Annotated in this window: 42 protein-coding genes; 15 read left to right on the top strand and 27 right to left on the bottom strand. The window is 69.7% G+C overall.

The window, feature by feature from the left end:
* Positions 1-439: 439 nt before the first annotated feature.
* Positions 440-2509, bottom strand: coding sequence for a RecQ family ATP-dependent DNA helicase (locus tag ABT130_RS26590; RefSeq protein ID WP_350925957.1), 2070 nt, complete (start codon positions 2507-2509; stop codon positions 440-442).
* A gap of 132 nt (positions 2510-2641) precedes the next feature.
* Here ABT130_RS26590 and ABT130_RS26585 point away from each other — a divergent pair, with 132 nt between their 5' ends.
* Positions 2642-3376, top strand: coding sequence for an STAS domain-containing protein (locus ABT130_RS26585; RefSeq protein ID WP_350959661.1), 735 nt, complete (start codon positions 2642-2644; stop codon positions 3374-3376).
* A gap of 122 nt (positions 3377-3498) precedes the next feature.
* On the opposite strand, the gene ABT130_RS26580 is transcribed toward ABT130_RS26585, so the two are convergent.
* Positions 3499-4320: a TauD/TfdA dioxygenase family protein gene (locus tag ABT130_RS26580; RefSeq protein ID WP_350925808.1), complete on the bottom strand. Its 822-nt coding sequence runs from the start codon at positions 4318-4320 to the stop codon at positions 3499-3501.
* A 246-nt stretch (positions 4321-4566) separates the two neighbouring features.
* Between ABT130_RS26580 and ABT130_RS26575 the strand changes: the two genes are divergently transcribed.
* Positions 4567-5151 carry a GNAT family N-acetyltransferase gene (locus ABT130_RS26575; RefSeq protein WP_350925810.1) on the top strand — a complete coding sequence of 195 codons (585 nt, stop codon included), beginning with the start codon at positions 4567-4569 and terminating at the stop codon, positions 5149-5151.
* A 205-nt stretch (positions 5152-5356) separates the two neighbouring features.
* Positions 5357-7849 carry a DNA gyrase/topoisomerase IV subunit A gene (locus ABT130_RS26570; RefSeq protein ID WP_350925812.1) on the top strand — a complete coding sequence of 831 codons (2493 nt, stop codon included), beginning with the start codon at positions 5357-5359 and terminating at the stop codon, positions 7847-7849.
* Between the two features lie 178 nt (positions 7850-8027).
* On the opposite strand, the gene ABT130_RS26565 is transcribed toward ABT130_RS26570, so the two are convergent.
* On the bottom strand, positions 8028-8345 hold the full coding sequence (locus tag ABT130_RS26565) for a hypothetical protein (protein WP_343979150.1): 318 nt from the start codon (positions 8343-8345) through the stop codon (positions 8028-8030).
* Between the two features lie 165 nt (positions 8346-8510).
* Here ABT130_RS26565 and ABT130_RS26560 point away from each other — a divergent pair, with 165 nt between their 5' ends.
* Entirely contained in the window at positions 8511-9005 is a 495-nt protein-coding gene (locus tag ABT130_RS26560) for a beta-class carbonic anhydrase (RefSeq protein ID WP_350959658.1), read from the top strand.
* 19 nt (positions 9006-9024) lie between these two features.
* Here ABT130_RS26560 and ABT130_RS26555 read toward each other — a convergent pair whose 3' ends face one another.
* Positions 9025-11097: a DNA gyrase/topoisomerase IV subunit B gene (locus ABT130_RS26555; protein ID WP_350959655.1), complete on the bottom strand. Its 2073-nt coding sequence runs from the start codon at positions 11095-11097 to the stop codon at positions 9025-9027.
* Positions 11098-11338: 241 nt separating this feature from the next.
* Here ABT130_RS26555 and ABT130_RS26550 point away from each other — a divergent pair, with 241 nt between their 5' ends.
* Positions 11339-11569: a DUF7455 domain-containing protein gene (locus ABT130_RS26550; RefSeq protein ID WP_030920243.1), complete on the top strand. Its 231-nt coding sequence runs from the start codon at positions 11339-11341 to the stop codon at positions 11567-11569.
* Between the two features lie 17 nt (positions 11570-11586).
* On the opposite strand, the gene ABT130_RS26545 is transcribed toward ABT130_RS26550, so the two are convergent.
* A complete protein-coding gene (locus ABT130_RS26545) occupies positions 11587-12315 on the bottom strand; it encodes a GNAT family N-acetyltransferase (RefSeq protein ID WP_350959652.1) in 729 nt (242 codons plus the stop codon).
* A gap of 46 nt (positions 12316-12361) precedes the next feature.
* On the opposite strand from ABT130_RS26545, the gene ABT130_RS26540 reads away from it, so the two are divergent.
* Positions 12362-13102, top strand: a complete 741-nt coding sequence (locus tag ABT130_RS26540; protein WP_350959664.1) for a YaaA family protein — start codon at positions 12362-12364, stop codon at positions 13100-13102.
* A gap of 77 nt (positions 13103-13179) precedes the next feature.
* Here ABT130_RS26540 and ABT130_RS26535 read toward each other — a convergent pair whose 3' ends face one another.
* From ABT130_RS26535 to ABT130_RS26525, 3 genes are all read right to left on the bottom strand, one after another.
* Positions 13180-14100, bottom strand: a complete 921-nt coding sequence (locus ABT130_RS26535; protein ID WP_350959651.1) for a hypothetical protein — start codon at positions 14098-14100, stop codon at positions 13180-13182.
* A 154-nt stretch (positions 14101-14254) separates the two neighbouring features.
* Positions 14255-15898 carry an RNA polymerase sigma factor gene (locus tag ABT130_RS26530; RefSeq protein WP_350959650.1) on the bottom strand — a complete coding sequence of 548 codons (1644 nt, stop codon included), beginning with the start codon at positions 15896-15898 and terminating at the stop codon, positions 14255-14257.
* 244 nt (positions 15899-16142) lie between these two features.
* On the bottom strand, positions 16143-18236 hold the full coding sequence (locus ABT130_RS26525) for a SpoIIE family protein phosphatase (RefSeq protein WP_350925825.1): 2094 nt from the start codon (positions 18234-18236) through the stop codon (positions 16143-16145).
* A 599-nt stretch (positions 18237-18835) separates the two neighbouring features.
* Between ABT130_RS26525 and ABT130_RS26520 the strand changes: the two genes are divergently transcribed.
* From ABT130_RS26520 to ABT130_RS26500, 5 genes are all read left to right on the top strand, one after another.
* On the top strand, positions 18836-19024 hold the full coding sequence (locus ABT130_RS26520; RefSeq protein ID WP_502991538.1) for a hypothetical protein: 189 nt from the start codon (positions 18836-18838) through the stop codon (positions 19022-19024).
* Positions 19025-19231: 207 nt separating this feature from the next.
* Complete coding sequence (locus ABT130_RS26515; protein ID WP_350925829.1) at positions 19232-20743, top strand: hypothetical protein; 1512 nt, start codon at positions 19232-19234, stop codon at positions 20741-20743.
* Between the two features lie 7 nt (positions 20744-20750).
* Positions 20751-21506 carry a LamB/YcsF family protein gene (locus ABT130_RS26510; protein ID WP_350959647.1) on the top strand — a complete coding sequence of 252 codons (756 nt, stop codon included), beginning with the start codon at positions 20751-20753 and terminating at the stop codon, positions 21504-21506.
* A gap of 10 nt (positions 21507-21516) precedes the next feature.
* A complete protein-coding gene (locus ABT130_RS26505; protein ID WP_350959645.1) occupies positions 21517-22140 on the top strand; it encodes a 5-oxoprolinase subunit B family protein in 624 nt (207 codons plus the stop codon).
* On the top strand, positions 22137-23024 hold the full coding sequence (locus ABT130_RS26500) for a 5-oxoprolinase subunit C family protein (protein WP_350959642.1): 888 nt from the start codon (positions 22137-22139) through the stop codon (positions 23022-23024). Before ABT130_RS26505 ends, ABT130_RS26500 begins: the two co-directional genes overlap by 4 nt.
* A gap of 79 nt (positions 23025-23103) precedes the next feature.
* Here ABT130_RS26500 and ABT130_RS26495 read toward each other — a convergent pair whose 3' ends face one another.
* The 7 genes from ABT130_RS26495 to ABT130_RS26465 all read right to left on the bottom strand — a co-directional run bounded on the left by ABT130_RS26495 (position 23104) and on the right by ABT130_RS26465 (position 34885).
* The gene (locus tag ABT130_RS26495) at positions 23104-24192 is read right to left on the bottom strand and encodes a winged helix DNA-binding domain-containing protein (RefSeq protein WP_350959640.1); all 1089 of its coding nucleotides are present in this window, start codon (positions 24190-24192) and stop codon (positions 23104-23106) included.
* 134 nt (positions 24193-24326) lie between these two features.
* Positions 24327-26033, bottom strand: coding sequence for an ABC transporter family substrate-binding protein (locus ABT130_RS26490; protein ID WP_350959637.1), 1707 nt, complete (start codon positions 26031-26033; stop codon positions 24327-24329).
* A 52-nt stretch (positions 26034-26085) separates the two neighbouring features.
* Entirely contained in the window at positions 26086-28296 is a 2211-nt protein-coding gene (locus ABT130_RS26485; RefSeq protein WP_350959634.1) for a dipeptide ABC transporter ATP-binding protein, read from the bottom strand.
* A 4-nt stretch (positions 28297-28300) separates the two neighbouring features.
* Positions 28301-29209 (bottom strand): ABC transporter permease, encoded by a 909-nt coding sequence (locus ABT130_RS26480; RefSeq protein ID WP_350959632.1) that lies wholly within the window; start codon positions 29207-29209, stop codon positions 28301-28303.
* 7 nt (positions 29210-29216) lie between these two features.
* Positions 29217-30200 (bottom strand): ABC transporter permease, encoded by a 984-nt coding sequence (locus tag ABT130_RS26475; RefSeq protein ID WP_350925845.1) that lies wholly within the window; start codon positions 30198-30200, stop codon positions 29217-29219.
* Between the two features lie 123 nt (positions 30201-30323).
* Positions 30324-32687: an AAA family ATPase gene (locus tag ABT130_RS26470; RefSeq protein ID WP_350959629.1), complete on the bottom strand. Its 2364-nt coding sequence runs from the start codon at positions 32685-32687 to the stop codon at positions 30324-30326.
* A 332-nt stretch (positions 32688-33019) separates the two neighbouring features.
* Positions 33020-34885, bottom strand: coding sequence for a tetratricopeptide repeat protein (locus tag ABT130_RS26465; protein WP_350959626.1), 1866 nt, complete (start codon positions 34883-34885; stop codon positions 33020-33022).
* A 262-nt stretch (positions 34886-35147) separates the two neighbouring features.
* Here ABT130_RS26465 and ABT130_RS26460 point away from each other — a divergent pair, with 262 nt between their 5' ends.
* Both ABT130_RS26460 and ABT130_RS26455 read left to right on the top strand, forming a co-directional pair.
* Positions 35148-36704, top strand: coding sequence for an MFS transporter (locus ABT130_RS26460; RefSeq protein ID WP_350959624.1), 1557 nt, complete (start codon positions 35148-35150; stop codon positions 36702-36704).
* A gap of 79 nt (positions 36705-36783) precedes the next feature.
* Complete coding sequence (locus ABT130_RS26455) at positions 36784-37506, top strand: DoxX family protein (RefSeq protein ID WP_350959622.1); 723 nt, start codon at positions 36784-36786, stop codon at positions 37504-37506.
* A gap of 113 nt (positions 37507-37619) precedes the next feature.
* Here ABT130_RS26455 and ABT130_RS26450 read toward each other — a convergent pair whose 3' ends face one another.
* Positions 37620-38330: a VOC family protein gene (locus tag ABT130_RS26450; protein WP_350959620.1), complete on the bottom strand. Its 711-nt coding sequence runs from the start codon at positions 38328-38330 to the stop codon at positions 37620-37622.
* A gap of 105 nt (positions 38331-38435) precedes the next feature.
* Between ABT130_RS26450 and ABT130_RS26445 the strand changes: the two genes are divergently transcribed.
* On the top strand, positions 38436-38573 hold the full coding sequence (locus ABT130_RS26445; RefSeq protein WP_350959617.1) for a hypothetical protein: 138 nt from the start codon (positions 38436-38438) through the stop codon (positions 38571-38573).
* Between the two features lie 90 nt (positions 38574-38663).
* Here the strand turns inward: ABT130_RS26445 and sthA are convergent, their stop codons facing one another.
* The 4 genes from sthA to ABT130_RS26425 form a co-directional block, all read right to left on the bottom strand.
* On the bottom strand, positions 38664-39845 hold the full coding sequence (sthA, locus tag ABT130_RS26440) for a Si-specific NAD(P)(+) transhydrogenase (RefSeq protein ID WP_350959615.1): 1182 nt from the start codon (positions 39843-39845) through the stop codon (positions 38664-38666).
* A 328-nt stretch (positions 39846-40173) separates the two neighbouring features.
* Positions 40174-42507 (bottom strand): AAA family ATPase, encoded by a 2334-nt coding sequence (locus tag ABT130_RS26435; protein WP_350959613.1) that lies wholly within the window; start codon positions 42505-42507, stop codon positions 40174-40176.
* A 476-nt stretch (positions 42508-42983) separates the two neighbouring features.
* Positions 42984-43271, bottom strand: a complete 288-nt coding sequence (locus ABT130_RS26430) for a hypothetical protein (protein ID WP_350959611.1) — start codon at positions 43269-43271, stop codon at positions 42984-42986.
* Positions 43268-43648, bottom strand: a complete 381-nt coding sequence (locus ABT130_RS26425; protein WP_350959610.1) for a hypothetical protein — start codon at positions 43646-43648, stop codon at positions 43268-43270. The genes ABT130_RS26430 and ABT130_RS26425 overlap by 4 nt, the downstream gene beginning before the upstream one ends.
* Before the next feature lie 66 nt (positions 43649-43714).
* Here ABT130_RS26425 and ABT130_RS26415 point away from each other — a divergent pair, with 66 nt between their 5' ends.
* The gene (locus ABT130_RS26415) at positions 43715-45112 is read left to right on the top strand and encodes a helix-turn-helix domain-containing protein (RefSeq protein ID WP_502992222.1); all 1398 of its coding nucleotides are present in this window, start codon (positions 43715-43717) and stop codon (positions 45110-45112) included.
* Between the two features lie 127 nt (positions 45113-45239).
* Here the strand turns inward: ABT130_RS26415 and ABT130_RS26410 are convergent, their stop codons facing one another.
* The 7 genes from ABT130_RS26410 to ABT130_RS26380 form a co-directional block, all read right to left on the bottom strand.
* Positions 45240-46643 carry a replication initiator gene (locus ABT130_RS26410; protein WP_350959607.1) on the bottom strand — a complete coding sequence of 468 codons (1404 nt, stop codon included), beginning with the start codon at positions 46641-46643 and terminating at the stop codon, positions 45240-45242.
* A complete protein-coding gene (locus ABT130_RS26405; protein WP_350959604.1) occupies positions 46640-46813 on the bottom strand; it encodes a hypothetical protein in 174 nt (57 codons plus the stop codon). The genes ABT130_RS26410 and ABT130_RS26405 overlap by 4 nt, the downstream gene beginning before the upstream one ends.
* Positions 46814-47195: 382 nt before the next feature.
* A complete protein-coding gene (locus ABT130_RS26400) occupies positions 47196-48707 on the bottom strand; it encodes a recombinase family protein (RefSeq protein WP_350959601.1) in 1512 nt (503 codons plus the stop codon).
* Positions 48708-48741: 34 nt separating this feature from the next.
* Positions 48742-48954 (bottom strand): FAD-dependent oxidoreductase, encoded by a 213-nt coding sequence (locus ABT130_RS26395; RefSeq protein WP_350959598.1) that lies wholly within the window; start codon positions 48952-48954, stop codon positions 48742-48744.
* A gap of 322 nt (positions 48955-49276) precedes the next feature.
* Positions 49277-49522, bottom strand: coding sequence for a metallothionein (locus ABT130_RS26390; RefSeq protein WP_350925859.1), 246 nt, complete (start codon positions 49520-49522; stop codon positions 49277-49279).
* A gap of 55 nt (positions 49523-49577) precedes the next feature.
* Positions 49578-50852, bottom strand: a complete 1275-nt coding sequence (locus ABT130_RS26385; protein WP_350959595.1) for a serine/threonine-protein kinase — start codon at positions 50850-50852, stop codon at positions 49578-49580.
* A gap of 37 nt (positions 50853-50889) precedes the next feature.
* On the bottom strand, positions 50890-54282 hold a 3393-nt coding region (locus ABT130_RS26380), incomplete at its 5' end, for a protein kinase domain-containing protein (RefSeq protein ID WP_350959593.1).

Below are 54282 nucleotides of genomic sequence, written 5' to 3'. Positions count from 1 at the left end.
ACGTCCAGGCTCTGGACATGCTCCCCGCCCAGGCGGAGAGCCCCCTTATGCCGTGCCTCGGCATCACCTGCGTCAAGTGGAGCTGCCTCACCGACATCACCACCATCACGACCGGCCTCTAACCCTCGACGATCCGCGTCGGCGGATCAGCACGGATTCCCGCGAACCGTTTTCTGAAGGAGATCCACAATGGGGCTCGACGTCCAGGCTCTGGACATGCTCCCCGCCCAGACGGAGAGCCCCCTTTACCCGTGCGGCAGCCAGCTGTGGCGACGGCGCAGGGCACGGCTGAAGGCGGCCGGGCTGAGAGCCTTCTCCCGATCTGGCAGGCCGGGACGGGCGGTGACCGCCCTTCGGATCGCCGAGCCCCGGCCTCAGCCCGTATCCCCGGCCGGGAGGACTGATCTCCGAACCGCGAGCCGCACCGTCCGGCGCCCGCCTAGCTGGTGACCGCCAGGGCGAGGGGCAGCACGGCGGGGGCTCCGGCGTGGCGGAGCATGGCGGCTCCCAGGGTCATCGTCCAGCCCGTGTCGATCTGGTCGTCGACCAGCAGGAGCGGTCCCTGGGCCGAGGCGACGGCCGCGCCCAGGGCGGAGGGCATGGCGAGGGTGCCCCGGATCGCCTGGACCCGCTGCGCGCTGTTGAACTGCCGGCCCGGCGGGCCCGACCGGTAGCCGAGATCGCCCAGATAGGACAGGCGCCCCACCTGGGCCAGCCGCTCGGCCAGGCTGCGGACGAGCTGTGGGCGGCTGCTCGAGGGCACCGCGACCACGCCGACCGGGCGCTGCGCCCACTCCCAGGACGACAGCACCTTGACCACGGCGGCGAAGACGTCGTCGGGGATCGGCCCGTCGGAGGCGCCGTCGGCCAGCAGGCCGCGCAGGCGATTGCCCCAGCCGATGTCGGTGAGCCTGCCCAGCACCCGCCCCGGCTCGGCGCCCAGTTCCGGCCTGATCCGGCCCTTGAGATCGGTCAGCCCCGTCGGCCACTGCCTGCGCGCCTCGACCTCCACCCCGGGCCGGCGAAGCCGGTCGGCCGCCGAACGCACGGCCTGGGAGTCCACCTCGGGCGAGCGATGCGCGCCGGTGCAGTTGTCGCAGCGCCCGCAGGGGGCAGCGGTGTCGTCGTCCAGGCGGCGGCGGAGGAACTCCTCACGGCAGCCGGTGGTGTCGAGGTAGTCGAGCATGGCCCGCTGCTCGGCCTCCCGCTCGGCGGCGACCCTGGCGTAGCGCGGGGCGTCGTACTCCCAAGGCTCGCCGGTGGACTCCCAGCCGCCCTTGACCCGGCGCACGGCGCCGTCGACGTCGAGGACCTTCAGCATGGTCTCCAGGCGGCTCCGGCTGAGATCCACCCGGTTCTCCAGGGCGGCCGTGGACATCACTCCGCCCTCCTCCAGCGCGGCCAGCACGGCCCGCACGACGGGCTCCGGCGGGAAGGCCAGCGAGGCGAAGTACGCCCAGATGTCGCGGTCCTCGGCGCCGGGCAGCAGGATCACCTCTGCCCGCTCGACCCCGCGGCCCGCCCTGCCGACCTGCTGGTAGTAGGCCACCGGGGACTGCGGGGCCCCGACGTGGATGACGAAGCCCAGGTCGGGCTTGTCGTAGCCCATGCCGAGCGCGGAGGTCGCGACCAGCGCCTTGATCTTGTTGTCCAGCAGCGCCTGCTCGGCGGCGAGCCGCTCGGCCTGTTCGGTCTGCCCGGAGTAGGCGACCACCTCGTGGCCCTGCTCGCGCAGGTAGGCGGCGATCTCCTGGGCGGCGGCCACGGTGAGCGTGTAGACGATGCCGGAACCGGGGAGCTCGTGCAGCGTGCTCGCGAGCCAGGCCAGGCGCTGCTCGGCGCCGCGCAGGCGCACGACCCCGAGGTGGAGGCTGTCGCGCTCCAGCGCGCCGCGCAGCACCAACGTCTCCTCGCCCATCTGCTCGGCGACGTCGCGGGTGACCCTGGCGTTGGCCGTGGCGGTGGTCGCGAGGACCGGCACGCCCTCGGTGAGCTCCCCGAACAGCGTGCGCAGCCGCCGGTAGTCGGGACGGAAGTCGTGGCCCCAGTCGGAGATGCAGTGCGCCTCGTCGACCACGATCAGGCCCGCGCTCTCGGCCAGCTCGGGCAGCACCTGGTCGCGGAAGTCGGGGTTGTTGAGCCGCTCGGGGCTGACCAGCAGCACGTCGACCTCACCCTCGGCGACCTGGTTGTAGACCCGCTCCCACTCCTCGGGGTTGGCCGAGTTGATCGTGACCGCGTTGATCCCGGCGCGCTCGGCGGCGGCGATCTGGTTGCGCATCAGGGCCAGCAGCGGGGACACGATGACGGTGGGCCCCTCACCCAGCTCGCGCAGGAGCGCGGTGGCGATGAAGTAGACGGCCGACTTGCCCCAGCCGGTGCGCTGCACCACGAGCACCCGGCGCCGGTCCATGACCAGTGCCCTGATGGCCGACCACTGGTCCTCACGCAGCCGGGCGTGCTCCCCGGCGAGCGCCCGCAGCCGCCCCTCGGCCTCTTCTCGCAGCATCTGCTCTTCGCTCACCGGTCATTGGTACCAGGTCCGGCCGACTGTTTCACTCCGGACTCCGGCCGACACCACCTCCCCCTTGTCCGTGCTGACGACGGCCGCCCTCGTGGCGACGCCCCGGGGACCGCGCCGATGACGGCCGCCTCGACGCTGGCCGTGCTGACCGGGGTGATCCTGCTGGCCGCGAGCCTCCTGCGACTGGGATTCCTCGCCGACTTCATCTCCGACCTGGTGATGACCTGCCTGGAGAGCGGGATCGTGCCGACCATCGCAGCACGCCTGATTGACGTCAACGGGCTGGCGTCCGTCTGGCGGACCAGCCGGTCGGAGTTCGCGCTCGCCTGCGTCACGATGCCGGTGGCGGTCGGCCTCGGCATCATGCAGAGCGTGCTGGCCGCGGTCGTGATCTCGATACTCCTGCTGCTGCACCAGGTGGACAACCCGCCGATCTATCCCCTGGGCCGTGATCCGGAGTCGGGGGCCTATCGCGACCTCAGGCGTCACCCGTCGGACGAGACCGAGCCGGGGCTGCTGATCGTGCGTATCGAGAGCCGCCTGTACTTCGCCAACGCCCGGCGGGTGGCGGATCGGGTGAGGTCGCTCATCGAGGCCACCACCCCCCGGCTCCGGGCGGTGCTCCTCGACCTGACCGGCGTGCCCGGCATGGATCTCACCGCGGTGTCGGCGGCCAGGGAGTTCTACGGCCTGGTACGACAGCACGGCATCGACCTGTGGATCGCCCTCGACAGCCTCCAGCCCCTTGAGCTTCTCGGGCGTATGGGCATCGGGGGGCGGCTGTCCGACCGGGGACGGTTGCACCCGGACGTGGAGGCCGCCGTCACGGCCTACCGCGCCCGCGGCTCCTAGGCCCCGCCCCGTGGATCTTTCGCCCACCGCGGTCAGGCTGCGCCTCACCGCGTTGCCGTCGGTCACCGCGGCGAGACACCACCCGACCGATCCTCGCCACGGTGAGATCCGCCGGGCAGGGCCTAGGCGTCCAGGTGCTCGGGGAAGGCGTTGATCGTCACCCGGTGCATGCGGCGGCGCTCGGTGTAGTCGGCGACCGCGTAGTGCTGGGTGCTCCGGTTGTCCCAGAAGGCCAGCGTGCCCGGCCGCCAGTTGAGCCGGACCTGGTATTCGGGAGAGCGGATGTGGTCGATCAGGTAGGGCAGCAACGCCTCGTTCTCCCGGTCGGACAACCCCACCAGCCGCGTGGTGGAGGAGCGGTTGACGAACAGCGCCTTGCGTCCGGTCTCGGCGTGCGTGCGCACCACGGGACGCTCGATCGGCGGCCATTTGGCCTGGACCTGCTCGAGGTCGAAGTCGTGCCCCTTGGAGATGGCCTTCTTCATCGAGGCCGTGATGTCGTGGATCGCGGTGAGTTCGTCGCAGAGCCGCTGGATGGGCGGCGAGAGCGTCTCGTAGGCCAGGTGGGCGTTGGCCCAGAGGGTGTCACCGCCGATGGAGGGCAGTTGCACGCAGCGCAGCAGCGAGCCCATCGGCGGGACCGGCTCGAAGGTGTTGTCGCTGTGCCACTCGTCGCCGCCCTCGCCCTTGGGGTCGGTCTGGTCGAGGACGTGGATGGCGGTGCCACCGTCCTTCTTGAAGGCGGGGTGGTTGATCGAGCCGAAGTTCTCCGCGAAGCGGATGTGCTCTTCGTCACTGATGTGCTGGTCGCGGAAGAAGAGAACCTTGTGCTCCAGCCAGCCTCGCCGGATCTCCTGGACCTCCCCCTCCGACAGCGGCTTGCGCAGGTCGACACCGCTCACCTCGGCGCCGATGTGCCTGGTCACGGGCTTGAACTCAATCATCTTCGGACGCCCCTCCATCGTGGCCGCACGGCATTCGCGAAGGTTAGGTCATCCTTACCCAGCCCTCTTTCCGAGCCTAGCCCGATCCACTAAAACAAGCAATTGCTTGGTAAAGAATACGCTCCGGACCGGTGCCGGTCGAGGGCGGACCCCGCCCACTGCGGACCCCCTCGCGAGGAGGTCGCGCCGGGTCGGCGGGGAGCGGGGGAACCGGCAGGCTCCGCGCCATGGTTTGATGCATCCACTATGGACGTCACCACCTGGTATCTCGAACAGACCTCACGCTCGGACCTGCTGCCCGCCAAGTCGCCGTCGATCGAGGTCGACGTCGTACACGCCGAGGTGCCCTCGCCCGAGTTCAGCCGGTTCCTCAGCACGGCCGTCGGCGGAGAATGGCACTGGACCAACCGGCTGCCGTGGACCTGGCTTGAATGGAGCGACTGGCTGGAGGGCGGCGTGGAGACGTGGGTGGCCTACCACCGCGGCACCCCCGCGGGCTACGTCGAGCTCGCCCCCCAGGACGACGCCACGGTCGAGATCACCTGCTTCGGCCTCCTGCCGTGGGCGATCGGCAGAGGCGTCGGCGGCCATTTGCTGGAGGTCGGCACCGCCAGGGCCTGGGACCTGGCCGACCGGCAGCCCGGCCGGGAGCCGACCCGGCGGGTGTGGGTGCACACCTGCTCCCTCGACAGCCCGGTGGCGCTCGCCAACTATCAGGCCCGCGGCTTCAGGATCTACGACACCAAACTGAACGTGCCCGACGACGAGTACGAGGGGGAGACCCCCGGCCCCTGGCCCGGGGCGGGCCCCAGGACCCGCGACACTCCCTGACACCCCGCCCGGAACGGCGGTAGCCCTCGGCGGCAGGCCGGGGAAGGCCCGAAGGTGTCGGATGAGCTGGGTATGGTATCGAGTCTCGGTACCATACCGGCCCGAGGCTCCCAGAGGAGCCGGTGCAGGCGGTTCGACCACGAAGACAGAAGGAGGATGCGCCTCCCCCCGGCCTGACGGCCGGGGCGCGCGCGCAGGAAATCAGATGGCTCGACGGACGACCACACCCCCGACCGACGAGGGCTTCGAGGAGCGGATCGTCGACATCGACGTTTCCACCGAGATGCGCACCAGCTTCCTCGAATACGCATACTCGGTCATCTATCAGCGTGCGCTGCCGGACGCCAGGGACGGCCTCAAGCCGGTCCAGCGCCGCATCCTCTACTCGATGAGCGAGATGGGCCTCCGGCCCGACCGGGGCCACGTCAAGTCCTCGCGCGTCGTCGGCGACGTGATGGGCAAGCTCCACCCGCACGGCGACACCGCCATCTACGACGCGCTGGTCCGGATGGCCCAGCCGTTCTCGATGCGCCTGCCGCTCATCGACGGGCACGGCAACTTCGGCTCCCCCGACGACATGCCCGCCGCGATGCGCTACACCGAGGCCCGGCTGGCCTCGGCGGCCATGGCCGTGGTCCAGTCGATCGACGAGGACACCGTCGATTTCAAACCCAACTACGACGGCCAGGAGACCGAGCCCACGGTCATGCCGTCGGCCTTCCCCAACCTGCTGGTCAACGGGGCCACCGGCATCGCGGTCGGGATGGCCACCAACATGGCGCCGCACAACCTCGTCGAGGTCGTCGCCGCCGCCCGCCACCTGATCAAGAAGCCGGAGGCGACGCTCGACGACCTGATGCGGTTCGTCCCCGGCCCCGACCTGCCCACCGGCGGCACGATCATCGGCCTCGACGGCATCCGCGACGCGTACGCCAAGGGCCGCGGCACCTTCCGGATGCGCGCCAAGTGCGCCATCGAGCAGGTCAGCCCCCGCCGCAAGGGCATCGTCGTCACCGAACTGCCCTTCAACGTCGGTCCCGAGCGCGTGGTCACCAAGATCAGGGAGCTGGTCACCGCCAAGAAGCTCCAGGGCATCTCCGACCTCAAGGACCTCAGCGACCGGCACAAGGGCCTCCGCCTGGTCATCGAGATCAAGAACGGCTTCATCCCCGAGGCCGTGCTGGAGGAGCTCTATCGGCTCACCCCGATGGAGGAGACCTTCGGCATCAACAACGTCGCGCTGGTCGACGGCGAGCCGCGCACGCTGGGCCTGCGCGAGCTGCTCCAGGTCTACGTCGACCACCGTATCGACGTGGTCCGCCGCCGTTCGCTGTACCGCAGGCGCAGGCGCGAGGAGCGGCTGCACCTCGTCGAGGGCCTCATCGTCGCCCTGCTCAACATCGACGAGGTGATCCGGGTCATCCGTTCCTCCGATGACTCCGCCCAGGCCCGCGAGCGCCTGACGCAGGCATTCCAGCTGTCGGAGATCCAGGCCAACTACATCCTCGACACCCCGCTGCGCCGCCTGACCCGCTACGACAAGCTGGAGCTCGACCGCGAGAGCCAGACGCTGCGTGACGAGATCGCCGAGCTGACCGCGATCCTGTCCTCCGACGACAGGCTCCGCAAGGTCGTCTCCGACGAGCTCGCCCAGATCTCCAAGACCTTCGGCACCCCGCGCCGCACGGTGCTGCTGGAGTCCTCGGGGGTGGCGAGGAACGTCTCGGTCCCCCTGGAGGTCGCCGACGACCCCTGCCTGGTGCTGTTCTCGTCCACCGGACTGCTGGCCCGCACGGCCGACGCCTCGCCACTGGCCGGCGACGGTGACCGCTCGGCCCACGACGTGCTGGTCTCCGCGGTGCGGAGCACGGTCAGGGGAGAGGTGGGCGTGGTCACCAACCAGGGGCGGATGATCCGGGTCCAGGTGGTCGACCTGCCCACGCTGCCCCGCTCGGCCAACCCGCCGTCGCTGTCCGGAGGCCATCCGGTCACCGAATACGTCACCTTCAACCCGGGTGAGACCGTCGTCGGCGTCGGCTCGCTCGACCCCGACGGGCCCGGCCTGGCACTGGGCACCGCGCAGGGCGTGGTCAAACGGGTCGTCCCCGACTACCCGGCCAACCGCGACGACTTCGAGGTCATCGGCCTCAAGGACGGCGACACCGTGGTGGGCGCGGTGGAGCTGACGAGCGAGGACCACGACCTGGTCTTCATCACCTCTGAGGCCCAGCTGCTGCGCTACCCCGCCTCCGCGGTCCGCCCGCAGGGCCGCCCGGCGGGCGGCATGGCCGGCGTACGGCTGGATGGAGACGCCGTGGTGATCTGGTTCGGCGCGGTCGACCCCTCCCGCGAGTCGCAGGTCGTGACGATCGCCGGCTCCTCGACCGCACTGCCGGGCACCCAGATCGGTGGCGCCAAGATCTCCGACTTCGCCGAATACCCGCCAAAGGGCCGCGGCACCGGCGGTGTCCGCGTCCAGCGGTTCCTCAAGGGCGAGGACGTCCTGCTGCTCGCCTGGGCGGGCCCCGGCCCGGCCCGCGCGGTCTCGGCCGTCGGCAAGCCCGTGCCGCTCCCCGAGGAACTGGGCCGCCGCGACGGCTCCGGGGTCCGGCTCACCCACACGGTGTCCGCCGTGGGCGGCTCTCTGTGCGCCGAGGACGGCCGGCAGGACCAGGGGGCGGCCACCTCCCCGGAATGATCCTCATCCCCCGCGCAGGACCCCGAGGAGCCCCCGTCAGGACGACGGGGGCTCCTCGGTGTCGGCGGGGATGACGGGTCCCGCGCACCGGGCGCAGGCGTCGCGTCCTCCGGCCCCCGCGGCGCCACCCGGCAGGTCCCGGGTTTCGGGGCGTGCCCCTCCCGCGGCGCTCGGGATCTCAGGTGAGCGCCCCCTGGAGTGCGAACCTGATGGCCATCAGCAACTGCCAGGGCTCACCCGACTCCCAGAAGCGGATGACCCGGGCGACACGATCCGGCGGATCGAACCCACCGGCCCCGTACGGCCCAAAACACCCCGCCTCCACGAGGACGGCCACGAACGGGTCGTCCTCCTTCAGGGACCGGGTGTAGGCCGCCGCGTCGAGCAGGGCCAGCGCCGAGCGCGCGTTGCGCCCCCCGTCCCTGGACTCCACCCGGTCCAGCCTCCGCCTGCCCTGGTCACGGAGATAGTCGGCCAGCGATTCCGTCCTGCTCATAACCCTCTCCACCTCCCGGACTTTGAGTGACGACATCATCACTCAATGTGAGTCCAGGTGGTGGGATCTTGGTGAAGTCGTCACCTGAGGCGCCCCCGACAACTCTCACCAAACGGGCATGACGCATCATTAGTCCGTTAACTCCATCGACCGAGGGATGCGTACGTGAGTGCCTTTGACGACCTGCTGGCCGCCAACAAGGAGTTCTCCGCCACGTTCACCGACGCGGAACTGACCGGCAAGGCGGCCCGCGGTCTTGCGGTGGTCACCTGCATGGACTCCCGGATCGATCCGCTGGGTCTCTTCGGCCTGAAACCGGGCGACGCCAAGATCCTCCGCAACGCCGGAGCCAGGGTGACCGACGACGTGCTGCGTACGCTCGTCCTGGCGGTCAACCTGCTGGCGGTGGAGCGGGTGCTGGTCATGCCGCACACCGACTGCGGCATGACCAAGGTCACCGACGACGAGGTGCATGCGATCGCCGCCCGCCGCGGTGTCGACACCCGGAGCCTGGACTTCCACACCGTCCCCGACCAGGACGCGGCGCTACGCCACGACCTCACCCGGATCAGGACCAGCCCGTTCCTTCCGGCGGGCATGCCGGTGGGCGGCGCCATCTACGACGTGCGCACCGGCAGGCTGATGCCGGTCGAGATCTGAGCCTCGGGATCCGGCCCCGCTACGCGTCGATGTGGTCGCGGTCGATCTCGGCCGCGCTGCTCACGATGAACTCCCGGCGCGGGGCCACGTCGCTGCCCATCAGGAGGGCGAAGATACGCTCGGCCTCCTCGATGTCCTGGATGCGGACCCTGCGCAGGGTGCGGTGGCGGGGCTCCATGGTCGTCTCGGCCAGCTGGTCGGCGTCCATCTCGCCCAGGCCCTTGTACCGCTGGACCGGGTCCTTCCAGCGCTTACCCCTGCGCTCCAGATCACGCAGCACCTTGTGCAGCTCGGCGTCGGAGTAGCAGTAGAGGTATTTGCCGTGACCGCGGCTGGGGTTGATGACCTCGATCCGATGCAGCGGCGGCACGGCGGCGAAAACGCGCCCGGCCTCGACCATCGGCTTCATGTAGCGGTGGAACAGGGTCAGCAGGAGGCAGCGGATGTGCGCCCCGTCGACATCGGCGTCGGCCATCAGGATGACCTTGCCGTAGCGAGCCGCCTCGATGTCGAAGGATCGGCCGGAACCCGCCCCGATGACCTGGATGATCGCGGCACACTCGGCGTTCTTGAGCATGTCCGCGACGGACGCCTTCTGCACGTTCAGGATCTTGCCCCGGATCGGCAGCAGCGCCTGGAACTCCGAGTCGCGGGCCGCACGGGCGGTGCCCAGCGCCGAGTCACCCTCGACGATGAACAGCTCGCTGCGGTCGACCTCGTCGCTGCGACAGTCGACCAGCTTGGCGGGGAGCGCCGAATTCTCCAGGGCGGTCTTGCGGCGCTGGTTGTCGCGGTGCTCCCGGGCGGCGATACGGGCCTTGGCCGCCGCGACGATCTTCTCCAGGACCGCGCGGAGCTGTGGCTTCACAGTGCGCGACGGGTTGGCGAGCAGTTCCTTGAGCTCACGCGAGACGACGTGGGCGACGATCCGGGAGGCCGCCGAGGTGCCCAGGACCTCCTTGGTCTGGCCCTCGAACTGCGGCTCGGGCACCCGGACGGTCACCACCGCGGTGAGACCCTCCATGATGTCCTCGCGGGTGACCGGGGCGTCGCCGTTCTTGAGCAGGCGGGTCTCGCGCAGCTGCTCGTTCAGGGTGCGGACGAGGGCGCGCTCGAAGCCGTTGACGTGGGTGCCGCCCTTGGGGGTGGCGATCACGTTGACGAAGGACCTGACCGTGCTGTCGTAGCCCTTGCCCCAGCGCACCGCCACGTCCACGGTGAGCTCGCGCTGGACCTCGGTCGGGGTCATGTGCCCCAGGTCGTCGAGGACGGGGACCGTCTCGTGGAAGTGGCCCATGCCCCGCAGGCGCAGCACCTCGCAGACCGCCTCGTCCCGGGCGAGGAACTCGGTGAACTCCGAGATGCCGCCGTCGAAGTGGAACTCCTCCTCGGCCGCCTCCTCGCCGCGACTGTCACGCACGGCCAGGGTCAGGCCGGGGACCAGGAACGCGGTCTGGCGCAGGCGGACGTGGATCTCGTCGAGGGAGACCTCGGCCTCGGGGAGGAAGATCTGGTGGTCGACCCAGAAGCGCACGCGGGTGCCGGTGACGTTCTTCGCGGCGGCGCCGCCGTCACGCAGCCCCGACTTCTTCTTGAACTTGGCCTTGGGCCCGTCGCCGTCGAAGACGCCGGGAACGCCCCTGCGGAAGCTGATCTCGTGGATCCGGCTGTCACGGTCGACCTCGACGTCCAGCCGCGAGGAGAGGGCGTTGACCACGGAGGCGCCGACGCCGTGCAGGCCACCGGAGGCGCCGTAGGAACCGCCGCCGAACTTCCCGCCGGCGTGCAGCTTGGTGTAGACGAGCTCGACGCCCGCCAGACCGCTCTTGGGCTCGATGTCGACGGGGATGCCCCGGCCGTTGTCACGGACCTCGATGGAGCCGTCGGCGTGGAGTTCGACCTCGATGCGGGTGCAGTAGCCAGCCAGGGCCTCGTCGACCCCGTTGTCCACGATCTCCCACAGGCAGTGCATGAGACCGCGGCTGTCGGTTGACCCGATGTACATACCGGGGCGTTTGCGGACGGCTTCGAGCCCCTCCAGCACCGACAGGTGGCGGGCCGTATAACCCGTCTCCGCGCTAACTGCGGTCACACCCACTCCCAGCTCTGTCGAACACGTGTGCGCAGCTTACCGTTCTTCCCGCCACGACGCGTACAAGCTTGCCATCCGGTGGACAACGGCGTTACATCCAGCGTGATCATCGCTACTTTCGGCTGCTTTCCGCTCTGGGCGTAGCAGGGGGTCGGTTGGGAACGTTCGTATCGGGTTAGATGTTCTCTCAAGTGACTGACGCCAGATCCTCCACCTCAGGGGATGACCTGAAAGGCGATACGTGACTGGAACCCTCGCCCCCGCCAAGCAGCTGACCGCTGCGGACCGCTGTGACCGGTGCGGCGCCCAGGCCTACATCCGCGCGACCCTGCCCGTAGGTGGGGAGCTGCTGTTCTGCGCCCACCACGGGCGTCAGCACGTAGCCGTGCTGAGAGACAAGGGTGCCAACATCCAGGACGAGTCTGCGCGTCTCAGTGACGCTCCGGCAACGGCAGGCAACGACGAACGATAACCAGACGGATGGAGCCATCAGCGGACCCGATAGTGATATCGGCCCGCCACTGTGAAGCCGTGGCGCTCGTAGAGCGCCCTGGCCACCGTGTTCGACTCCACCATTACTAAATATGCCCGCTGCGTGCCCTGCTCTCGCGCATGTGTGAGCAGGGCGCGTAACACCTTCCGCCCGTGGCCCTTGCGCCGCGCGTGCGGCACCACTGCCATGGAGTAGATCCCAAACCACTCCCCCTGAACCACACCCCGCCCCACGGCCTCCTCGCCGAGCGAGGCGTATGTGGCGGGCACACCGGTGAGGATCCGCACGGCCGTCGCCAGACCGTCGCCACCGGACCTCCCGTCCACGCTCCACCAGGCGTCCAACCACGCCCTCGAGGGCGCTTCGGCGAGATCGACCTCTTCCTGCGACGCGCCGGCGCCGTTCCAGGGCGCCTCGGGCACCAGGCTCACCGTCATGACCAGCGTTGGATCGACCACCCGATAGCCACGCGCGTGCAGTAACGCGTCCAGGCCGGGCGTGGCGCCACCTCCCACCGAGAAGACGCAGGGCAGACCCCGGTCGGCGTAGAACTTCTCCGCCGCCTCGACGCCCGCTTCCAGATTCCCCGGCTCACCCAGCGGCAGCACGGAGTTGGCCCGCTTGGTCACCCCGTCCGCCGCGCGCAGGATCCAACCACCCGCGTCCACCCGGTGAATCGCCGGCCAGGCCTGGTCGACCAGCCGGTCGAAGACCTCATCGATCATGCTGCAGGATCCTAACCCCTCGGTCGCCGCACTACGCTCGGTGAGTGTGCTGATTCTGCTGCCTCCGTCCGAGGGAAAGGCCGCGCTGGGTGACGGCCCCGCCCTCGACCTGCCCCGGCTGAGTTTCCCCGCCCTCACCCCGTCCAGGCAGCGCGTCCTGGACGTGCTCATCGCCCTGTGCGAGGGTCCCGCCGCACGGGAGGTGCTCGGGCTGTCGCCAGGACAGGCAGGCGAGATCGGCAAGAACCTGCTGCTGCGCACCGCGCCCACGCTGGCCGCGGCCGACCTGTACACCGGCGTGCTCTACGACAACCTTCACCTGGCCTCGCTCTCCCCCGAGGCCGCGGCACGGGCTTCGGAGAGTCTGCTGATCTTCTCCGGCCTCTGGGGTCTGCTGCGGATCGGCGACCGCATACCCCCGTACCGGCTGTCGATGGGGGTGCGGCTGCCGCCGCTCGGCGGTCTTGGCGCCTTCTGGCGCCGATCGGTCACCCCGCTGCTCGACGCCGAGCCCGGTCTGGTGGTCGACCTGCGCTCGGGCACCTACGCGACGGCGTGGCAGCCGGGCGGCAGGGCGGTGGCGGTGCGGGTGCTCAAGGAGGGGAAGGTCGTCAGCCACATGGCGAAGGCCACTCGCGGCGTCATAGCCCGCTCGCTGCTGGAGGGGGACGTCGATCCACAGAGCCCCGAGGAACTCACGAAGGTCCTGGACCACCTCGGGCACTCCGTCACTCTCTGTCCACCTCCCAGGGGGAGGCAGTCATGGATACTCAACGTGACGGTGTGATATTCACCACATTTCCCTTATGGCCCATGGCAAGACCGGGCGGCACGCGTGATCCGGCGTGCACGTCTCGCCCCCGCTCACGCCGGGACAAGGCGGAGCCGCCCGCAGGCCCGCTCGAACTGCTGAGCGGGATCACCCAGATAGGACCACGGCAACCGGCTGACCCTGCCCCCGGTACGCGTCAGGTGCCCACGCGCGGGCCTGCGCAGGTCCGCCAGGTAGAAGGCGGCCCCGAACAGGTTGTGCGCCTCTATCGACCGTGGATGGCTGTCGCCGCCCAGCCAGCGGCCCGCGTGCGAGACGATCTCGCGCAGCGCCCCGTCCGAGAACCAGCCTCCGCGCGACATCGGGGACCGCTCGGCGGCCACCTGTTCGAAGTGCGCCAGCGGCAGCAGGGCCGCCATCGGGTCCCCGTCGGGCGCCCGCGACACGGCCTGCCTGGCGAACTCCAGCATCTCCTGGGCACTGCCGCCCCAGGCCGGTGACAGCGTCATGAGCCTGGCCACATTGGCCGGGAACAGCGTCGGATAACGGCGAACGGTTTCGAACCAGACCGCGTCCTTCTCCTGGCGCGGCCGGTCGAGACCGAGATAGAGCCACATGATCGACTCCCAGGGCACCGGATCGGACGGCACGAGCGCCGCCGCGGTGAAAAGCGGCTGCCTGGCTCTCTCCATCGCCGCCTGGAACGCCTGCAGACGCTGCGCCTGCACGGCCCGGGCCTTGACATCCGGCTTGATCGTCCAGGCTTCCTCGATGCGGGTACGCCCGAGCCAGAGCCACAGGTCGGGGTTGGCCCGGTCATGGAGCGCCAGCGCCTCAATGGCGCCACTGTGGCCGACGGCCGCCCTGGCCAGCGCCTCGACCCTGAGCGCGCGTCTCTCCGGATCGCCACGGGCCGCGCCGAGCGTGAACGTACCGCTCTCGAACACCCTCCGGCGCACCGCGGCGACCGCGTCGTCGAGCATCACGTCCGCCCACGGACGATCGACGATCACCCGCAGCCTCCGGGCGCGAATCCTGTCAACTTCGGCCACACCCATGAGGCGGGAGCCTAGAAGTTCGTTTCACACCCCGTGCTACCGGCCTATTACACCGGCGTTAATGACGTGGGGCCCGCACCGGACAGTGCGGGCCCTCTGTCAGAAAGCCTCAGTCAAGATAGTCACGCAGGACCTGCGACCGGGACGGGTGGCGGAGCTTGGACATGGTCTTGGACTCGATCTGCCGGATGCGCTCGCGCGTCACCCCGTAAACCTTGCCGATCTCGTCCAGCGTCTTCGGCTGGCCGTCGGTCAGGCCGAAACGCATCGAGACCACGCCCGCCTCGCGCTCGGACAGCGTGTCCAGAACGGAGTGGAGCTGCTCCTGCAGGAGCGTGAAGCTGACCGCGTCGGCGGGGACGATGGCCTCGGAGTCCTCGATGAGGTCACCGAACTCGCTGTCCCCCTCCTCACCCAGCGGGGTGTGCAGGGAGATCGGCTCGCGACCGTACTTCTGGACCTCGACGACCTTCTCGGGGGTCATGTCGAGCTCGCGGGCCAACTCCTCGGGAGTGGGCTCGCGCCCCAGGTCCTGAAGCATCTGCCGCTGGACGCGGGCCAGCTTGTTGATCACTTCGACCATGTGGACCGGAATGCGGATGGTCCGCGCCTGGTCGGCCATGGCTCGGGTGATCGCCTGCCGGATCCACCACGTGGCGTAGGTGGAGAACTTGTAGCCCTTGGTGTAGTCGAACTTCTCCACCGCGCGGATCAGGCCCAGGTTGCCCTCCTGGATCAGGTCCAGGAAGAGCATGCCGCGGCCGGTGTAGCGCTTGGCCAGCGAGACCACGAGACGGAGGTTGGCCTCCAACAGGTGGTTCTTGGCCCGGCGGCCGTCCTCGGCGATCCACTCCAGCTCGGCGCGGACGTCGACCGGAAGCCTCTCGCCGTCGGTTCCCAGCTGCTCCTCGGCGAACAGACCGGCCTCGATCCGCTTGGCGAGCTCGACCTCCTGCTCCGCGTTGAGCAGGGGGACCTTGCCGATCTGCTTGAGGTAGTCCTTGACCGGGTCGGCGGTGGCGCCGGCGGCGGCGACCTGCGGCACCGGGGCGTCATCGTCGTCGTCGGAGAGGATGAGGACCTCATCCTCGTTGACCTCGATGGCCTCGGCCTTGGGCTCCTCCTCGGCCTCGGCCTCGGCTTCCACCTCGACCTCGACCTCGACCTCGGCGACGGCCTCCAGGTCGAAGTCCTCGAGCTCGACGTCCTCGAGCTCGATGACCTCGTCGTCATCGCCGGCGAGCGACTTCGACTCGGACGCGGGAGCCGGAGCGGCTACCTCGGGACCAGCCTTCTTCGGCGGGGTCGGAACCGGCTTCTTGGCAGCCGGAGCGACCTTCTTGGCCGGCGCCGCGGGCCTCTTGGCCGCGGGAGCGGGCTTCTTGGCCGCTGCCGCGGGCTCAGAACCGCCGACGACCGCGGTGACGGTCTCCGGCTGCTCCTTGGCCGCTGCGGCGGTCTTGGTCTTCTTGACGGCGGCGGGCGCGGCCGGGGCAGTGCGGCGCTTGGCCGGAGTGCGGGACTTCTTGGGAGCCGCGGAGTCCTCGGCAGTCAGCCGTACGGTAATGCCCTCTTTGCTGAGGCTTCGCAGGATTCCAGCGACCTGCGCCATCGGAATGTCCGCTTCCTCGACGGCCTTGCGGACATCCTCGGACTCGAGGAACCCCTGCGAGCGCCCCCGCTCCATCAGCTGCTGAATGACGGGCTCGTTCAGCTCGGATGGCTTCGAGCGAGTCGAACTTGCAGGCGACACGAACACCTCTCGAAGGAAAGCGAGACGAGAATGGACCCAGATGCCCAACTAGGGGCACTTCTACCTCTAGTTGTGGTTAGCGAGGCCGCGCGAACCGCGACGCACCTGTCCAGCATTGTGGCATGACACCGTGATCCATACGGCCGCCTCCTGGCGGTTGCCCTCCACCCTAGGCCGACCAAGAGAGTAGTGCGTACGGAAGCGAGGCACCGATACCCGAAAGCAACCGTTATGACTGTTTCATTCAGTCACTCTTCGTGGCGGCGGGAACGTGAATCGCGAGCACCGTGACGTCGTCATCCTGCTCATACCCAGACAACATCCGGTCGACAAGGAAATCTAGCAACATGTGGGGGCTTCCGACCACTTCGGCTGGCGCTTCGGTCACAACAGAGCAAAGATCAGCGAGTCCGGCATCAAGACCACGCTTCCGGTTCTCCACCAGACCATCCGAATACAGGACGGCGGTGTGGCCCGGCGGGACACAGAACCTGAACTGCCTGCGACTCGTGGGCCAGCCCAGCGGGGTGCCCGGCTCGCCGTCACACAGTATCGGCACGCCCTCAGGGGAGACCAGCAGGGGCGGCGGGTGACCGGCCAGCGCCAGCGTGCCCTCTCCGGTCCCGGGCTCGACGACCATGTAGGCGAGGGTCGTGACCTGCTCCTCCTCCTCGGTCGCCTCGAAGACCCGGTCGAGGCCGGTGAGGACCGCCGCGGGCGGCGGGTTGGTCAACGCCAGGGCCCGCATGGCGTTGCGGATGCGGCCCATCCCCGCCGCGGCCTTGACGCCCTTGCCCATGACGTCGCCGACCACCGCCGCGACCCGGCCGTCCTGGAGCACGAACGCGTCGTACCAGTCACCGCCGACCTGCACATGGCGGCTTCCCGAGCGGAACCGCTGGGCCAGGACCAGCCCCCTGACCACCGGCAGGCGATCGGGCAGCAGGCTGCGCTGGAGCGTCTCGGCGGTGCGGTGCTCGCGCTCGAACAGGGTGGCCCGCTCCACGGCGAGGGCGCACTGCCCGGCGAGCGCCTCCAGGAACACCCCGTCCTCCTGGGAGATCTTCTGCGGGCGGGTGAAGGAGAATCTCAGTGCCCCGAGCGCGCGACCCGCGGCCAGCAGCGGCAGGCCCACCCAGGCCCGCTCGTCACTGTGGGCGATGAAACCGGTGATGCTGTCGTCGTCGCCGCCCGCGTCGACCAGTTGGGACCGCAGGCTGTCCGGCGACTCGGCGAAGACCGGGCGCCGGCTGTTGACCGCCATGGTCATCACGCTGGAGTGCGACAGCGGGATCTCCTCGCCGGGCGCGCCCGGAACGTCGGGGATGCCACCGCTGTTGACCAGCTTCAGCGCGGCCCGGTCGACGTCGAGCAGCGCCACCGCCGACCGGTCGGCGGCCAGCGCAGTACGACCCACGTCGATGATGACCTGGACCACCTGCTCGACGGTGAGCGCCTCGGCGAGCAGCGCCGTGGCGCCCTGCAGGCGCGCGGTCCGCAGGGCCGCGGCGCCGAGCTGATCGGTCAGGCGGCCCCGCATCTCCTCGGCCTCGCGCTGCGGGGTGACATCGGTGTTGGCCCCCACCCATTCGACGACCCGGTTGTGCCGGATGATCGGGACGGCGCGCACCTCGAAGTGCCGATAGCCGCTGGCCCGGGTGCGGACCCGGTAGCTCCACTCGAACATGATCCGGCCGCGCAGCGCCTCACGCCAGGCCTCCTCGGTGTGCGGGCGGTCGTCCGGGTGGACGGCCTCCAGCCAGCCGTGGGTCAGGTACTCCTCCAGCCCCTGGCCGGTGATGGCCCGCCACTGCGGCGCGTCCTCCTCCACGACGCCGTTGGGCGCGGTGATCCAGACCAGCTGGGACTGGGCCTCGACCAGCGAGCGGTATCGCTCCTCGCTGCGCCTGAGATCCTCCTCGACCTGCCTGCTGTCGGTGATGTCGACGCCGACCAGGCAGATCGCACGCAATGCGCCCTTGTCGTCGTGGATCGGGGAGAAGGTCAGCGACCAGTGGTGGGTCTCACCACCGGCGGTGCGCACCCGGATCCGCTGGTCGCCGTCGACCGAGGCCCCCGCGACCATGCTCCGCACCGAGCCCTCGATCAGGGCGGTCAGGTCGGCGGAGAGCAACTCACCGGGGGCCCGGCCGACCAGACGCTCGGCGGGCAGGCCGACCACGTTGGCGAAGACCTCGTCGACACGCTCGAAGCGACCTCCGGGGTCGAAGAACGCGAAGGCGAACGGCGACTGTGACAGCAGGCCCTGCAGCAGGCCGGAGTCTGAGATGTCCACACCCGACTCCCGGGGACGGGGCACGGAGGTTTCGGCGCTCATGGTCGGCACCTCCGTCGCGTGCCAGGGTCTCCCACGAGGCACATCTCCAAACTTGCGAATTGGCGTAGCGCGGCTCCGGGGGACCGGATCCTGGAGTACATCATCGGCGATGGGCAGGCGCGGACGGAAGCCCCGCCCAAGATGCGGTCAGCACACCCCGGGAACGCCACCGCTCCGATGACCGGGATCCCCGGGCCGACACGCCGGGGCTCCCGTACGGGCGGCGACCAGTCGGCGTTGCGCCTTCGAACGTTTGCGGCCAGGACCCTAGCAGGATCGCGCCGGACCGTCCCGGCAACTGCCCACCTCATCTCCGTCGGGCTTGCAGGCGAGATCAGGCTACTGACTCGCCGTCAATTCGGCTCCCTCTTCGGGAACACTCGCTTACTCCACTGTTGCAGGATTCAGTCAAGATACGGGGTCAGCTTCCCATATCAGGGCGCCGAGGGTTGACACTCCCGAGATAAGTTGTGGAATGAGAACGCACGTCCCCGCCGACATATCCGGGGGATGCTCCCGGGAAACTCCGGAGGAATGCGACATCCATGCCCGTTCTCGCCACCCGCTCCACCGGGCCTTCAACGACTTATCACGAGCCGGTGACATCTCACCTGGCCGCCGAGTTCCTGACCGTTCCCGTCGAGACCGTCGGCAGGTGCGTGACCGAGGTCTGTGCCTGCGCGGAGCACCTCGGCATCGAGGCGACGCCCGAGGTCGTCGAGCGCGTCGCCCGCGAGCATCTACTCGCCCTTGTCAACTCCGCGCCGCCGCCCCGCGGTCCCCGGTAGCATCGGGGAACCCGGCCGTCTCTACGCACCGTTTGGACCGGGAATGCGAGAAGGTTGGGACGTGAGCGAGCGAGGCGAGCGGGCCGATCCGCACGGCGACGGCCGCGCTGAGCTCACGCGGCCGACGGGGGAGGCTGAGACTGCTTGAGCCGGCGACACCGTCGAGACCCCAGAGAGAGCCAGTCCCCTGAGGCGGTCTTCTCCGAGATGTTGCTCGCCGCTCGCGAGCTGCTGGCCGTACGCAGCCCGCTGGACGCCGAGCTCATGGTCTCCGACATGGTCGGAGCCTGGTGGGGGCGCCGGCTGAAACGCGGGGACGCCGAACAGGTCCTCGGCGAGGGCCTGGTCGACTACGCGGCCAAGGCCGGCTCGCCCGCCGCGCTCACCCTGCTGATCGCGCTGGCCTACCTCGGCACGGCCCGCCAGGCCGCCAAGGCGGAGGGCGCCGCGCTGGCGCTCATGGAGCGCGGTGTGGCCAGGCCCCGCTGGGCCGACCGGCTGGGTGCGGTCAAGACGACCGGCTGCTTCGTCTCCCGCGACGCCTACGGCGATCAGGACACGGTGGTGTGCACCTTCGGCTACCGGGGCGCCGACAGCGGCGAGGACCGGCACGCGCTGGTCGTGATCGTCGACTACAACATGCGCGGCATCGCCCGTGACGCCTGGGTCTCATCGCACGTCGACAAGCTGCTGGAACAGGCCAGGGCCGAGGCCGAGGACAACCCGATGCTCAGGTTCGGCCAGATCGAGCCGCAGCAGGCCAGGGCGCTGCTCGAATCGGCGATGAAGGCCACCGCGGAGTACGGCCACCGCAGGACGGCCGCGCCAGTCAGCGACAGCTACAGCGCCTACCACGCCTTCGCCAGGTCCCGGATCAAGGCGCTGCCGCCCGGCCGGAAGCGGCCGGCCCCGCTGCACAGCGAGGCCCCCTACAGCCGCGACCGCCGGGCGATGCTGGCCGCCGAGTTCCTCTCCTCGGACGCGGCCGAGCACCTGTCCGACCCCTCCGCGGCCTCCCGATGCGCCGATCACATCATCGACTACGGCTGCGACCAGGATTTCGGCCGTCCACTCCGGGTCAGCCCGACCAAGTGCGAGACCTTCCTGCTCGACTGGCTGCCGCGCAAGGTGATGCTCAGCACCGCCGAGCAGGAGGCGGTGCCGCACGTGCTGGGCGCCTGGGCGCGTTTCGCCGCGGGCCGGACCGGGCTGCCGGACGAGGGGCTGCGAGCCACGCTCGACGCGGTCTGGGAGGCGACGGGCAAGTTCGCCGAGTCCTACCGCGATCCGACGACCTTCGGGCTCGACCGCGACCTGCTCGACCGGCTGCTGCCGGACGGCGACCTGTCGGCACTGGCCAGGCGGGTGTTCGCGTTCCCTTTCCTGCAGGGCACGCACGGCGAGATCCAGCTCGGCCTGCTCAACCCCGCGGACGACGCCGACCGGCGGATCCTGCTGGGCATCGACCACGCGGGCGAGCTCACCCGGCCCGACCACGACGAGCATCTCGCCTGGCACGAGGAGATCGCCGCCCGGCTGTGGGAGGGCGATCCGCCACAGCTCTGGGAGGCCGCGCAGCGGCTGCTGGACCTGGGCCACGACCGGCACGACGTGCTGCACGTGCTGATCGAGATCGCCGAGCGCATCGGCGACGACCCCGAGGAGCTGGCCATCGCCCTCGACGACATCGCGGACATTCCCGATGAGCCTCCGGTGTAGGTGAGTCATGATGATCGATCTCAACGCCGATCTGGGCGAGGGCTTCGGGATCTGGCGGCTGGGCGAGGACGCGGCCCTGCTCGAACTGGTGACCAGCGCCAACATCGCCTGCGGGTTCCACGCGGGCGATCCGCTGACCATTCGCCGCACGTGCGCGGCGGCGATCGACCGGGGAGTCGCGATCGGCGCCCAGGTGTCCTACCGGGACCTGGCCGGGTTCGGCCGCCGTGAGATGGACGTCGAGCCGGAGGAACTCTGCGCCGAGGTGCTCTACCAGCTGGGGGCGGTGGACGGCATCGCCAGGGCGATGGGCGGCCGGGTCTCCTACGTCAAGCCGCACGGCGCGCTGTACAACCGGATCTGCCGCGACCCCGAGCAGGCCGGGGCCGTCGTGGCGGCGGTGGCCGACTACGACCGGGACCTGCCGCTGTTGACCCTGCCCGGCTCCGCCGTCCACGAGATCGCCGCCGGGGAGGGGGTCACCACGGTCGTCGAGGCCTTCGCCGACCGCGCCTACACCGGTGCCGGAACGCTGCTCTCCCGCCGCTCCCCCGGCGCCGTGCTGCACGACCCCGGTACGGTCGCCGCCCGTATGGTGCGGATGGTGACCGAGGGAGTGGTCGAGGCGGTGGACGGCTCGCTGGTCCCCGTCGAGGCGCGCTCGATCTGCGTCCACGGCGACACCCCCGGCGCGGTGCTGGTGGCCCGGGCCGTCCGCGACGGCCTGGTGGACGCCGGGGTGACGCTGAGGTCCTTCACTTGAGGGGCCGGCGGTGATCCGGCGGGCCGGGGAGCGGTCGCTGCTGGTGGAGACCGGCTCGCTGGAGATCTCCCACCGGCTGGACGCCCTGCTGCGGGCCGATCGGCCGGCCGGGGTGGTGGAGATCGTGCCCGGCCCCACCACGGTCCTCGTCAGCGCGCCGGGGGCCGACCTGACGCGCCTGCGGGACCGGCTCCTTCACCTGCTGGAGACGGGGGCCACGATCGGCGCGGGTACCGCCGCGCCGGCGCCGGCCGTGACCATCCCGGTCGTGTACGACGGCGCGGACCTCGACGAGGTGGCCGCGCTGAGCGGCCTCTCCCCCGGGGAGGTGGTCGAGCGGCACACCGGGCGGGAGCTGGTGGTGGGCTGGCTGGGCTTCGCCCCCGGGTTCGCCTACCTCACGGGGCTGGATCCCGCGCTGCGCGTGCCACGGCTGGACACCCCGCGAACCTCGGTGCCCGCCGGATCCGTGGCGGTCGCCGGCCCCTACTCGGCGGTCTACCCCTCGGCCTCCCCCGGCGGGTGGCGGCTGCTCGGTCGCTCCACGACGGCGGTCTGGGACGTGACCGCCGACCCGCCCACCCTGCTCACGCCGGGGACGCGGGTGCGTTTCCTGGCGGTCGGCGGGCCATGATCGAGGTGATCGCGCCGGGGCCGTACGCCACGGTGCAGGATCTTGGCCGGCCCGGGTACGCCCATCTCGGGGTGCCCCGCTCGGGTGCCGCGGACGAGCCGAGCCTGCGGCTGGCCAACCGCCTGGTCGGCAACCCGGAGGGCGCCGCGGGGATCGAGCTGACCTTCGGCGGCGCCCGGCTGCGCTTCACCACCGGGACCTGGGTCGCCGTCACCGGGGCCGACTGCCCGCTGGAGCTCCTGCGAGCGCGCGGGACTGCCGACGACGCGGCTCCCGGCGTGCCGGCCCTACAGGGGATGTGCGCGCCTTTCTGGGTGCCCGCGGGCGGCGAGCTGCGCACCGGGACGCCGGAAACCGGCCTGCGCACCTACATCGCCGTCCGTGGTGGCCTCGACACGCCCGTCACGATGGGGAGCCGGTCGGCCGACTCGCTGTCCGGGCTCGGCCCCGCCCCGCTCCGCGCCGGAACGGTCCTGCCCATGGGGCCGACGGACGGCCTGCCGCCGATCACCGTGGACGCGGCGCCCTCGCCGGAGCTTGGAGCCGGCGTCCTGCTTGTCCTGCCGGGTCCCCGGGAGGACTGGTTCGTCCCCGGAGCCCTGGCCACCCTGTGCGCGGAGCCGTACGAGGTCGGCCAGGACAGCAACCGGGTGGGCGTGCGAATGCGCGGCGCCCGCCTGGAACGGGCCCGGGACGAGGAGCTGCCCAGCGAGGGCATGGTGGCCGGGGCCGTCCAGGTGCCGCCCGGCGGCCAGCCGATCGTGTTCCTCGCCGACCACCCGCCGACCGGCGGCTACCCGGTCATCGCCGTGCTGACCTCGGCGAGCCTCGCCAGGGCCGCCCAGCTCCGCCCCGGCGACCGGGTACGCTTCCGCCGCGGCTGAACCGCTCCTCAACGGAGCCGGCGGGAGGGCACTTCGGGCACGGGAGCCCCGGTCGTGACGGCTTTCGAAGCCGGAGCCGTCAGCGCAGCAGCTCGGACACCCGCTCGGTCTCGGCTGCGAGGGCCGCGGCGGGCACCTCCTCCAGGAGGTCGACGACGATCTTCTTGTCCTTGGCCTCCCAGATCCCGGCCACCCGGCCCTCGTGGATCACGACGGGGGAGATCCAGCCGGCGGCCCGGCTGACCCTCGCCTTCGCCTTGGCGGGCAGGAGGGGCTCCAGGTCACGAGGGGCGGCGAGGATGTACTGGTCGAAGCCTGGCAGGAGGTGGACCCCGGTGGCGGGCCGGGTGCCGGCCAGGTCGTCGAGGTGCTCGGCGAGCATGACCATCGGCCTGCCGCCGACCTCGATCTCGGCCAGTTCGGGGGTGAGGTCCCGGAACCAGCCGCGCAGCGTCGCCTTGCGGGCCGCCCCGCGGTAGAGCCAGCCGTCGAACGTCTCGGGGGTGCCCGGGCCGTGGGCACCGAGGAAGGAGCGGAGCAGGCGCACGCCGCCCTCCGCGGCCGAGGGGAGCTCCGCCGGCCAGCCGGGCACCCAGTCGCGGGGGCTGACGAAGGTCACCCTCCCCTCGCGTGGCGGGCCGTAGCAGAGCTCACCGAGGAAGCTCAGCGGCTTGAACAGGGCGCCCCAGCCGGAGGTGAGCGCCTCCTTCAGGTGGGCGTCGCCGGTGATCTCGATGACCCCGTCGACCAGTTCCTCGCGAGTGAGGGCGCGGCCGGCGAGCGCCTTGGGCACGGCGTCGAGGATGGCGGCGACCTCGGCGGCGGTGACCCCGTGGCCCCGCTGCCAGGAGCCCTTGTCCCAGTTGCGGAACGAGCCGAGGACGGCGGCGTAGGAGGCCAGCTCGTCGGCGGGGACGAGGTGCAGGGTGCCGCGTGCCGTCCAGGTCTTGACCAGGCTGCGGTCTCGCCACAGGGCATCGTCGATCTCATCGGGTCTCGGCCGCGCGCTCCGCACGGCCACCGCCAGGCCGGCGGAGGAGGCCACCTGCGCCTGCACCCCGGTGAGCCTGCGCACGACGGAGACCGTGTCCGGCCCGTCTGCCGGGTCCACGAACTGCCGCTTCAACCGCCACGCGAGCACCTGGGGCCAGGTAACCGAGATAACCATGGCCCACTTCTACACTCCGCTCCCGACAGAAGGCGCGCCCGTCCCGCTGCCGGGTGCCTCCCGGGCTCCTCGGGTATTCGGCCGCCTGAGGGCCGCGAGACGCCCCGCCCGACCGGGCCACCCGCACGGCCGCGTCATCGGGTGAAACCGATGTCCTGGTACCTCAGGTCGTAGAAGCCGCGGGCGCCGAAGTTGGCGACCGTGCTCTTGACCGCGACGTTCTGCGGTCGCTGGTAGAGCGTCACCACGTTGACCGCCTGCCAGATGAGCTTGTCGGCGGCGTTGGTGTCGGCGATGGCCCGGCCGGGGGCGAGGGCGGCGGTCGCCTTGTTCATGGCGGCGTCGATCTGCGGGGAGCCGATGCGGCCGAGGTTGGCGTTCCACTGTCCGGTGTCGTCCGGGCGCCTGGTGGCGTCGGCGTACTGACCGTAGGCGCTGGAGACGGGAAACGGCGTGCCCATGTATGCGAAGGCGGTGATGTCGTAATTGCCGGGAATTATGTATTTGGTGAAGTAGTCATCGGTGGGTACCGACTGGAGAGTGACCCCGACACCGATCTGGGCGAGCATGTCCTGGACGAGTTCGGCCTCGGACTTGGTGAGCTGCAGGCTGGACGGCAGGACGAAGCGCAGGTTCAGCTCCCTGCCGTCCTTCCTTCTGATCCGCCCCTCCAGCTTCCAGCCTGCGGCGTCCAGCTCCCGCCCGGCTTGAACGGGGTTGTAAGTACCTATCTCACCGGCGTTGTCCTGGTAGCCCTCCTGGGTGTTCATGAAGAAGTGGTTGTTCAGCAGGACGATCGGCCAGTCGAGGCCCTGGAGGTCGGACTGGGCGACGGCCTGGCGGTTGATGCCCATCGCCACGGCCCTGCGTACCCTCCGGTCGGACAGCAGGGCGCTCTCGCCGTTCATCGTGATGTGCCGGAAGTCGGGCCCGGCCGCCTGTCGCACGATCGCGCCCGGGGTGGCCTTGACGCGCGCGTAGTCGGGCGCGGACGGACCGATGTCGAAGGTGTCGAGCTCACCGTTGCTGAAGGCCCCGACCAGTGCGTCGCTCTCCAGGGAGCGGTAGATGATCTGGTCCAGCTTGGCCCGCTCTCCCCACCAGCGGTCGTCCCTGGCGATGGTGACGGTCTTGGCGGTCGGATCGAACGAGACGAACCTGAACGGGCCGGCGGTCACCGGGACGCGGTTCAGCCAGGCGTTGTTGAACGCCTCGGAGGTGGCGTTGGTGCTTCGGGGGTACAGCGGCGCGAACAGCGACTGCCAGTCGCCGAAGGGTTTGGCGAAGGTCACCACGACCTGGTGGTCGTCCTTGCCCCTGGTCACCTTCTCGATGTCCTGGTAGCCGGTGGTGCTCGCCACCCGGTAGTCGCCGTTGCGGCCGTTCATCGCCTGCCACTGGGCCCGGTAGTCCTCCCAGGTGATCGGAGTGCCGTCGGACCACCTGGCACGCGGGTCGAGGGTCAGGGTGACGACCTGCCTGGGGCCGTCCGAGGTGACCCTGCCCGCCGACAGGTAGTCGGTGTTCGGGGAGATCTGCCCCTTGGCGTCGGAGCGGAACGGCGAGGGCATGAGGGCGTCCATGACCTTCTTGACCGTCGCCAGGTTGCCGTCGACATGGTTGAGGTTCCAGTTGGCCGGATACTCGCTGAGCCCCCAGCGGAGCACCCCTCCGTCCACGACCCGGTCGCGGGCGACGGGGTTGACGTCGTAGGCCTTGATCGCCGAGATGGACCCGCTCCCCGTCCCGCCCCCGCCACCGCAGCCGGTCAGAACCGGCGAGACCGCCAGGACCACGGCCAGCGCGGTGGCGAGCGCGCCCACGCGCCGGATCGATGTCACTGTTTTCCTCCCGGAGGATACGACTGGGCGAACAGAAGGGCACTCGGCTGGATCATCCGGCGCCGAACCTCTCGGCGAAGTGGCACGAGACTCCGTGGTCGTCTCCGAGCCGGCGCACCTGGGGTTCCTCCTCCACACAACGCCTTCTGACGGTCTCGTCGAGGGACCTGAACAGGGGACAGCGGGTGCGGAAGCGGCAGCCGGAGGGAGGATCGGCCGGGCTGGGCAGGTCTCCCTCCAGCAGGATCCGCCTTCTGGAGCGTTCCATGACCGGGTCCGGCAGCGGGACGGCCGACAGCAGTGCCCGCGTGTAGGGATGCATCGGAGTGTCGTACACCCGGCCGGCCTGCCCGATCTCGGCGATCCTGCCGAGGTACATGACCGCGACCCGGTCTGCGATGTGCCGGACCACGGCCAGATCGTGCGCCACGAGCAGGTACGACAGGCCCAGGCGGGTCCTCAGCTCCGCCAGCAGGTTGAGCACCCCGGCCTGGATGGACACGTCGAGTGCCGAGACCGGCTCGTCCAGCACGACCAGCCGGGGTTCCAGGGCGAGAGCGCGGGCGATGCCGATGCGCTGACGCTGCCCCCCGGAGAAGTCCTGCGGATAGCGGGCGGCGTGACCGGCCTCCAGGCCGACCATGCCGAGCAGCTCGCGGACCCTCGGCCCCACCTCGCGGCTGCCGTGCGTGCGCAGCGGCTCGGCGAGAATGTCGTAGACGGTCATCCTCGGGTCGAGCGAGGCCAGCGGGTCCTGAAAGACGACCTGCATGTCGCGCCGGACGGCCATCCGGTCACGGGTGCTCATCTGTGCGGTGTCGCGGCCCAGCACCGTGATCCCGCCGCTCTGCGGTGCGATCAGTTCGAGGATCTCCATCAGGGTGGTCGTCTTGCCGCAGCCCGACTCCCCGACCAGGCCGAGCGTCTCGCCCTCGCGGATGTCGAAGCTGACACCGTCCACCGCGCGGACCGTGCCGACCCGCCGCCGCAGGAGCCTCCCCTTCACCAGGGGATAGTGCTTGACCAGGCCCTCGACCGCCAGGACCACCTCACGCCCGCCACGCGGCCGTGGCCGCTCCCCGGCGACGGAACCGGCAGCGGGGCCGACGGCGGGACCGGGGCCGGTCGCCTCCCCCGCGATGGCGCGCACACCGTAGATCTGGGCGGGTGACCACCCCTCCGCCTCGATCTCACCGGAGCGTATGCACGCCGCGAGGTGGCCGGGCGAGCCCACCCGTACCGGCTCGGGCTCGGACTCGGCGCACGCCGGGACGGCGATCGGGCAGCGCGGCTCGAACGGGCAGCCCGGCGGCAGCGCCGCCGGTGACGGCGGGCTGCCCTCGATGGGCACCAGCGGCTGCTCCCGGCCCCGGTCAAGGCGCGGGATCGAACCGAGCAGGCCCATGGTGTACGGCATGCGGGTGCGGTAGTAGACCTCGTCCACCGAGCCGACCTCGACGGGGCGCCCGGCGTACATGACGAGAACCCGGTCGGCGAACCCGGCCACCACCCCCAAATCATGGGTGATGATGACGATCGCCGCGCCCGTCTCCCGCTGCGCCGTCTTCAGCACCTCCAGCACCTGAGCCTGGACGGTCACGTCGAGCGCGGTGGTCGGTTCGTCGCAGAGGATCACGTCGGGGTCGTTGGCGATCGCCATCGCGATCACCGCGCGCTGGCGCATGCCGCCGGAGAACTCGTGCGGGAACGCCCTGGCGCGCTGCGCCGCGTTGGGGATGCCGACCAGGTCGAGCAGTTCGACGGCGCGCCTGGCGGCCTGCGCGGCGCCGATCCGCCGGTGGACGCGGACCGCCTCGGCGATCTGGTCGCCGACCCGGTAGACGGGGGTGAGCGCGGAGAGCGGGTCCTGGAAGACCATCGAGATGGTCTTGCCGCGGAACGCGGTGAGTGTCCTCTCCGGGGCGCCCAGGATCTCCTGTCCGTGCAGCCGCACCGACCCGGTGACGTGGGCGTGTGGCGGGAGCAGGCCCATCACGGCCAGCGAGGTGACCGACTTGCCGGAGCCGGACTCACCGACGATCCCGAGCACCTCGCCCGGACGGATCGCGTAACCCATTCCCCTGACCGCGCGGACCGCGCCGGGGCCCAGGCCGAAGGTGACGTCGAGGTCGCGCACCTCGAGCACGGGGTCGGCGGGCACGAGGTCGGTTCCGGCCCTCACCGGCAGGGGGCCGGCCCCGGCGCCCTGCCCGCCGGTCCGGCCGCTCCGGGATCTCGCGTCCGCGGTTCGCTCGCCTGTCATCCGCTCACCCACCTCTGCGGGCCGTGGGGTCGAAGGCGTCGCGCAGGGAGTCGCCGACCAGGTTCACCGCGAGCACGGTGACGATCAACAGGCCCGCGCAGAACCAGAACGTCCAGGGGGCGTAGAGCGCCGTCTGGGCGCCGTCCGCGATGAGGCTGCCCAGCGAGACGTCCGGCGGCTGGATGCCGAAGCCGAAGTAGGAGAGGGACGTCTCGGTGAGGATCGCGGCGCTGACGTTCAGCGTGGCGTCGACGACCAGCAGCGAGGACATGTTGGGAATGATGTGCCGGAAGATGATCCTTGTCGGCGGCACGCCCATGAACCTGGCCGCCTGGATGAACTCCCGTTCCCTGAGCGAGATGGTCATGCTCCGGACGATCTTCGAGGTCACCATCCAGAGGAAGAGCGCCAGCACCAGCACGAACATCGGCCACTGTCCCCCGGCGAAGAGCGGGGACATGATCGCCAGGATCAGGAAGGCGGGAAGCACGAGCAGCAGGTCGGTCACCCAGGTCAGTGAACGGTCGGTCCAGCTTCCGAAGTATCCGGCGAAGGCACCCACCACGGCCGCGAGCGCGGTGCCGACCACCGCGGCGAGCAGGCCGACGACCAGGGACCTGCGCATGCCGCGCAGTGTGACCGCGTACACGTCGGCGCCGGTCTGCAGGGTCCCCCACCAGTGCTCGGTCGACGGCGGCGCGAGAAAGGCGGTGAAGTCCTTGGCGGTGTAGGTCCAGCGGGTGAGGTAGGGGCCGGCGAAGGCCAGCAGGAAGATCAGCAGGAGGAGCACGGAGCCGGTCCGGCCCCGGCCCGAGCGCAGGAGGCGGCCCATGACCACCCGCAGCCGTGAGGGCGCCTTGATCCTGTCCACGGACGCCCGCTGCTCGGTGAGCTCCTCCTCGGCGATGGTCATCTCCGGCTCACCCCACTCGGACGCGCGGGTCGAGGAGGGCGTGGAGCACGTCGGAGGCCAACGCGGCCAGCAGCACCGCCAGCGCGGCGAAGCAGCTGATCGCGGCGACGGTGTTGATGTCGTTGGTGGAGATCGAGTCGACCAGCTGCTCTCCCACGCCGTGCCAGCCGAAGATCTTCTCGGTGAAGGTGGTGCCGACCAGCAGCGCCCCGAAGGTGAAGGCGAAGTAGGTGACCGCCGGGATCAGCGCGGTACGCAGCGCGTGCCGGGTCAGCGCGGCGCGGCGGCTCAGCCCCTTGGCCATGGCCGTGCGGATGAAGTCGGCGCCGAGCACATCGAGCATCATGTTGCGCTGGTAGCGGCTGTAGACGGCGGCCAGGCCGAGCGAGAGCGACAGCGTGGGCAGCAGCAGATGCTGGATCCGGTCGATCCCGGCGGCGACGAACCCGCCCTGGAGCCCGGGGGTCGCCTCTCCGCTGACGAGGAGGATCTGGGCGCCGACGGCCTCGTTGAACCGGACCGCGGCGATGATCAGGATGTTGGCCAGCACCACCGTGGGGACCGCGAGGACGACGAAGGAGAGACCTGTCGAGAGCCGGTCGAAGGCGCCGTACTGCTTGACCGCGGCGTAGGCGCCGACGAGCACGCCGGTGACACTGCCGACGACCAGCCCGACCGTGATCAGGCGCAGGGTGACGCCGATCCGGCGCCCGAGGTCGTCGCCGACCGAGCCGCCGGCCACCGTCCTGCCGAAGTCGCCGCGCGCCAGGGCACCCGCCCAGGTCAGGTAGCGCTCGAAGAGCGGGGTGCGGTCGTTGAGGTTGAGGTCGGTGAGGCGGGCGTCGACGACCGCGGGGGGGATCGGCGGGTTGCGGCCCTCGTAGTTGGATCGCGGGTCGAGCGCGGAGGCGGCCAGCATGTAGGCGAGGCTGGTGGCCACGACGATCAGCACCAGATAGTTGAGCAGCCTGCGGGCAAGGAATCCCGCCATCTTTCCTCCTCCGGAGCCCCACCGCTGTCAGTGACCATCTTGCTACACTCAGCGACCGATGGGCTGCATAGCGTACCGAATCGGAGGGATCTCAGTGGACGATGGCGCCGGTCGGACCCGGAATCACTTTCCGGAGAGTTCGTCCACGGCGGCGCGCAGGTCAACGCTGGTGATGGTGGTCAGGTCGGCGGCGGTGGCGGTGGCACCGCCCAGGGCGGCCAGACGGACGTCCCTGCGCATCGCCGCGCGCTCGAAGAGCGAGCGCGCGAACCTGCCGTTGCCCAGGCCGTCGATCAGGCCCTCGTCGCAGACCCAGGCGAAGACCTCGGCCAGGTCACGCCGGGCGGCGTCGTCGAACCTGTCACCCGAGGAGTCGGCGAGCAGCACCGCGATCTCGGTGAGCTCCTCGGCGGAGTACGAGGGAAACCGCACCCGCTGGCTGAACCTGCTGCCCAGGCCGGGATTGGACGACAGGAAGGTGTTCATCTCCCGCTCGTATCCGGCCAGGATGACCACCAGCCGGTCGCGGTCGTCCTCGGCCCGCTTGAGCAGCGTCTGCACGGCCTCGGTGCCGAAGGCGTCGCCCCCGTTGTAGCCGGAGTTGACCAGGCCGTAGGCCTCGTCGACGAAGAGCACCCCGCCGAGCGCCCGGTCGACCAGCTCGTTCGTCTTGATCGCGGTGGCGCCGAGGTGCTGGCCGACCAGGTCGGCCCGCTGGGCCTCCACCACGTCGGGCTGGGCGAGCAGGCCGAGCGCGGCGAAGATACGGCCCAGGATGCGGGCCACCGTGGTCTTTCCGGTGCCCGGCGGCCCGGCGAAGACGAAGTGCCGCATCTGCGACGGGGTCGGCAGCCCCCGCTCCTGACGCATCTTGGCCACTCTGAGCTGCGCGGCGATCGCGTGCACCTGCCGTTTGACCGGTTCGAGACCCGCCATGCGGTCGAGGTCGGCCAGCGCCTCCTCAAGGGAGGGCGTGGCCTGGTAGCCCCGGTAGCGGGCGGTGAGCTCGTCGAAGGCCTTGACGACATCCTCCAGGGCCGTGGTGACCAGGTCCTCAGTGGTGGGCGCGCCACCCGCCCCCACCACGCGCACGTCCCTGGCCTGCGCGGCGGCCTCCACGAGGCTGCGGACGAACCGGGCGTTGCCCAGGTCGTCGACCATCGAGCGCCGGTGGATGTCCTCGAATCGGGCGAGCAGCGCGGGCGCGGCCTCCGGTGACATCCGGTCTCCCCGGCGCCTCTGCAGCAACTCGGTGATCTGGAGCAGCTCATCGGGGGCGTAGCTGGGGAAGCGGACCCGGCTTGCGAACCGGCTGGACAGGCCGGGGTTGGACGACAGGAAGGCGGCCATCTCCTTCTCGTATCCGGCCAGGATGACGACCAGCCGGTCGCGGTCGTCCTCGGCCCGCTTGAGCAGCGTCTGCACGGCCTCCGCGCCGAACCTGTCCGGCTGGCCGTCACCGGAGTTGATCAGGCTGTACGCCTCGTCGATGAAGAGCACCCCGCCGAGCGCCCGGTCGACCAGCTCGTTCGTCTTGATCGCGGTGGCGCCGAGAAACTCCCCCACCAGGTCGGCCCGCTGGGCCTCGACCACGTAGGGGGTCTCCAGCAGGCCGAAGGCGTAGAAGATCTTCGCGACGGTCCTGGCCACGCTGGTCTTGCCGGTGCCCGGGGGGCCGACGAACACGAAGTGCCGCATCGGTGGCTCGGTGGAGTATCCGGCCTCCCTGCGCAGCCTGGCCGCCTCGATCGAGGCGGCGATCGAGCGCACCTGCTCCTTCACCGGGGCCAGGCCGATCATGGCGTCCAGCTCTCCGAGCGCCTCCTCCACCGAGATGGGCGGCGGCGCCTCCCGCTCGCCGGTCACGGCGGCGGGTGCGGGGGCACCGCCCCCGCGGACCCTGAGCCCGGCCTGGCTCCGCTCCCCCACCGCCGACGCCGCCCGCACCCGGCGGGCCTGGAGGAAGCGCTGGACGAGCACCCCGGCCGCCACCGCGTACGCGGCCCAGATGGCGGTGACCGGCGCGATCCCGGGGATGACCACGCCGAGCAGGACGGCCACCAGTCCGGCGGGCACCAGTGCCATGGCCGTGCTCACCCACGGGGTGACCCAGCGGATGAGGTGGGCCGCGCCGGCCACCAGGGCGGCGAGGATCATCAGCGCGGTCGGGATCGGCGAGTTCCAGCCGGACGCGCCCTGGAAGATCATCAGCGCCGACAGCCAGGCGAGCACCACGAGCAGGGTGGCCGCGGCGCGGGGAAAGCTCAGGGTCAGCGCCGCGAAGCCGAGCAGCGTCAGCGTGACGAAGAATGTGTTGAGCACCGACCAGCCGAGGCCGAACGCCAACCCGACCGCTCCGACCAGCACCGCGACGTAGATCAGCCTGCGCAGAGGCGGCGAGAGCCGGAAGTAGCCCAGCCGCACCCGCTCGAACAGATCCCGTGCGGCCGCGCGCCCCGCCGGCTGGGCCCTGCTGGATTCCCGCATCACGCCTCCCCGGTCCGCCCCCGGTTATACCGCACCGGGGGGACGTTTGCGCGTGCCTGGGCGTCGCGCCACGCCGCCGCGCGGGCACGATCAGATACGTGGACGAGAACGGATGAAATCCACGTTCGAGGTAGCGAGCTGCGACCGGTGCCGCACCGGTGGCCACACCCTTCCCTGTGCCGCCTCCGCGCCCCGCGCGCGGCGGTTCGCGCCCGTGTTCCCGCCGGGTGGGAGCCCCCGGTCCCCGCGCCCGTCCTTCCCCGGGAACCGGCCAGGTGACGGGCATGGGAATGTCACCGCCGGGCAAGGCGGTCCGCGCTCCCGACGACCGCTCAGCCTCGGCGGGCACGGCCCTGGTGCCGGCCGGGATACTCGCCGACCACGACCTGCTTGGGGGTGATCCTCAGCAGGCCGGCCTCGGTGTCGCCGATCGCGATGCCGCGCACCTCGGCCCAGAAGCTGCGGCCCCGCGGGTCCGCGACGAAGACCGCCACCCTGGGGTCGCGCTCGGCGGCCTCCCACGCGTCGGAGGCGGCGATCAGGCGTAACTCGCCGCTCGGGCCGACCGAACCGACCGCGCCGACGGCCAGCGCGCGCGGGCCGCTGGGGTCGGCGTAGGCGAGCATCACCCCCCGCGCGTGGGTGAAGGCCGCGCGCACCTCCCCGCTGAGCCCCACCGGCGGGGAGGCATCGCCGGGCAGGCGGCCGCCGCAGCCGTCGCACATGACCAGTGAGGCGCGCCAGGGACCCGGCGCACCCCGCCACCACGCCCGCACCGACCTCGTGGCGAACACCGCCGACGAGACGGCCGGCAGCACGGTCCCGGCCCGCCAGGCCCACTCGCCCGCCTGGGCGAGCCCGAACGTGGTGACCGCCGCCGCCATGCCGAGCAGGAGCGCCGCCGCAGCGGACAGGGCCAGCGCCGCCGCCAGCCCGCGGTCCGCTGCCAGCACCCTGCCGAGGCCCAGGGCGGGACCGGCCCCGCGGTACGCCCAGCCGAGCACGAGCGGCACGGCGAGCGCGGCGAGCGCCCAACGCCGTTCGTCCAGGACCGCCGCCGCCAGCACGGCCGCGGCCGGCACCGACCAGACCCGGCCCGCCACCAGCCAGAGGGTCACGTTGACGTCCCGCCTGGCCGTACGGTCGTCACCGGCCGCGGCGAACTCGGCCAGCGCCCTGACCGGCCGCCCGCGCCAGGCATCGACGAGCACGCGCAGGACGAGCAGTACGGCGCCGTTGAGGAGCACCAGCCCGGCGAGGCCCGCCCAGAGCACCCCCGTGGCGTCCGGCGGCGGTCCGGCCAGGAGCGGTGGGACCTCCGGTGGGAGGGTGGCGACGACCGCGACGTACGCGGCCACGACGACCAGGGTGATCAGGATCGACGTGCCGAGCCAGAGGTCGCGGGCGAGCATGCCGGGCACGTACGACCAGAGCCCGACCCGGTGCGCCTGCCTGAGGGTGATCACCAGGACGGCGAGCGGCACCAGCCCGCCACTGATCCTCGCCACGCCTGCCAGGCCGAACCCGAACTCCGCCGCGCAGACCGCGACGAGGGCGACGGCCAGCAGGATGCGGATCTGCCGCGACCACGTCTCCAGGGCGCGCCTGGCCCGGCCCGTCTCACGGGGGTCGACCGGCCAGGCGGGGTCGTGGTGGGCGCGTGGGCGCTCCCAGCGCAGCCAGGTCAGGCCGAGGTTGATCCTGGCGCCGGGATGGTCGGGCAGGCGGCGCAGCGCGTCGCGGTAGGCGGCCCGCGCGCGGGGGTACTCACCGCGCAGCAGCGCGAGGTCACCGGTGAGGACATGCGGGTCCGGCTCCTCCGGCGCGTAGCGGACGGCCCTGGCCGCCTGTGCCCGCGACTCGCGCCAGCGGCCCGGCACCCTGCGCAGTGCCGCCCCCAGGCGCATCCGCGCGGCCCAGGAGCCCGGCGCGAGGCGTACCGCCTCCTCGGCGGCGGCCACGGCCTCCGCGTCGCGGCCGAGCCGCTCGAACGCGAGGCTGGCGAGGCGGTATCCCCAGTCGGCTCCCGACTCGGATCGGGGGTCGAGGTCCAGCGCCCTGCGGGCGGCCTCCAGCGCGGCCTCGGGATGGTCACGGCCCAGCAGTGCGGCGGCCACGGCACACCACTGCCGGGGGTCGTCGGGATCTCGGGGCGGCGGCACCGGGGCCGAGTCGTGCCCGCCGGACCCGCTCACCACGGCGGCTCACGGGCCTCACACTGACTCCCCACGATCGCCATGCTCCGTGGGAGATCACCATTTGCCTAGATAACGGTATATGCCTGTATCTCTCTAGAGAGGTCACGCACAGTGTCACCGAAAACACGGATCGCCGATCGACCGCGAGAAACAAGGTACACATATCCATGTAAATCCATCATTGAATGCCACCCCGCGCACTGCCGCACTTCGCCTAGGCTGCGACGTATGTTCGTCCAGGCTGACAACTCCTGAGCGGCCCATGACCACCATCATGGCCAAAGCCAGGGGTGGGGACGGCGGCTCACCGGCACCCGGAGCCAGCCGGTGGTCGATCCTCGCCCTGCTCTGCTTCAGCCTGCTGCTGATCGCGGTGGACGCCACGGTGCTGCACATCGCGGTGCCCACGCTGACGGCGGCTCTGGAGCCGACCTCCGTGGAACTGCTGTGGATCATCGACGTCTACTCGCTGGTGGTCGCGCCGCTGCTGCTGACCTTTGGCACGCTCGGTGACCGCTACGGGCGCAAACGGCTGGTGCTGGCCGGATACGTGGTCTTCGGCGTCGCCTCGGCGGCGGCCGCGTTCGCCCCGACCCCGCTCGCGCTGATCTCGGCGCGGGCACTGCTCGGCGTCGGCGGTGCCATGATCATGCCCGCCACCCTCTCCATCATCCGGCAGGTCTTCACCGACCGGTACGAGCGGGCGATCGCGCTGGGCGTGTGGAGCGCGGTGGCGGCGGCCGGGGCCGCGGTCGGCCCGCTCATCGGCGGGCTGCTCGTCGAGAAGTTCTGGTGGGGCGCCGTCTTCCTGATCAACGTCCCCATCCTGATGGTCCTGCTGCCCGCCGCGGTCAGGCTTCTTCCCGAGATCCCGAGGCGCTCCGACCGGCCGTGGGACGCACTCAGCGCGCTGCTGTCGGTATTGGGCATCCTCGGTGTGGCCTTCGGCCTGAAGGAGGCGGGCGCCGGGCATCTCGGCGGGGTGGCGGTCCTGCTGTGCGGGGTCTGGCTGCTGACCTGGTTCGTCCGCAGGCAGCGGCGACTGGCCTTCCCCCTGCTCGACCTGGAGCTGTTCCGGCGACGGGCGTTCTGCGCCGGGGTGGGCGGCGTGCTGCTGACCGTCTTCGCCCTGGTCGGGCTGGAGCTCATGCTCGCCCAGTACCTCCAGCTGGTCCTCGGCGACAGCCCGCTCGGGGCGGCCGTACGGATGCTCCCGCTCATGATCGCCGCGATCGCGGGCGGCCTGGCCGGGGCTCGGCTGCTTCGGTGGTTCGGGCTGCGCGCCACGATGAGCGGCGGGCTGGCGCTGACCGCCCTGTCCCTCGCCCCCACCCTGGCCTGGGGCACCGAGGGGCATCCGGTGGCCCTGACGTTCTGCTTCGTCGGCATCGGCTTCGGTATCCAGGTCACCCTGCTGGCCGCCTCCGACACGATCATGTCGGCCGCGCCCGAGTCGCGCGCGGGCGGCGCCGCCGCGATCGAGGAGACCGCCTACGAGCTGGGTGCCGGTCTCGGGGTCGCGGTGCTCGGCACGATCACCACGGTCGTGTACGCCCCCTCGCTGGGCCCGGTCCCCGGCGTCGCTCCCGAGACGATGCACCAGGCCCGCCAGTCGCTCGCCTCCGCCGCGCACATGGCGCAGGAGATCGGCGGCGGCGTGGGAGACGCACTGCTCTCCGCGGCCCGCGTCGCGTTCGTCGCGGGCCTGCACACGACGATCGTGGTGAGCGTGCTGCTGCTCGGCTGCACCGCACTGGCCGTGATGCTCCTGGTACCCCACCGCCCCGAGGGAGACGGAGAGGGGAGTGACTCCTCGTGAGGGGTTTGACAGGCTCTCGCTCGGTCATCTATCGGTCAAGTCTGGGCAGGAACGGTGAATCTAACCAGAATGAGGAACCGTGCGACGAACCCTCCATGATCTTGCCTCCCTGGCCGCCAGACTGGGGGTGGGCGGGATCTTCTTCGCCAACGGCTGGCACAAGCTCGAAGCGGGCCTGACCGCCACCGCCGGGCAGTTCACCACCCTGGGTGCCCCCGCGCCAGGCGTGTGGGCCGCCACCACCATGCTGACGGAGCTCATCGGCGGCGCGCTGCTGGTGGCCGGGCTCGCCGTACCCGCATGCGGGCTGCTGCTGTTCGCCGAGGCCCTCGCCGTGTTCGTACTGGCCAGTGGCGAGACGGGCCTGCCGCTCACCGGGGGCGACGCCAAGCTGATCGTGGCGCTCGGGGCCGCCTCCATCCTGCTGGCGGTGGGCGGCGCGGGCCGCCTGTCGGTCGACCACATGGTGGTGATCAAGCGCCGTGAGGCCGAGGCCGCCGAGGACTTCGCCGCCGAGACCGAGGCCGACGACGTCATCGCCGCGCTGCGCGAGCCGGAGACCCCTCCGGCGCCCGCCCTGCCCGCCGCCGGGAAGAAGCCCGCCGGCACCGACAAGCCCGCTCCGGCCACCACCGAGAGCACCACCGACACCGCGGAGTTCCCCGCCGCCCCCCGTCCGCGCACGCGTACCCGCAAACCCTCCTCCGGTACCGCACCCGCCGCGCCCCCCGCGCCGCCCGCCCCCGGCAAGGCCGGCGACACCCTCGTGGCGGGCAAGAAGGACGAGCCTTCCGGAACCTGAGCGGACGAATCCCGGACGCCCGGTCCCGCTCGGCCACTGCCGGCCCTCGCACGACTCACCGCGGTCGCGCGGATGGTGCCTCGGCACCATCACGGCCTGACACCGGTCGGCCGTCAGTCCCTTCCCTGCCAGGTCGTCACGCACGCCTCGTTGCCCTCCACGTCCGCCAGCACCCAGAAGGAGGGCGCCGAGGCGTCGGACAGCAGGATCCCGCCCGAGGCGAGGGCGGCCTCGACCCGGTGGGACGCCTCGTCGTGGGGGACCGAGACGTCGAGATGGATCCGGTTGCGCTGCGCCCGGGGCGCGGTCATCCGCTGGAACCAGATCGCCGGACCCTGCCCGACGGGATCCACGAGCGCGCCCTCGCCGCCGGACGCTCCGGGCTCGTCGTCATAACCCATCACCGCCTTCCAGAACGGGCGGACGGCGGCGATGTCGATCGCGTCGATCGCGATCTCGAGGACCTGGACCGACCGCACCTCCCGGCCGCCCACGTCGGGGCCGGTGCTCAGCCCGAGCTCGCTCACGACCGCGGAGATCCGACCGGCGAGCTCGACCTCGACCGGCGTCACCGCACCGGTGATCGGTGAGCGCAGGGTCAGGACCACCCGGCCGGGGCGGACGTCCATCTCCAGGCTTCGCTCTCCGTCCGCGCCGGCCACGGCCACCGCGCGCGCGACGACCTCGACCGCCCGCGCGGGCGATGCCACGGTCACCGACGTGCGCACCACGTCCAGGACATAGCGCCACCCGAGATCGCCGACGGCGTCGGAGATCTCCCGTCGGCTCAGCCTCTCGTCACCATCCGGAACCTGCTGCGTCATACCGCCATGATCGCAGCGCCCCTCCCCCGCACGGGACCCCATCGGGGACGCGGATGTGCCGTCGAGGTCCCCGCAATCCGTCTTCGGTGCGTTACGCACCGAACGGTGCCTGACGAGCTCGCCGGATTCGTCCCGCAGAGGACGGATGCGCGTGTGATCGACCTCTGGGTCGGCGGCGCGGATGCCCAGGCGGTGCCGCCACCCCTGGAGTACGCCTTCGGCGGCCCCGAGACGGCCGGATGACCGCGTCCGGGTGAGCCACCGCGCAGAGCCGCTCCACCGGTGCGCGCCTGACCCGCTGCTACTTTCGCCCGGTGGTCCTCGAAAGGGGACTCAGAGCTCGAAGCGGGCCACCCGGCGGAGTTTGTTCATGGCGTCCAAGGCGGCGACCTTGTAGGACTCGGCCAGGGTGGGGTAGTTGAAGACGGCGTCGACCAGGTAGTCGATGGTGCCGCCGCAGCCCATGACCGCCTGGCCGATGTGGAGCAGTTCGGTGGCGCCGGTGCCGAAGACGTGCACGCCGAGCAGGGCGCGGGTCTCCGGGGAGACCAGGAGCTTGAGCATGCCGTAGGTGTCACCGATGATCTGGCCTCTGGCCAGCTCGCGGTAGCGGGAGATGCCGACCTCGAAGGGGACGTGGGAGGCGGTCAGCTCGTCCTCGGTGTGGCCGATGAAGCTGATCTCGGGGATGGTGTAGATGCCGATCGGCTGCAGGTGGTGGATACCGCGCAGCGGCTCCCCGCAGGCGTGGTGGGCGGCGATGCGGCCCTGCTCCATGGAGGTGGCGGCCAAGGACGGGAAGCCGATGACGTCGCCGACGGCGTAGATGTGCGGCACGGTGGTGCGGTAGTGCTCGTCGACCTGGATGCGGCCTCGGGCGTCGGCGGCCAGCTCCGCGTTCTCCAGGGCGAGCTCGTCGGTCATGCCATGGCGGCCGGCCGAGTACATCACCGTCTCGGCGGGGATCCTCTTGCCGCTCTCCAGCACGGTCAGCGCCCCCCGGGAGCGGCGCTCCACGGCGGCGACGGTCTCACCGAAACGGAAGGTCACCGCCAGGTCGCGCAGGTGGTACTTGAGCGCCTCGACGATCTCCAGGTCACAGAAGTCGAGCATCCGGTCACGGCGCTCCACCACCGTCACCTTGGTGCCCAGCGCGGCGAACATCGAGGCGTACTCGATGCCGATCACCCCGGCTCCGACGACCACCATGGAGTCGGGGATGTCCTGCAGCTTCAGGATGCCGTCCGAGTCGATGATGGCGTGGTCGTCGAACTCCACGGTGTCGGGGCGGGCCGGCCGGGTACCCGTGGCGATAATGATCTTGTCAGCGGTGACCTTGGTCTCGTGGCCGTGCTCGTCGACGACGCCGACCGTGTGCGGGTCGACGAAGTGACCCATCCCGCTGAGCACCGCCACGTGGTTGCGCGACAGCTGGCTGCGGATCACGTCGATCTCCCGGCCGATCACGTGCTGGGTGCGGATGCCCAGATCGGCCGCGGTGATCTCATCCTTCACCCGGTAGCTCTGGCCGCAGAACACTCCTAAAGGCAACAGGTTCGAGACACCAATCTGGAGCTCCAGGAACAGGCACACCCGCAGCCCAATCCACCCTCTACGCCGCTGAACTGGCAACTCTTCCCCACGGCAGGGACACAGCAGACCAACGCCAGTTCCAGGATCTGGAGCCTGAGCCATGATCGGCGAGGAGTTTCATTACACGGTTAAAGGCGAGCCGCCTGCGGCGTCTCGCCGCGCGTCGGGCGGTCGCTGGCCGCGCTGCGGCTCTTCGGCCGGTCGCGGCCAGCGTCGCCCACGCGTGATGCTTGAATACGTCCTTCTCCCGCTATCTACACGTAATCGACTGAAGAAACTCTAGAATCTCTTGCGGGACGTTCTCTTTGCGCATCTTCTCGGCTATCGCGAGGCCGTCGCGCTTCTTGCTGAACTTGATGCCATGACGCTTAAGGACAGAACTTAGTGCTTGATCGCCAGGAACGCGATATCTCTTCTCTTTCTCCCAAACCAGTAGGAGCTTTTGCTGGATATCGTTAATCATGCCCTCGACCTCCCGCTCAAGACGGCCGATGTCCGCTTTAACTCTTGAAAATTCGCCCCGGACAGTGTCAAGGAAATCTTCCGACTTCCGGTCAATCACAGCCTTGCGGTCTGGAATGAGTGGCCTAAAGGCATGAAACAGGGCCGCACGCTCGACGACAACAGTCAGCAGCTCATTGCACGCTTCGTCGATCTGTCTATCGATATCTTCCTCTGAGACATCGCCAACACCGCGACTTTGCAAGAAACGGATTAGGGTCGGTGCGTCTAGGAGATAGTTTTCGAGCTCTCTACGTCGAAGCACCCATAGCTGTCCATGCTCCCCAAGCAGCTTTCGAAGGCGGTCGATTTCTTCTTCAGTTCTCTCGTCGCGATCGAGCAGGAAGTGTATTTGTACACGGCGCTTAGCAAGGAAAGATATCATCTCGGAATTGGCGTAGTATCCGAAGTTGCGTGCACCGCCCATAGTGATGAACCCGATGCTTCGTTGGCCGAAGTTGATGCCAGCAGTAGCGGCTAGCGTTCGGAGTATTCGTTCATCAGTTGAGCCCTCAACGAAGACGAGTCGTTCATACATGAAGATAGAGCTAAGGCGCAGTCCTAGCTCGTGAGGAATAGCCTCTTCCGCTTCCTCAACGTGCAACAATTGCACGGCCGTCGCGTCTTCGCGAGTCACCAGATAGACATTTTCAAATTCAGGCGTATCCAGAAAATTTGTAGAATGAGTTGATAGAAATACTTGGCAGGTACCACCGATACGCTTTAGGTATTGGAGCATGGCGAACTCTAGAGCCGGGTGTAGGTGAACCTCAGGTTCTTCGATCAGCAGGATTTTGGGTTGCTCGAACTCATAGTCAAGTATTATGCGGAGCGCCTCGCGAATTCCCGACCCGTTGACCTGAATCAGGAAGTCATCTATATCTATTTCGGCAGCAGGACCTGCGTCCTTTCTCGTCGACTGCGATGGGCTGTCTCCAGTGAAAGCGTCAATCTTTACACCAAGCAGGTCAGACACCAACGCTTGTATTCTTTTCAAGATTTCATCTTGCCCACGACTGGTCTTAAGATTGAGTATTCGGCGAGCCTCGGATTCACCAATTGGTTTGCGTGTTTCAGTTAAATAATGGACCTTACAGCTAGAAACCATTGCCATGAAGGCATCAACGTAACCAGGAACCGACTTTGACTCACCTGCGAACGTTTGGATGCCGATTTTGTTTTCCTCAGCTGCGAGGCGGGATGATTGTTCCCCCAAAGATGCAGACAGCTCTCTCAGTGCCGTATTGAATTCCTCCATACTATCCGAATTATTAAGCAGCCTATCGGCTGTAGCCATAACATCTGGGCTTACTTCGATCCGCTTCAAGTACCTGAGTGGCGACGAGCCGGGCGTCCTATAGTTTCTGTCCTTGAGCATTCTCCACTCGTCTGGATCTATGAATATAGTACGAGATAGGCCTTCTGAGTCAGCCTTCAAGCTTTGGACTCGCTGTGAGCGCGTTGCGATTTCACTGGCCGCTTCATACGGCATCTTAAATATCTGACGCCCCTCAACGGCACCATCATCGGATAGAAAGGCGATGCGGCCGATATAAGCAATACCGCGTGGTGACTGACGAAATACAAGTTTGCATTCTATAAGCGCATCACCAGGGATTGCCTCTAGCGCATTGCGCATCTGAGGTGACTCTCTGGCAATCCCTTCACGTAGACTAATCCTCTCGCCTTCCGCAAGTGCGAAAGTGGCTGTAATGGCCGCAGGTAAGTCCTTATTGCGCTCAAATACCTCTGTATCGATACGCAAATATGGCAAATTAGTGCTCGCCGCTACCCCTCGTGTGCAGAATTTGAAAAATCGATTGAGTGCGACTAGCACGTTGGACTTGCCTGAGTTATTTCTACCAATAAGTACATTTAGTTCACCGCAGCTGTCGAGCGTCGCGGCACGGATGCTTCGAAAGTTCTCGATCTTGACGGCAACTAGTTGCATGTCTACTCCTGGCTTGCCTTGACGGTCGGGCAGGCTGCGCGCCTTGTCACGATAGAACCTCTTGGCCAGGCTTTTCGAGTGACTTGTGATAACAGTTGACGTATCAATATTGAAACGTACAGTCTTGAACACATCCGGAGAAAACAGGCATTCGTGACGACAAGCGTGACGGGTGTCGTCGAAACGGCTGTGGCGCGCTGGGGAAGCGGCAGAGGGGCCCTTGGACCACGACCCTCCGCTTCACTCCTAATGATGTGCTCAGCAGCGGCCGTGACGATCGCTGACTTCGGTTCTCACCGTAGGCGGCCTGGGCGATCGGCTGCCGCTGCCCTCCTTCGTCGGGCCTTGCCATCGGATAACCATGGCTAAGGTGGCGCGAAAGTTGACGAAGACAGTGACGACAACGGCGGCCACCACGAGCACACGATGGCAGCCTCACGCTATTGCTGACCTCAGTCAACAGTCTGGGCACCAGGGTGATTGGTCCGCCTGGAAAGCGGACAGTCGTAGTACCAGGGCGAAAGAAAAATGGACTAGGAGTCATCCGATTTGCCCCTGGCAGGCGTGGCGGCGCCGTCCCTCCGGATCCCACGCCGCCACGCCCGTCTTCATCGGGCTCTTCCGGACAGCAGTGCCGCCCAGATCGCCCGAGCCTCAAGGATCGAGCCGACAGAGGTCTCATGGACCGCGTTGTCGGCATCAAGTTGGACGGTCCGCCGGATGAACGCCCGGCCGCCGCCCTCGCACAGCTCATAGATGGTGGCCCGGCAGAAGCAGGTCCAGGCCACCGGCCGTACCCGGGCGAGTACCGGGTACGGCGTTCGCCACTCCAGCCGCACGTGATTTCGCTGGGCCATCACCACGTGCAGGCTCAGGCACTCATCCAGCGTGATCACGACATGCTCTCGGCGATCAGCTCCGACAGCGGATGCGTCTCCCGAAGCTCCCGGTAGCGGAAGGTGATCCGGCGGGCGGCTCGTTCGGGCTCGGTTGTGGGGTGCCAGGCATAGACGAACCGCCGACGCCGGGCATCCCAACCTGTACGCCACCAGAACCGCTCTCCGTCGCACCACACCACCAGGCCGACCCAGACCGACACCAGCGCCAGCCCGTAGCCGTCGTGGACGTCAGTGGCGATGCCGTGCCTCTCCAGGGCGGTACGCAGGAGTTCGGCCTGCCGGACGGGATCGACCGTGGTCAAGGCTGGATAGGGACGCTGCGGGGTGGTTCCTGTTTCGAGGCTGCTCACGGTGCCGTCCTTCGCCGTAGTCATTGACCACGTCCCTGTGCCGGAGCCACCATGGATTGCGCCGTAGCCGCGTGACGGCAGTTGCTTTCGATGATTACCGGACAGGGAAATGACCTTTCGGGGCGAAGAAGACGATTGGTAGCCGCCTGTTCTTCGCCTGGTAAAAGCATCAGGGTCGACAACCGGCAATTCACCGTTGCACCGTTGCCGCAACAATCGTTGCCGCAACGGTCAGAGAGGGCGTTCGACGTGGTCAGTGGCCAGGACTTACGGACAGCGCGGCAGAGCGTGAAGATCAGTCTCGATGTGCTCGCCGAGCAGATCGGCATGTCAAAAGGACATCTCAGCCGAGTGGAGCGCGGACAACGCGAGGTCACACCGGCCTTACTTCGCAGTTACCAACAAGCATTAGGCGTACATGTTGCGGCAACAGACACCGAATCCCTCTTACCGGACACTATGGAAGACATGAAACGCAGAAATGTTCTAGGAATCATCGCCGCCGCCTCCGTGGGATCGGCCGCGCTGGAGCCGCTGGCCCGCCTCCTGGACGGGCTGGACGGCAAGGACCTCACCAGCGTGGGCATCGCCGAGGTTCAGGCGGTCGAGGCCGCTGCTGACCTGTACACCCGGATGGACCTGGCACACGGCGGAAGCATGGCGGCGGCCATGGCGCGCGGTTCTCTGAGCTGGGCGATCGAACTGCTGGACAAGCCAATGACGCCACCGGTCCGCGAACGCCTGTCCTCGGCCATCGGGCTGCTGGCCGACCGGCTCGGCTGGGCAATCTACGACGCTGGCGACACCGCCAAAGCCAGCCGGGTGCTCACCCTCGCCCTGGACAACGCCGCACGCGGCACTGACCGGGACCTACGCGCCCATGTCATGTTGGATCTGTCGACCGTCGTCACCGACTCGGGCCGCCCGTCGGAAGGCGTGGAGATCCTCCGGCTGGCCCTGGGCGATGAGCGGATCGGCTCCGCCGAGCGGGCCAACCTGCACGCCGTCGCCGCCCGACACTGCGCCGCAGCCCGTGATCACTCGACGGGACTGCGACACATCGACCTCGCCGAGGAGGCACTGACCAGGCCGCAACCGGCCTCCTCACCGGACTGGGCGCGGCGTATCACCGTCTCCCCCGGACACCATGACAGCGCCCTGGGTCTGGCCCTGTTCGCCCTGGGTGAGGACACCCGAGCCCGGGAACGCCTGTCGTCCGCCATGGCCAGGCTGGACAGCGGCCGGACCCGCACCGGGCTGCGCTGCCGTACCCGGTTGGCCGTCCTGCACATGCGCGCCGGAGACCTGGAACACGGCGAACGCGAGGCACACCGGGCCGTACAGGACGCCGACGGGGTCCGATCTCAGCGCGTATCCGGCGACCTGCAGATGATGGTGGCCAGCGCCCGCACCCACGGCATGAACGGTCTCGCCGACGAGCTGACCCACGCCATCACGCGGGAGGCGACGACCCCAGCAGATGTGTAACTCACCGAGGACGTCGAAGCCGGTGAGGATCGGTCGTGGTGCCGCCGGCCGAACTCGCTTCGCGAGCCCTTCGGGTGCCTACGGCATTCCGCCGGCCGCACCACTCGGCGACGGGGAGGGCCAGCCGTCAATACCGGTCCTCCAGCTCACCATCTCGGGCGATCCGTCGAGCGGCGGTGATGCTTTGGCGGGCGAGTTCGGCCCAGAACGGTTCGCCGTGCCGATGACCGCTGCCCGCATAACGCCATTCCGACAGCGTGAAAGTCTTGCCGTCCTCAGGTTCCGGCAGGCCGAGGATTGGCCGAGCCTGTTCGGCCTGGTAGTCGGCGCGGGCCTGACGGAGGTCGCCGAGGGTCGTGGAGTAGTGACGGCTCTTGGTGGAGAAGTGCCCGCGATAGCCGAGCATGTGAGCCCACTGCCGCAGCGGGATGTCCCGGTACTCGGGTAGGTCCGCCAGGGCGAAGCAGGTGTAAATCATGCGCCGGGCGTGCTCGGTCACATCGAGTCCGGCGACGTCCCATGAGTTACGGACCGGGCGGTCCACCGTCCCCGCGGATTCGGCTCCCTTGGTCGCGTACTTGGCCACGTACGACGCCACCCGCTGATCACTCACGCCGTCGAGGTCGTTGGAGACGTACACCGGGCGGACGTCGAGCTGATCGCCCCAGCGCAGCAGGACCGGGGAAAGACCGTCGGCCACGGGGACGACGATCTGTCCGGCCGCCTGGCGGATCGCCTGGTCGAGGAGAGGAACGGTCGCCCAGTCCGGCGGCCGGTCGACGGGTCCGTCCGGGCCGTCGAGACGGATCACCGCGTGAAAGTGCACCAGGCCGCGCACCTGGTACTCGGCGACCTTGGCGTACGACAGCCGCAGCGTACGGCGCAGCGCGGAACGGCGGACGCCGAGCAGCGAGGCGAAGACGCCGGGAAGTGCCTGGGTGAGGCGCCGCCACAGCTCCCCCGCGTGGGCGTTCCACAGCACCGCGCCCTCATAGTCGTAGCAGCTCACGCAGAGCGGTTGCCCGGCCTGCGGATCATCGCGCTCGTGCCGGGCGCCGCAGCCTTCCGGCCGCCCGTGCTCGCACACCGGGAAGTCGCGCCGGGGACGGCAGGGCAGGGTCTTGCCGTCCTTCTCCCGGTGGGCGTGGACCGCGCCGAAGGACGGGGCGGTGAAGGTGGCGAACACACGGGGATGCCCGCTCACGTTCTCGGGGACACCCTTGCCGCCCCGCAACCCGGAGATGATCAGGTGGTAGGTGTCGTCCTTGTAGGTCGCCGAGCAGGCCGGGCACCGGGAGGCCCGGCGGTTACCACACGCGGTCAGCAGGAACCCGGTCGGCTCGTCGGCGGTGCGGTAGACGTCCAGGACCTCACCCGTTCCGACGTCCACGGTGATCCGCTCACCGTGGAGCCGGATCGGCTGGGCACAGCCGCCGGTCGCGTAGACCATGCGGTGCCATCGGTCGAAGTCCGGCATGGCCGCACGTTCGATGGCAGCTCTGATGTCTGCGGAGAAATGGTCAGGAGTCATGCGGCCACCTCGTCATCAGGTCCGGCCATGGACCCTTCGTCGAGGTCACCGATGATCTCGACACCGAGGATCACGCTGATTCGGTGCCACTTCTCGGCGGTCCACCGGGGGCGTTCGGCGGCTTTCTTCCTGCCCCATGCGCGCGCTTCGGCGCTCGGCAAGCGCTCCAAACCAACTCCTTCCTCTCAGCGGAAGGAGCCACCCAAGAAAGCAGACCCACAGGGAGAAGCCCCGCGGCGGCATGCGCGTACGGCGCATCCACCACAGGGCTTCGACGAGTCGCTTCTGAGAGTTTGAGTTGGTGAGCGTCTTTGTCTCGGCTATCGCGGGACGAACCCGCTGGGCGCCACCCGGCGGCCGGGTGCTCACCCCGGCCTAATCATGAATTTTTTATAGAGGCTTAGGTCTTGCTGTTCCGGCTGACTGCTCCGTGGGTGCAACCCGGCGGCCAGGCGCCTACCCCGGCCTTGCGACTCGTGCTACCTGTCGATCACTTGTGTGTCTCCGTGATCTACAACTACCAGGTAGCGCCGACAGTTCCCGGAATGCCCATCAGTTCTCACGCCAGACCGGTTCCAGCAGGTCGGGGTTGAAGGTCCGCGCCCCCTTGCCCGCCGGGTGGACGATCACCGCGTGGAACGCCTCACGAAGGTAGGCGCGCTTGGTCGACAGGGGGAACCCGCCCTCCTCCTCAGGCAGATACCAGCGCCGCCGTACGAGATCGGCGCCGACCGACGCCCGTGCTCTGCGCTGCTGGACCTGCGCCGCGTGCTTGCTCTTCTCCGTCCGCAGCGCGGCTATCTCCCGCTCCAGGTCCGGCGCGTTCCTGAAGAACAGTTCACTGGTGATGTTCTTCGAGCGCCACTGCCTGTTCAACTCGTCGAGCTGCGCCTGGACGGTGTCGAGTTCGGCCTGTCGCGACCACTCCCCCGATTCGACCGGCGTGGACACCTCGGCGTCCTCAAGGCTCGCCAGGAGCATCTCGGAGACGAACTCATCCACCGGCTCACCCTGCCGCCCCACTCCCCCGCATCCGCCGTCGGCCTTCGACGGGCACAGGTAGATGTGCCGACCGGTGCTCTTCTGCACCCGGCAGCGCATCGCGGTGTTGCAGATGCCGCCCTCCTCGCGGGGCTTGCCGCAGCGCAGGATGCCCGACAGCAGGTAGCGGTGCTCGCGAAGGTCCTGTGGGATCGGCAGACCCAGCGAGCCGTCGGTGTTGACCCGGTGCCCCTTGCGGCTGTCGATCACGGCCATCACCGCCCGCCACTCGTCCGGCGTGATGATCGGCTCCCACTGTCCCACCACCGGCTCACCGTCCGGTCCTAGCACCAGCTCACCGTTGATGTTCCGCCAGCCGCACAGCCGGGGGTTCCGCAACGTCAGCCGCAGCGCGTTGCGCGTCCAGATGTTGCCGCGCGTGGTCATGACTCCGAGCCGCTGCCACTCCCGGGCGATCGAATCCATCGAGCGCCCGCCCGCGAACTCCTGGACCGCCTTGCGCAGCAACGGGGCTTCCACCGGATCGGGCGTCAGCCGGTCGGGCAGCCAGCCGAACGGGCGGGGACCGCCGACCGTCTTGCCCTGCTCGGCCCGTGCCCGGTGCGAGCGCCGCATCCGGCGCTGCATCTTGCGGACCTCCATCTTGGAGATCACCGCGCCGAACAGGCCCATACTCTCGGTGTCCTCGCTGTAGAGGTCCTTCGTTCCTCGGGCGTCGGCGAAGACCCGCCCGTCCCGGAAGGTGATCGCCTCCACGAACCGTTCGTAGTCGCCGGGCCGACGCGCCAGCCGGTCCTCAGCGACGATCACGACCCCCTGGACCGTCTGTCCGTCGGGCAACTTCCCCACCTTGAGCGCCTTGAGCATCGCCTCGAAGGCGTCGCGGAACACGTCCGCCTTGGCGGCCGACTTGTCGTTGTCGGTGTACTCGTGGACGACCGTCCAGCCGTGTCGCCGGGCCGTACCGTGGTTGAGCCTGTGCTGGTCCTTCACCCCGTGTTCGTCGCCACGGATGTCCGCCGAGATCCGCGCGTACGAGACGACTGGAACGACCTCTCCCATGAACCCTCCAAGACCTAGCGCCCTTGAGAGAGTTCTACCCGTACATGCCGCGCTGGTTGAGGCCGGTCAAGTGCAGGACGGCCTCACGCAGCGTCTTGGAGGGGATGGTGCCGGTGTTGATGCATACTCCGCCGAGCATGTTGCGCCGCTCGACGAGCGCGACGCGCCGTTCGAGTTTCGCGGCGGCGATCGCGGCCTTCTGCCCACCCGGCCCGGAACCAAGAACGATGACATCAAAATCCCACATAGGGCTCAGTGTGAAGGCACGGGACGATCTCAACCAGACCTGTGACTCCCGCGCTCACCGAGGGAAACCGCTTCTCGCCTCCCCCGGCCGGTAAAGGCACCCCTGACCGTTTCGAACACCGGCACCGCGGCAAGGAGGCGATTCACCCTCCTCCGGCGCTGAACATGATGAGCGGTCCGCACCGTGGCGGCCCTGCCGACACCTCCGCAGGCCACCGTCTCCTCCGGCCTCGGCGCACCGGCACCTCGCCCTGTGACCGCGTCTCAGGGCGAGCGTCTCCCCGCGTGGCGGCCTCATGCCGCCACGCCGTGTCGCTACCGCCTTACGCCATCGCCCCCACATGGTCCACGATCGCGGTCGCCCCCTCCTGGCGTGCGCAGTTGGCGCAGCAGAACCAGCGCCGACCGGCCTCGACGCCGTGCCCGACGATGCGGACCCCGCAGTGCTCGCAGATCGGTGCCAGCCGCTGGATCGCGCACTCGAAGCTGTCGAAGACGTGCACCCCAGCCTGGGTGTGCACCTCGAAGCTCATGTCGTAGTCGTTACCGCACGTTTCACAAGTCGCCATGTTTCCCCCCGAAAACTCGGCATTTCCGGTTAAGTCCTACCCAGGTAGCCGCCAGTCAGACAATCCTTCCCACCACGATCACCACCGCGACCAGCGCGAACACCGCCGAGGCGGCCAGCAGCGGGGGGAGCAGCCGGGCGCATCTCTCGCGTGCCACGAGACGGGCGCGGTTGGCGTCGATCCACTCCCCCAGGCGGGGCCAGGCGTAAGGCAGCGCCTGGTGGACCAGGCACGCCCGGTCTCCCCGGTGCCCGACCAGCCCCGCGAAGCCGTGCAGGACGCCCTCGGACCCGGCGGGGGGCCTGGCCTCTCGGGCGACCGCCTGCCCGTCGGCGTCGATGACGACGAGCCTCAGGAACACCTCCGGCACGCGCTCCCGGTCCGCCGGGTCCAGCGCGGCGAACGCCGACTCGGCCAGCGCGCCCAGCCCCGGATCGTCGCAGGCCGTGCGGACCCTGGCCGCGACCTCGGCACCCGCCCGCAGCAGCGGGGCCGTCTCGGACTCCGGCGCATCCGTCCGGGGAACGGCCGGGTCGGCGGCGATCAGGGCGATCAGCAGATCGCGGGCGGCGGGTCTGGCCCGGGGATCCTTGGCGAGCGCGGCAGCGGCCAGGGGCCGCAGCGAGCGGGGCAGCGGGCTCAGGTCGGGGTCGAGCGAGAGGATCCGGTGCATCACCGCGCCCAGGCTGCCCGCCGCGAACGGATCCTCGCCGCTCGCGGCGTACAGCACGATCCCGCCCCAGGCGAACACGTCGGCGGCGGGACCCGCCTCACCGCCGGTGAACACCTCGGGCGCCGTGTACGACGGCGCACGTGGCCTGAGCCCGGTGGCGGTCAGCGCGGTTCTCAGGCCGGGACTCAGCCCGAATCCGACGATCCTGGGTCCGCTCCGGCCGAGGAACACCCTGTCGGGTGCGAGGTCGCGGTGGACGACCCCGACGTCGTGGAGGGCGGTCAGCGCGACGGCGATCGCCGTCGCGAGGGCGTGCAGGTCGTCACCGCCGAAGATCCGGCCGGCCCCGCGCAGGCTGGGGCCCTCGACGTACTCGCTGACGATGTACGGCCTGGGCCCGTCCAGATCGGCGTCCAGCACCCCCGCCGTGCAGAACGAGGCCACCCGGCGAGCCGCGGCGGCCTCACGACCGAACCGCTCACGCAACTCCGGATCACTCCCGGCGTCACCGTGCAACACCTTCACCGCCACACGCCTACCCGCGGCATCGTACGCCTCGTAGACCACACCCTGACCACCCGCACCCAACCGCCCGGCCAGCCAGTAACCGCCCAACCGCTGCGGATCACCCACGATCAGTTCCCGCGCCACTCTCATGGGGTGTTTGATGCGATCTCCGGAGAAAAAGTTTCTCCTAACCGGGGCAGACGTTGCGATAGGGCAGGCCACCGAGGTAGGTGCGCCACTCCTCGCGCGAGAGGGTGCGGCCCGCGCGCTCGCAGACCGCCCGCGCCACCGCCTCCGGCTCGACCGGATACTCGTCCAGGGTGCCGGCCGAGTCGACGACGACCAGCCGGGCCCCGTCCGGGCTGAACGCCAGGGACCGGAACTCACCGCTCTGCGCGGCGATCGGCGGGCCGAGACGGCGTCCGGTCGCCACGTCCCACAGCCCCACCGAACGGTCGTTCACCGCGCCGGCGACGACGTCTCCGCGAGGCGAGAAGGCCAGGGCCGCCTTCGTCGCCGGTTCGCTCCTGATCAGGTTTCCCACCCGGTCCCTGCTTTCGGCCTCGAACACCGAGATCCGTCCGACCCGGTCGGCGGTGGCGAAACGGGTGCCCTTCCTGTCGAAGGCCATCGCGGTGGTCGGGATGGTGAGGGTGGGCGCGCCGTACGTCTCACCGAACGGCTCGCCCGTCGAGGCGTCCAGCAGCCGGTGCTCTCCCCCCGCGACCGCCAGCATCCTGCCATCGGGGGTGAAGACCAACCCCTCGACCGACTGCTGTGGCCTTGACCAGCGGAGTTTGCCGCTGGGCACGTCCCACACGGCGATCTCCCCGTCCGAGTCGCCCACCGATTCGAAGTAGAGGGTGTAGGAGGCCACCGCGGTGCCGTCCGCGCTGATCGCCAGGGCGAACACCTGCCCCTCGCGGACCGTCTCGACGGCGGCGATCCGCTTGGCGGCGGCGACGTCCCATACGGTCAGCCGGGAGCTGTCACCACCGGTGTTGGCCACCAGTCGTCCGCCGTCCGCGCTGAAGCCCATCGCGAAGGCACCGTCGGCGCCGTCGGGCCCGACGTTCAGCGTGCCGGTCCGGGTGCGCCGGCGCACGTCACGGATGACGATCTCACTCGCTCCCTCGTCCCTGGACGCGAGCAGCCGGCCGTCGGGGCTGAGCGCGGCCCAGTTGGTCCCGGGGCCCTTCAGCGGGGCGGGCCTGGTCAGCGTGCCGACGTCGAGGGTCGTCACCGAGTCCTCGGTGAGGTAGCGCAGCGTCCGTCCGTCCGGATCGAAGGCCACGGTGGGCATGAACCCGTCGATCCTCTGGGTGAGCAGGAGCCTGCCGTCCCCCACCCGCCAGACCCGCAGGGCCGTGTCGGTCACCACGGCCAGGAAGCGCCCGTCGGGGCTGAAGACCAGATCTCCGCTGACGCTCCCCTCGAAGAAACGGTCGAGATCGGCCCCGGTGGACGCGTCGCGCAGTTCGAGCTTCCTGCCCCGGGAGACCGCGACGGTCCTGCCGTCCGGGCTGTAGGCCACCCGCAGTCCGCACCCGTTGCAGCGGGTGCCCAGCGGTATCTTGCGCAGGTCGTCCAGGGTGAAGGCCGCCAGCTCACCGTCCAGCCCGCCGACGGCGATCCCGCTCCCGTCAGCGGAGATGTCGAAGTCGACACCTGCGGCGGGCGGATACAGCTTCCTGCCGTCCAGATGGTTCCAGACCGTGAGCCCCTCCCCCTGGGTCACCATGATCCAGTCATCGGACCGGCCGAAGAACGCCCCGGTGTCGCCACCCGCGTTGCGCCCCTGGACGGTGAGGACCGCGCCAGTCGGCTTGCCGGTCGCCACATTCCAGACCTTCAGCTTCACACCGCTGATCACGGCGAGCAGCCTGCCGCTCGGGCTCAGCGCGATCACGCGCAGGTCGTCGCCGATCCCGGTGAGACCACCGATGCGCCGGCCGGTCCGCACGTCCCAGAGTCGTGCCTCGCCGTCGCTCGCACTGACGAGCGTGCGCCCGTCGGCGCTCAGCGCCCTGAGGGTCTGAATTCCCGCGGCCGGGTCGTGGAAGGCGGCCGTCTCCCGCTGGGTCAGCGAACCGGCCAGGCTCGCCCTGGCCTCGGTCACCGGCGCCAGCCGCCAGGCGGCCACGCTGAGCAGCATGGCCCTGACCGGCTCGGCGATCCGCAGCGCGTCGGCCGTCGCGGCGAGCCTGGCGGCCGTCGCCTGGTCGCGCTGGGAGGCGATGACGGCGCTGCGCGCGTCGGCCACCCTGCTCTGCTGCACGGCGAGCACCCCGGCGACCAGCGCGACGACCAGCAGCACGGCCATCGTGCCGGACAGCACCCGGCCCCGGCGGGCGCGGCGCCGGGTGAGGGCGGCACCCGCCTCCAGAAAGTCCCGCTCGACCGGGCTGAGCGTGATGTTGCGGCGCCCGGTGGCCGCCCAGCGCATGGCGTTCTCCAGGCTGCTGCCCTGGAACAGGTCGCCGTCCCGGTGCCCCTGGGCCTGCCAGCGCCGCGCCGCGGTCAGGATGCCGCGGTGCACGGCCAGGCCGTCCCGGTTGGCCTGGACCCACATCCGCAGCCGCGGCCAGGCCTGCGGCAGCGCGGGCCGCGACAGCCAGACCTCCTCCTCGTCGTGGGCGACCAGGTACGAGAACACCTCCACCAGGCGCCGGACCGCTGTCGCCTCGCCCTCCTCGCGCCCGTCGAGGAGCTCGGCCCACCGCGCCTGCCGTACGACCAGCTGGTCGTCGTCGGTCACGGTGACCAGCCGCAGGAAGATCTCGGGGGCGAGTTCGCGCTCGGCCGGGCCGAGCGCGACGTAGGCGTCCTCGGCGAGGGTGCCGAGCGCGGGGTCGGCGGAGGTCGCGCGGATCTGGGCCCCGGCGTCGCTGCCCGCCGCCAGCAGTCTCGGGGTGTCGATGGCACCGTCCCCGCTGACCAGGGCGAGCAGCAGGTCCCTCGCGGTGGGCCGCGCGGCGGGGTCCTTGGCGAGTGAGGCGGCGACGAACGGCCGCAGGTGCTCGGGGAGCATGTCCAGCTGGGGCTGTACCGACAGCACGCGGTGCATGATCCCGCCCAGGCTCTCCGCCCGGAACGGGTCGGCACCCGTCGCGGCGAAGACCATGATCCCGCCCCAGGCGAAGATGTCGACGGCGGTGCTCGCGCGCTGGCCCATGAAGATCTCGGGGGCCATGTAGGTCGGGGTGCCCGCCACCATGCCGGTCGCGGTCAGTGACATGTCCTCCGTGCGGGCGACGCCGAAGTCGATCACACGGGGGCCGTCAGGACCCAGCAGCACGTTGTCGGGTTTGAGGTCGCGGTGGATGACCCCGGCCTCGTGCACGGCGGTCAGCGCGGTGGCGATCGCCGTCGCGAGACGGTGCAGGTCGCCTCCGGTGAAGCGGCGCCCCTCGGCGACGGCCCTGCGCAGGCTGGGGCCCTCGACGTACTCGCTGACGATGTACGGCCTGGGCCCGTCCAGATCGGCGTCCAGCACCCCCGCCGCCGGATCCCCCGGTGGGTCCTGGAGTGAATCGCCGATCAGGTCGGCGACGCCGTCGTTGATCCGCAGGGGCTCCTG

The sequence above is a fragment of the Streptosporangium sp. NPDC001681 genome, from assembly GCF_040298085.1.
Lineage (GTDB): Bacteria > Actinomycetota > Actinomycetes > Streptosporangiales > Streptosporangiaceae > Streptosporangium.
Note: the sequence above shows the minus strand (reverse complement) of the source record. Positions and strands in the feature narration are given on the sequence as shown.

What these genes read in the sequence shown, in the direction of transcription:
- ABT130_RS26590 (WP_350925957.1), bottom strand. Translation starts at nt 2,509, where the DNA reads ATGCTGCGAGAAGAGGCCGAGGGGCGGCTGCGGGCGCTCGCCGGGGAG.
- ABT130_RS26585 (WP_350959661.1), top strand. Translation starts at nt 2,642, where the DNA reads ATGACGGCCGCCTCGACGCTGGCCGTGCTGACCGGGGTGATCCTGCTG.
- ABT130_RS26580 (WP_350925808.1), bottom strand. Translation starts at nt 4,320, where the DNA reads ATGATTGAGTTCAAGCCCGTGACCAGGCACATCGGCGCCGAGGTGAGC.
- ABT130_RS26575 (WP_350925810.1), top strand. Translation starts at nt 4,567, where the DNA reads ATGGACGTCACCACCTGGTATCTCGAACAGACCTCACGCTCGGACCTG.
- ABT130_RS26570 (WP_350925812.1), top strand. Translation starts at nt 5,357, where the DNA reads ATGGCTCGACGGACGACCACACCCCCGACCGACGAGGGCTTCGAGGAG.
- ABT130_RS26565 (WP_343979150.1), bottom strand. Translation starts at nt 8,345, where the DNA reads ATGAGCAGGACGGAATCGCTGGCCGACTATCTCCGTGACCAGGGCAGG.
- ABT130_RS26545 (WP_350959652.1), bottom strand. Translation starts at nt 12,315, where the DNA reads ATGATCGATGAGGTCTTCGACCGGCTGGTCGACCAGGCCTGGCCGGCG.
- ABT130_RS26525 (WP_350925825.1), bottom strand. Translation starts at nt 18,236, where the DNA reads ATGAGCGCCGAAACCTCCGTGCCCCGTCCCCGGGAGTCGGGTGTGGAC.
- ABT130_RS26515 (WP_350925829.1), top strand. Translation starts at nt 19,232, where the DNA reads ATGTTGCTCGCCGCTCGCGAGCTGCTGGCCGTACGCAGCCCGCTGGAC.
- ABT130_RS26510 (WP_350959647.1), top strand. Translation starts at nt 20,751, where the DNA reads ATGATGATCGATCTCAACGCCGATCTGGGCGAGGGCTTCGGGATCTGG.
- ABT130_RS26500 (WP_350959642.1), top strand. Translation starts at nt 22,137, where the DNA reads ATGATCGAGGTGATCGCGCCGGGGCCGTACGCCACGGTGCAGGATCTT.
- ABT130_RS26495 (WP_350959640.1), bottom strand. Translation starts at nt 24,192, where the DNA reads ATGGTTATCTCGGTTACCTGGCCCCAGGTGCTCGCGTGGCGGTTGAAG.
- ABT130_RS26485 (WP_350959634.1), bottom strand. Translation starts at nt 28,296, where the DNA reads ATGACAGGCGAGCGAACCGCGGACGCGAGATCCCGGAGCGGCCGGACC.
- ABT130_RS26480 (WP_350959632.1), bottom strand. Translation starts at nt 29,209, where the DNA reads ATGACCATCGCCGAGGAGGAGCTCACCGAGCAGCGGGCGTCCGTGGAC.
- ABT130_RS26475 (WP_350925845.1), bottom strand. Translation starts at nt 30,200, where the DNA reads ATGGCGGGATTCCTTGCCCGCAGGCTGCTCAACTATCTGGTGCTGATC.
- ABT130_RS26470 (WP_350959629.1), bottom strand. Translation starts at nt 32,687, where the DNA reads ATGCGGGAATCCAGCAGGGCCCAGCCGGCGGGGCGCGCGGCCGCACGG.
- ABT130_RS26460 (WP_350959624.1), top strand. Translation starts at nt 35,148, where the DNA reads ATGACCACCATCATGGCCAAAGCCAGGGGTGGGGACGGCGGCTCACCG.
- ABT130_RS26450 (WP_350959620.1), bottom strand. Translation starts at nt 38,330, where the DNA reads ATGACGCAGCAGGTTCCGGATGGTGACGAGAGGCTGAGCCGACGGGAG.
- ABT130_RS26425 (WP_350959610.1), bottom strand. Translation starts at nt 43,648, where the DNA reads ATGACTACGGCGAAGGACGGCACCGTGAGCAGCCTCGAAACAGGAACC.
- ABT130_RS26415 (WP_502992222.1), top strand. Translation starts at nt 43,715, where the DNA reads ATGATTACCGGACAGGGAAATGACCTTTCGGGGCGAAGAAGACGATTG.
- ABT130_RS26410 (WP_350959607.1), bottom strand. Translation starts at nt 46,643, where the DNA reads ATGACTCCTGACCATTTCTCCGCAGACATCAGAGCTGCCATCGAACGT.
- ABT130_RS26400 (WP_350959601.1), bottom strand. Translation starts at nt 48,707, where the DNA reads ATGGGAGAGGTCGTTCCAGTCGTCTCGTACGCGCGGATCTCGGCGGAC.
- ABT130_RS26395 (WP_350959598.1), bottom strand. Translation starts at nt 48,954, where the DNA reads ATGTGGGATTTTGATGTCATCGTTCTTGGTTCCGGGCCGGGTGGGCAG.
- ABT130_RS26390 (WP_350925859.1), bottom strand. Translation starts at nt 49,522, where the DNA reads ATGGCGACTTGTGAAACGTGCGGTAACGACTACGACATGAGCTTCGAG.
- ABT130_RS26385 (WP_350959595.1), bottom strand. Translation starts at nt 50,852, where the DNA reads ATGAGAGTGGCGCGGGAACTGATCGTGGGTGATCCGCAGCGGTTGGGC.